At 66.7% G+C, this 57,671-nt stretch carries 55 protein-coding genes and 1 riboswitch (1 of these 56 running past the window's edge); of the genes, 52 read left to right on the top strand and 3 right to left on the bottom strand.

The features are described from left to right. Positions 1 to 672, bottom strand: partial view of an FdhF/YdeP family oxidoreductase gene (locus EF294_RS15930; protein ID WP_123931837.1) — the beginning only. The gene continues 1,644 nt to the left of window position 1, outside the view; 672 of the gene's 2,316 nt are visible here — the first part of the coding sequence; it begins with the start codon at positions 670 to 672; the stop codon falls past the left edge of the window. A gap of 48 nt (positions 673 to 720) precedes the next feature. Between EF294_RS15930 and mobA the strand changes: the two genes are divergently transcribed. The 12 genes from mobA to proB all read left to right on the top strand — a co-directional run bounded on the left by mobA (position 721) and on the right by proB (position 15,919). After that, on the top strand, positions 721 to 1,350 hold the full coding sequence (gene mobA, locus EF294_RS15925) for a molybdenum cofactor guanylyltransferase (protein WP_123931835.1): 630 nt from the start codon (positions 721 to 723) through the stop codon (positions 1,348 to 1,350). A gap of 68 nt (positions 1,351 to 1,418) precedes the next feature. Next, positions 1,419 to 4,064 carry a valine--tRNA ligase gene (locus EF294_RS15920; RefSeq protein WP_123931833.1) on the top strand — a complete coding sequence of 882 codons (2,646 nt, stop codon included), beginning with the start codon at positions 1,419 to 1,421 and terminating at the stop codon, positions 4,062 to 4,064. Between the two features lie 167 nt (positions 4,065 to 4,231). Further along, a complete protein-coding gene (folC, locus tag EF294_RS15915) occupies positions 4,232 to 5,698 on the top strand; it encodes a bifunctional tetrahydrofolate synthase/dihydrofolate synthase (protein WP_246007906.1) in 1,467 nt (488 codons plus the stop codon). Further along, complete coding sequence (locus EF294_RS15910) at positions 5,695 to 6,096, top strand: DUF4233 domain-containing protein (protein ID WP_123931829.1); 402 nt, start codon at positions 5,695 to 5,697, stop codon at positions 6,094 to 6,096. The genes folC and EF294_RS15910 overlap by 4 nt, the downstream gene beginning before the upstream one ends. Before the next feature lie 123 nt (positions 6,097 to 6,219). Further along, positions 6,220 to 7,110, top strand: a complete 891-nt coding sequence (locus EF294_RS15905) for an undecaprenyl-diphosphate phosphatase (protein WP_123931827.1) — start codon at positions 6,220 to 6,222, stop codon at positions 7,108 to 7,110. Between the two features lie 299 nt (positions 7,111 to 7,409). Next, the gene (locus EF294_RS15900; protein WP_123931825.1) at positions 7,410 to 7,898 is read left to right on the top strand and encodes a hypothetical protein; all 489 of its coding nucleotides are present in this window, start codon (positions 7,410 to 7,412) and stop codon (positions 7,896 to 7,898) included. A gap of 32 nt (positions 7,899 to 7,930) precedes the next feature. After that, positions 7,931 to 8,347 (top strand): nucleoside-diphosphate kinase, encoded by a 417-nt coding sequence (gene ndk, locus EF294_RS15895; protein WP_123931823.1) that lies wholly within the window; start codon positions 7,931 to 7,933, stop codon positions 8,345 to 8,347. 420 nt (positions 8,348 to 8,767) lie between these two features. Continuing rightward, positions 8,768 to 12,277 carry a translation initiation factor IF-2 N-terminal domain-containing protein gene (locus EF294_RS15890; protein WP_123931820.1) on the top strand — a complete coding sequence of 1,170 codons (3,510 nt, stop codon included), beginning with the start codon at positions 8,768 to 8,770 and terminating at the stop codon, positions 12,275 to 12,277. Between the two features lie 303 nt (positions 12,278 to 12,580). After that, on the top strand, positions 12,581 to 12,892 hold the full coding sequence (gene rplU, locus EF294_RS15885) for a 50S ribosomal protein L21 (RefSeq protein WP_123931818.1): 312 nt from the start codon (positions 12,581 to 12,583) through the stop codon (positions 12,890 to 12,892). 34 nt (positions 12,893 to 12,926) lie between these two features. Continuing rightward, positions 12,927 to 13,190 (top strand): 50S ribosomal protein L27, encoded by a 264-nt coding sequence (rpmA, locus tag EF294_RS15880; RefSeq protein WP_123931816.1) that lies wholly within the window; start codon positions 12,927 to 12,929, stop codon positions 13,188 to 13,190. 153 nt (positions 13,191 to 13,343) lie between these two features. Then, positions 13,344 to 14,804: a GTPase ObgE gene (obgE, locus tag EF294_RS15875; protein ID WP_123931814.1), complete on the top strand. Its 1,461-nt coding sequence runs from the start codon at positions 13,344 to 13,346 to the stop codon at positions 14,802 to 14,804. Next, positions 14,804 to 15,919 (top strand): glutamate 5-kinase, encoded by a 1,116-nt coding sequence (gene proB / locus EF294_RS15870; RefSeq protein ID WP_123931812.1) that lies wholly within the window; start codon positions 14,804 to 14,806, stop codon positions 15,917 to 15,919. Before obgE ends, proB begins: the two co-directional genes overlap by 1 nt. On the opposite strand, the gene EF294_RS15865 is transcribed toward proB, so the two are convergent. Then, positions 15,863 to 16,822 carry a Sir2 family NAD-dependent protein deacetylase gene (locus EF294_RS15865; RefSeq protein WP_123931810.1) on the bottom strand — a complete coding sequence of 320 codons (960 nt, stop codon included), beginning with the start codon at positions 16,820 to 16,822 and terminating at the stop codon, positions 15,863 to 15,865. The genes proB and EF294_RS15865 overlap by 57 nt on opposite strands. Before the next feature lie 494 nt (positions 16,823 to 17,316). On the opposite strand from EF294_RS15865, the gene rsmD reads away from it, so the two are divergent. The 35 genes from rsmD (at position 17,317) to EF294_RS15685 (ending at position 51,620) form a co-directional block, all read left to right on the top strand. Further along, positions 17,317 to 17,922, top strand: a complete 606-nt coding sequence (gene rsmD, locus EF294_RS15855) for a 16S rRNA (guanine(966)-N(2))-methyltransferase RsmD (protein WP_123931948.1) — start codon at positions 17,317 to 17,319, stop codon at positions 17,920 to 17,922. 12 nt (positions 17,923 to 17,934) lie between these two features. Continuing rightward, complete coding sequence (gene coaD, locus EF294_RS15850; protein WP_123931806.1) at positions 17,935 to 18,423, top strand: pantetheine-phosphate adenylyltransferase; 489 nt, start codon at positions 17,935 to 17,937, stop codon at positions 18,421 to 18,423. 117 nt (positions 18,424 to 18,540) lie between these two features. Beyond that, a riboswitch (SAM riboswitch) is annotated at positions 18,541 to 18,649 on the top strand. Between the two features lie 130 nt (positions 18,650 to 18,779). Further along, a complete protein-coding gene (locus EF294_RS15845) occupies positions 18,780 to 19,790 on the top strand; it encodes an amino acid ABC transporter permease (protein ID WP_123931804.1) in 1,011 nt (336 codons plus the stop codon). Next, entirely contained in the window at positions 19,787 to 20,584 is a 798-nt protein-coding gene (locus EF294_RS15840; protein WP_123931802.1) for an amino acid ABC transporter ATP-binding protein, read from the top strand. Before EF294_RS15845 ends, EF294_RS15840 begins: the two co-directional genes overlap by 4 nt. Positions 20,585 to 20,690: 106 nt before the next feature. Next, positions 20,691 to 21,746, top strand: coding sequence for an ABC transporter substrate-binding protein (locus EF294_RS15835; RefSeq protein WP_123931800.1), 1,056 nt, complete (start codon positions 20,691 to 20,693; stop codon positions 21,744 to 21,746). Positions 21,747 to 21,808: 62 nt separating this feature from the next. Beyond that, complete coding sequence (locus EF294_RS15830) at positions 21,809 to 22,528, top strand: GNAT family N-acetyltransferase (protein WP_246007903.1); 720 nt, start codon at positions 21,809 to 21,811, stop codon at positions 22,526 to 22,528. A gap of 137 nt (positions 22,529 to 22,665) precedes the next feature. After that, positions 22,666 to 23,481, top strand: a complete 816-nt coding sequence (locus tag EF294_RS15825) for a DivIVA domain-containing protein (RefSeq protein ID WP_123931796.1) — start codon at positions 22,666 to 22,668, stop codon at positions 23,479 to 23,481. Between the two features lie 75 nt (positions 23,482 to 23,556). Beyond that, on the top strand, positions 23,557 to 24,189 hold the full coding sequence (locus EF294_RS15820) for a YceD family protein (protein WP_123931794.1): 633 nt from the start codon (positions 23,557 to 23,559) through the stop codon (positions 24,187 to 24,189). After that, positions 24,186 to 24,917, top strand: coding sequence for a ribonuclease III (gene rnc / locus EF294_RS15815; RefSeq protein ID WP_123931792.1), 732 nt, complete (start codon positions 24,186 to 24,188; stop codon positions 24,915 to 24,917). The genes EF294_RS15820 and rnc overlap by 4 nt, the downstream gene beginning before the upstream one ends. Positions 24,918 to 24,938: 21 nt before the next feature. Next, positions 24,939 to 25,850: a bifunctional DNA-formamidopyrimidine glycosylase/DNA-(apurinic or apyrimidinic site) lyase gene (gene mutM, locus EF294_RS15810; protein ID WP_123931790.1), complete on the top strand. Its 912-nt coding sequence runs from the start codon at positions 24,939 to 24,941 to the stop codon at positions 25,848 to 25,850. 91 nt (positions 25,851 to 25,941) lie between these two features. Beyond that, on the top strand, positions 25,942 to 26,421 hold the full coding sequence (locus tag EF294_RS15805) for an OsmC family protein (RefSeq protein ID WP_123931788.1): 480 nt from the start codon (positions 25,942 to 25,944) through the stop codon (positions 26,419 to 26,421). A 16-nt stretch (positions 26,422 to 26,437) separates the two neighbouring features. Next, positions 26,438 to 26,752 carry an acylphosphatase gene (locus EF294_RS15800; RefSeq protein WP_123931786.1) on the top strand — a complete coding sequence of 105 codons (315 nt, stop codon included), beginning with the start codon at positions 26,438 to 26,440 and terminating at the stop codon, positions 26,750 to 26,752. A gap of 49 nt (positions 26,753 to 26,801) precedes the next feature. After that, on the top strand, positions 26,802 to 30,413 hold the full coding sequence (gene smc / locus EF294_RS15795; RefSeq protein ID WP_123931784.1) for a chromosome segregation protein SMC: 3,612 nt from the start codon (positions 26,802 to 26,804) through the stop codon (positions 30,411 to 30,413). 57 nt (positions 30,414 to 30,470) lie between these two features. Then, complete coding sequence (gene ftsY / locus EF294_RS15790) at positions 30,471 to 31,985, top strand: signal recognition particle-docking protein FtsY (protein ID WP_123931782.1); 1,515 nt, start codon at positions 30,471 to 30,473, stop codon at positions 31,983 to 31,985. Between the two features lie 363 nt (positions 31,986 to 32,348). Further along, on the top strand, positions 32,349 to 33,746 hold the full coding sequence (locus tag EF294_RS15785) for an ammonium transporter (protein WP_123931946.1): 1,398 nt from the start codon (positions 32,349 to 32,351) through the stop codon (positions 33,744 to 33,746). Between the two features lie 6 nt (positions 33,747 to 33,752). Next, the gene (locus tag EF294_RS15780) at positions 33,753 to 34,091 is read left to right on the top strand and encodes a P-II family nitrogen regulator (protein WP_005176661.1); all 339 of its coding nucleotides are present in this window, start codon (positions 33,753 to 33,755) and stop codon (positions 34,089 to 34,091) included. Positions 34,092 to 34,103: 12 nt separating this feature from the next. Next, positions 34,104 to 36,698 (top strand): [protein-PII] uridylyltransferase, encoded by a 2,595-nt coding sequence (locus tag EF294_RS15775; RefSeq protein WP_123931780.1) that lies wholly within the window; start codon positions 34,104 to 34,106, stop codon positions 36,696 to 36,698. A 106-nt stretch (positions 36,699 to 36,804) separates the two neighbouring features. Further along, positions 36,805 to 38,370, top strand: coding sequence for a signal recognition particle protein (gene ffh, locus EF294_RS15770; protein ID WP_123931778.1), 1,566 nt, complete (start codon positions 36,805 to 36,807; stop codon positions 38,368 to 38,370). 7 nt (positions 38,371 to 38,377) lie between these two features. Further along, entirely contained in the window at positions 38,378 to 39,505 is a 1,128-nt protein-coding gene (locus EF294_RS15765; protein ID WP_123931776.1) for an amidohydrolase family protein, read from the top strand. Between the two features lie 445 nt (positions 39,506 to 39,950). Beyond that, a complete protein-coding gene (gene rpsP / locus EF294_RS15760; protein ID WP_006371301.1) occupies positions 39,951 to 40,406 on the top strand; it encodes a 30S ribosomal protein S16 in 456 nt (151 codons plus the stop codon). Beyond that, complete coding sequence (locus EF294_RS15755; protein ID WP_006371302.1) at positions 40,403 to 40,645, top strand: RNA-binding protein; 243 nt, start codon at positions 40,403 to 40,405, stop codon at positions 40,643 to 40,645. Before rpsP ends, EF294_RS15755 begins: the two co-directional genes overlap by 4 nt. 12 nt (positions 40,646 to 40,657) lie before the next feature. Continuing rightward, positions 40,658 to 41,215 (top strand): ribosome maturation factor RimM, encoded by a 558-nt coding sequence (gene rimM, locus EF294_RS15750; RefSeq protein WP_123931774.1) that lies wholly within the window; start codon positions 40,658 to 40,660, stop codon positions 41,213 to 41,215. Between the two features lie 17 nt (positions 41,216 to 41,232). Then, positions 41,233 to 41,931, top strand: coding sequence for a tRNA (guanosine(37)-N1)-methyltransferase TrmD (trmD, locus tag EF294_RS15745; protein ID WP_185091121.1), 699 nt, complete (start codon positions 41,233 to 41,235; stop codon positions 41,929 to 41,931). 86 nt (positions 41,932 to 42,017) lie between these two features. Then, positions 42,018 to 42,374, top strand: a complete 357-nt coding sequence (locus tag EF294_RS15740) for a YbaB/EbfC family nucleoid-associated protein (protein WP_246007902.1) — start codon at positions 42,018 to 42,020, stop codon at positions 42,372 to 42,374. Next, positions 42,371 to 42,703, top strand: a complete 333-nt coding sequence (locus tag EF294_RS15735; protein ID WP_123931770.1) for a hypothetical protein — start codon at positions 42,371 to 42,373, stop codon at positions 42,701 to 42,703. The genes EF294_RS15740 and EF294_RS15735 overlap by 4 nt, the downstream gene beginning before the upstream one ends. Before the next feature lie 7 nt (positions 42,704 to 42,710). Then, the gene (locus EF294_RS15730) at positions 42,711 to 43,793 is read left to right on the top strand and encodes a hypothetical protein (protein ID WP_123931768.1); all 1,083 of its coding nucleotides are present in this window, start codon (positions 42,711 to 42,713) and stop codon (positions 43,791 to 43,793) included. Between the two features lie 208 nt (positions 43,794 to 44,001). Then, positions 44,002 to 44,343 carry a 50S ribosomal protein L19 gene (rplS, locus tag EF294_RS15725; protein WP_006371308.1) on the top strand — a complete coding sequence of 114 codons (342 nt, stop codon included), beginning with the start codon at positions 44,002 to 44,004 and terminating at the stop codon, positions 44,341 to 44,343. 18 nt (positions 44,344 to 44,361) lie between these two features. Further along, the gene (gene lepB / locus EF294_RS15720) at positions 44,362 to 45,246 is read left to right on the top strand and encodes a signal peptidase I (protein WP_123931767.1); all 885 of its coding nucleotides are present in this window, start codon (positions 44,362 to 44,364) and stop codon (positions 45,244 to 45,246) included. Positions 45,247 to 45,321: 75 nt separating this feature from the next. Further along, entirely contained in the window at positions 45,322 to 46,026 is a 705-nt protein-coding gene (locus EF294_RS15715) for a ribonuclease HII (RefSeq protein ID WP_123931765.1), read from the top strand. Further along, complete coding sequence (locus EF294_RS15710; protein WP_006371311.1) at positions 46,023 to 46,334, top strand: DUF2469 domain-containing protein; 312 nt, start codon at positions 46,023 to 46,025, stop codon at positions 46,332 to 46,334. The genes EF294_RS15715 and EF294_RS15710 overlap by 4 nt, the downstream gene beginning before the upstream one ends. Positions 46,335 to 46,491: 157 nt before the next feature. Continuing rightward, a complete protein-coding gene (locus EF294_RS15705; RefSeq protein ID WP_185091116.1) occupies positions 46,492 to 46,899 on the top strand; it encodes a YraN family protein in 408 nt (135 codons plus the stop codon). Next, positions 46,880 to 48,436 (top strand): YifB family Mg chelatase-like AAA ATPase, encoded by a 1,557-nt coding sequence (locus tag EF294_RS15700; protein ID WP_123931763.1) that lies wholly within the window; start codon positions 46,880 to 46,882, stop codon positions 48,434 to 48,436. The genes EF294_RS15705 and EF294_RS15700 overlap by 20 nt, the downstream gene beginning before the upstream one ends. Further along, positions 48,433 to 49,560 (top strand): DNA-processing protein DprA, encoded by a 1,128-nt coding sequence (gene dprA, locus EF294_RS15695; RefSeq protein WP_123931761.1) that lies wholly within the window; start codon positions 48,433 to 48,435, stop codon positions 49,558 to 49,560. Before EF294_RS15700 ends, dprA begins: the two co-directional genes overlap by 4 nt. A gap of 70 nt (positions 49,561 to 49,630) precedes the next feature. Continuing rightward, a complete protein-coding gene (locus EF294_RS15690) occupies positions 49,631 to 50,524 on the top strand; it encodes a siderophore-interacting protein (protein WP_123931759.1) in 894 nt (297 codons plus the stop codon). A gap of 103 nt (positions 50,525 to 50,627) precedes the next feature. Continuing rightward, positions 50,628 to 51,620 carry a tyrosine recombinase XerC gene (locus EF294_RS15685; RefSeq protein WP_246007901.1) on the top strand — a complete coding sequence of 331 codons (993 nt, stop codon included), beginning with the start codon at positions 50,628 to 50,630 and terminating at the stop codon, positions 51,618 to 51,620. An 11-nt stretch (positions 51,621 to 51,631) separates the two neighbouring features. Here the strand turns inward: EF294_RS15685 and EF294_RS15680 are convergent, their stop codons facing one another. Then, positions 51,632 to 52,264 (bottom strand): M23 family metallopeptidase, encoded by a 633-nt coding sequence (locus EF294_RS15680; protein WP_123931757.1) that lies wholly within the window; start codon positions 52,262 to 52,264, stop codon positions 51,632 to 51,634. Between the two features lie 320 nt (positions 52,265 to 52,584). On the opposite strand from EF294_RS15680, the gene rpsB reads away from it, so the two are divergent. From rpsB to EF294_RS15655, 5 genes are all read left to right on the top strand, one after another. After that, on the top strand, positions 52,585 to 53,394 hold the full coding sequence (rpsB, locus tag EF294_RS15675) for a 30S ribosomal protein S2 (RefSeq protein ID WP_006371318.1): 810 nt from the start codon (positions 52,585 to 52,587) through the stop codon (positions 53,392 to 53,394). Positions 53,395 to 53,458: 64 nt separating this feature from the next. Further along, positions 53,459 to 54,283, top strand: coding sequence for a translation elongation factor Ts (tsf, locus tag EF294_RS15670; protein ID WP_123931755.1), 825 nt, complete (start codon positions 53,459 to 53,461; stop codon positions 54,281 to 54,283). Between the two features lie 899 nt (positions 54,284 to 55,182). Next, positions 55,183 to 55,923 (top strand): UMP kinase, encoded by a 741-nt coding sequence (gene pyrH / locus EF294_RS15665; RefSeq protein ID WP_123931753.1) that lies wholly within the window; start codon positions 55,183 to 55,185, stop codon positions 55,921 to 55,923. An 86-nt stretch (positions 55,924 to 56,009) separates the two neighbouring features. Next, positions 56,010 to 56,567: a ribosome recycling factor gene (gene frr / locus EF294_RS15660; protein ID WP_123931751.1), complete on the top strand. Its 558-nt coding sequence runs from the start codon at positions 56,010 to 56,012 to the stop codon at positions 56,565 to 56,567. 88 nt (positions 56,568 to 56,655) lie between these two features. Further along, on the top strand, positions 56,656 to 57,537 hold the full coding sequence (locus EF294_RS15655) for a phosphatidate cytidylyltransferase (protein ID WP_123931749.1): 882 nt from the start codon (positions 56,656 to 56,658) through the stop codon (positions 57,535 to 57,537). Positions 57,538 to 57,671 lie beyond the last annotated feature (134 nt).

Genomic DNA, 57,671 nt, shown 5'->3' with positions numbered 1-57,671 from the left:
GAGGTCGGCAGTCTCGAGATCGGGCACCGAGACCGAGCCCTTGCCGATGCCGATCGACTCGGTCAGCGCCGTACCCGACGACTCGTGACACATGTTCGAGCAGTCGGGCATGTTGTTCGTTCCCAGGCTCCGGGCGAACAATTGGTACACGAATGCAGCCTCATTGCTGGTGCGACCCGACGTGTAGAACACCGCCTGATCCGGGTGCTCCATCGCGTGTAGTTCGTCGGCGATGATCCGGTGTGCCTGATCCCATCGCACCGGGCGGTAGTGGGAGTCGCCGGCAGCGAGGTACATCGGGTGCGTCAATCGCCCCTGCTGTGACAGCCAATATCCCGACCGGGTACGCAGGTCCTCGACGGAATGTACGGCGAAGAATTCGGGGGTCACGACGCGGCGGGTCGCCTCCTCGGCGACCGCCTTGGCTCCGTTCTCGCAGAACTCCGCGTGTTTGCGATGACCGGGCGTTTCCGGCCACGCGCAGCCCGGGCAATCGAATCCGTTGCGCTGATTGAGTTTGGCCAGGGTCCTTGCGGTACGAACGGCGCCCATCTCGTGCACCCCGCGCTCCAACGCCACCCGCACCGCCGGCACCCCGGCTGCGTAGGTCTTGATCTCACCGACCTGTGTGGTGGTGGGTTCTTCTACGGACGTCGGTTTGCTGCGGCTCATCTGGCCATCTTCGCCTATCGGGAACGAGATTTCGACCACACTGGTGTGATGACTGCTGATACCCCTGACACCTCGACCGTAGGTCTTGCCGCGCTCGTTCTCGCCGGCGGACGCTCCCGGCGAATGGGACGAAACAAGGCTGCGATGGAGTGGCAAGGACAGCCGATGCTGGCAGGTATCGTCGAGGTCCTCAACGGCTGTTGCGACTGCGGGGTATTCGTTGCCGCTCCCACCGGTTCCCCGGCGTATCAGGAACTGCATGGCACGGGTGGTCCGCGGGCCCGATGGGTCACCGGTGAGCAGCAGGGGGCAGGACCTCTCGGCGGTCTGGCGGCAGGGCTGGCGACCACCGGTGAACACGGCGCCGAGATGGCGTTCGTGTGCGCCACCGACATGCCGATGATCGCACCAGGACTGGTCGCCGAACTGTCAGCGGCCATGACCAAATCGACCGAGGCCGTCGTCGCCCACGATGCTGACCGTGACCACCCCATGGCGGCCATCTACCGGGTGGGCGCCGCGGACACGGTGGCCGCGCTGGTCGAGTCCGGCGAGCGACGGATGACCGCAGCGCTCGATGCTCTGGTGACCCGACGGATCACGGTGAGTGACCCGTCATGGCTGATCAATGTCAACGCCCCCGAGGACCTGCACCGCCTGCGCGCACTCGCGCCATAGCGGCCCCGCGGTGCGCCGCGGCGGGCAGGGGGCGCGGGAGCGTTGGCAGCGTTCCCTAAGATTGGGGCGTGACCACACCCGATTCCTCCCGCGAGCTGCCGAAGTCCTGGGACCCCGCCGAACACGAGGCAGCGCTGTACCAGCGATGGGTGGACGCAGGCTATTTCACTGCGGACGAGGCCGGCGAGAGGCCGCCGTTCTCGATCGTCATCCCGCCGCCCAATGTCAACGGCTCCCTGCACATGGGGCATGCATACGAGCACGTCCTGATGGATGCGCTCGCGCGGCGCCGTCGGATGCAGGGCTACGAGGTGCTCTGGCTGCCCGGAATGGACCACGCGGCGATCGCCATGCAGACCATGGTCGAGCGCAAACTTGCCGATGAGGGTCTGACCCGCGACGACCTCGGACGTGACGCGTTCATCGAACGGGTATGGGCCGAGAAGGCCGCGATCGGCGGCAACATCGGTAAGCAGATGCGCCGTCTCGGCGACAGCGTCGACTGGAGCCGTGAGCGCTTCACGATGGACGACGGACTGTCCCGCGCGGTGCAGACAATGTTCAAGAAGATGTACGACGACGGACTCATCTACCAGGCCGAACGTCTGGTGAACTGGTCGCCGGTCCTCAAGACCGCGGTCAGCGACATCGAGGTCAGCCACGCCGACGTCGAGGGTGAACTGGTCAGCTTCCGCTATGGCTCGCTCGACGACGCCGAGCCGCACATCGTGGTGGCCACCACTCGCCTGGAGACGATGCTCGGCGACACCGCGATCGCGGTGCACCCCGACGACGAACGCTATGCGCACCTGATCGGGACCGAACTTGCCCACCCGTTCGTCGAGCGCACGATCCCGGTGATCGCCGACGACTACGTTGACCCGGAATTCGGCAGTGGTGCGGTCAAGATCACCCCGGCCCACGACCCCAACGACTTCGCGATCGGCCGGCGCCACGATCTCCCGATGCCGACCATCCTCGACGAGGAAGCCCGGATCTTCGGCACCGGAACACCATTCGACGGCATGGACCGCTTCGAGGCGCGGGTCAAGGTGCGCGAGGCACTTGCCGAGCAGGGCCGCATCGTCAAGGAGATCCGGCCCTACCTACACAGCGTCGGACACTCTGAGCGCACCGGTGAGCCGATCGAGCCGCGCTTGTCGATGCAGTGGTGGGTGAAGGTCGCCCCGCTGGCCAAGACCGCCGGTGATGCCGTCCGGGACGGGTCGACGGTGATTCACCCGTCGTCGATGGAGCCGCGCTGGTTCGGATGGGTCGACAATATGCACGACTGGTGCATCTCGCGTCAGCTGTGGTGGGGCCACCGGATTCCGATCTGGTACGGACCCGATGGTGAGGTGGTGTGCCTCGGACCCGACGACGCGCCGCCCACCGGGTTCACTCAGGAGACCGACGTCCTCGACACCTGGTTCTCCTCGGGTCTGTGGCCGTTCTCCACTTTGGGCTGGCCCGAGCAGACCGCCGACCTCGAGAAGTTCTATCCCACTTCGGTTCTCGTCACCGGTTACGACATCCTTTTCTTCTGGGTGGCGCGGATGATGATGTTCGGCACCTATGTGGGTAGCGACCTCGGGCCGGGCCGCCGCGTGCCGTTCCAGAATCTGTTCCTGCACGGCCTGGTGCGTGATGAGCACGGCCGCAAGATGAGCAAGTCCAAGGGCAACGGGATCGATCCGCTGGACTGGGTCGAGAGGTTCGGCGCCGATGCGTTGCGTTTCACGCTGGCGCGCGGGGCGAATCCGGGCAGCGACATCTCCGTCGGCGAAGACCACGCGCAGTCCTCGCGCAACTTCGCGACCAAGCTGTTCAACGCCACCAAGTTCGCACTGATGAACGGGGCCGAGCTGGGCGAGCGGCCCGCCCCTGCGGATCTCACGATCGCCGACCGGTGGATCCTGTCGCGCCTGGACGAAGTGCTCGCCGAGGTCGATGCGGGCTTCGAGTCATACGAGTTCTCCAAGGTATGTGAGGCGCTCTATCGCTTCGCCTGGGACGAGTTTTGTGACTGGTATCTGGAACTGGCCAAGGTGCAGTTCGCGGAGATCGACGAAAAGCGTTCGCAGACAACGCGGCTGGTTCTCGGTGCGGTGCTCGACCCGTTGTTGCGCGCACTCTCACCGGTGATGCCGTTCGTCACCGAGGTCCTGTGGACGTCGTTGACCGGCGGCGAGTCGCTGGTGATCGCGCCTTGGCCTACGGCCTCGAGCCGACCGACCGACACCGAGGCGGCGACCGCGGTGGAGGATCTACAGAAGCTGATCACCGAGGTCCGACGCTTCCGAAGCGATCAGGGGCTCAAACCGGGGCAGAAGGTGCCGGTGCGGTTCACTCACCTCGATGACGCCGGACTGGCCGGACTCACCGGGTACGTGGCGGCGCTGGCCCGGGTGGAAGCGCCGGGAACCGAGTTCACCGCGACCGCCGTCCTCGAGGTGCGACTGAGCGCGGCAACGGTCGGGGTCGAGATCGACACCTCCGGGACCGTAGACGTGGAGGCCGAGCGCAAGCGGGCCAGCAAGGATCTCGCCGCTGCGGAGAAGGAACTGGCCCAGACCACCGCGAAACTGGGTAACGAGCAGTTCCTCTCGAAGGCACCGGAGGCCGTGGTGGAGAAGATCCGCGCGCGCCAACAGATCGCCGGTGACGAGGTGCAACGACTCACCGCCAAGCTGGCTTCGCTGGGCGGATCGTGACCGGCCCACACGGGTCCGACCCCGACCGCGACGATGCGGCCGAGGGCTCCGACGACGAACCGATCTTCACCGCCGCCGACTTCGCCGGGTGGGAGGACGCGGGTGACATCGAGCCCGACGACCCATTACCCGACGACCTCGGACCCGACGACGTCTCTCCCGACCGGATGGACCTCGCCTCGCTGCTGACCGACGACGAGGAAACGTCCGCCGACGTCCGGGATCGTGCTCCACTGACGGTAGGGGACAGTGCGGCCGATCTCGCCGAGCTCGCCGAGGTGGAGGCCGACCTCGATATGCGCTGGCCCGAGACGAAGATCGAGCCCTCGCTGACGCGCATCGCGGCGTTGATGGATCTGCTCGGCTCGCCGCAGCACGCCTACCCGGCGATCCACGTCGCCGGGACCAACGGCAAGACGTCGGTGACCCGGATGATCGACGCGCTGCTCGTCGCGTTGCACCGGCGCACAGGACGCATCACCAGCCCGCATCTGCAGCGAGTGACCGAGCGGATCGCCGTTGACGGACAACCCATCTCGGCGCGCGCCTACATCGACACCTACCGCGATCTCGAGCCGTACATCACCATGGTCGACGACTCGTCGACCGCCGCCGAGGGTCCCCGGATGAGTAAGTTCGAAGTGCTCACCGCGATCGCCTACGCCTACTTCGCCGAGGCTCCCATCGATGTGGCCGTCGTCGAGACCGGGATGGGTGGCCGCTGGGATGCGACCAACGTCGTCGACGGTGCGGTCGCGGTGATCACCCCGATCGCGATGGATCACGCCGATTACCTCGGCGACTCGCTGGCGGCGATCGCGGGGGAGAAGGCCGGGATCATCAAGCGCGCCAAGGACGATCTCGTCGTGACCGATCCGGTCACCGTCATCGCCCCCCAGCCGCCGGAGGTGATGGAGGTGCTGCTGTGCGAGAGTGTGGACAAGGGCACGATCGTGGCCCGGCAGAACTCCGAGTTCGCAGTGCTCGACGCGGTCACCGCCGTCGGCGGGCAGATGCTGCGCATCCAGGGGCTCGGCGGTGTCTACGAAGAAATCTTCTTGCCGCTGCACGGCGAGCATCAGGCCGCCAACGCCGCCCTCGCGCTCGCGGCGGTCGAGGCGTTCTTCGGTGCCGGGCCCGATCGGCAACTCGACATCGATGCCGTCCGTGCGGGTTTCGCCGCGGTCAGCAGCCCAGGACGGCTTGAGCGGGTGCGCAGCGCGCCGAGTGTGTTCGTCGACGCCGCGCACAATCCACACGGCGCCCAGGCACTCGCGCGCGCGCTGACCGACGAATTCGATTTCCGGCGGCTCGTCGGGGTCGTGGGTGTGCTCGGGGACAAGGACGCCGAGGGGGTACTGGCCGCGCTCGAACCCGTTCTCGATCACGTCGTCGTCGCCAACAACGGCTCACCGCGGGCGCTCGACGCCGAGGATCTGGCCGAGATCGCCCGCGAGGTGTACGGCGAGGACCGCGTCACCGTCGAGCCATTTCTGCCCGACGCGGTGGCCGCGGCCATCGCGCTGGCCGAGGAATCCGACGGCGAGCCGGTGTCCGGGGCGGGTGTGATCATCACCGGTTCAGTGGTCACCGCAGGCGCTGGGCGAACCCTTTTCGGCAAGGAGCCCGCATGACTGAGCATCCCGGCTTCACCGCACCTGCCACCGACCCGTGGCGCGGTCTGCGTGGCGTGATGGCGGGCACGCTGGTCCTCGAGGTCATCGTCATGCTCCTCACTTTCCCGATCGTCGCGAAGATCGGACCCGGGTTGACCTGGGTCTCCGGGATCTATCTCGGCGTCGTCACACTGTCGATGGTGCTCGCCTGCGGGATGCAGGGGCGTCGGAGGGCTCTCGAGCTCGACATCGGCCTGCAGATCCTGGTGATCATCGGTGGGGTATTCCATTGGTCGATCGCCATCGTCGGGCTCTTGTTCCTGTTCGTGTGGCTCTACATCCGCTATGTCCGTGCCGATGTCGCCCGACGTATGGGCGAGGGCCGGTTGGCCGGTCAGGAGCCCATCGACTCGTGACGGCCGCTGCGTCGCCCTGGCCGATCTGCCGGGAATGTCGGTAATGATCTGTGGCGCAATGTTTCTCGTCGCCCGCGATTGGGTACTGTTGGCGCGTCGAGATCACGAGAGGACAAGCCAACGGTGAGCGATTTGACCTATACCCAGGCCGTTGTGATGGGCCTGTTGCAAGGTGTGACCGAATTGTTCCCGGTGTCGAGCCTGGGGCATTCGATCCTGGTGCCTGCATGGCTCGGGGGTGACTGGGAAAGGTTGGTCACCGAATCCGACAGTGCCGGGCACACTCCGTTCCTGGCATTCGTCGTGGCGCTGCACGTCGCGACCGCCGTGGCGCTGGTTTTGTTCTATTGGCGCGACTGGGTCCGAATCGTCGGTGGCTTCCTCTCGTCGCTGCGGCACCGTTCCATCGAGGGTGACGACGCCCGCCTGGCGTGGCTGATCATCCTCGCCACAATCCCGGTGGGGATCGTAGGTCTGATCGCCGAGAAACCGCTGCGGGTGGTGTTCGCCACCCCGCTCGCCGCGTCGGTCTTTTTGCTCCTCAACGGTCTCGTGCTATTGACGGCCGAACTGCTGCGGCGTCGCGCAGCCGCCGGACAACACGCAGCGCAACCCTCCGGCGGCAACAATCGGGCGATGACATCGCTGACGATGTGGGAGGCCGTCGGCATCGGCGCGTGCCAGATTCTGGCCTTGCTCCCCGGCATCTCCCGATCCGGCGTGACGATCTCCGCGGGCCTCCTGCGTCGCCTGGTGCACGAGGACGCGGCGAAGTTCGCGTTCCTGCTGGCAACCCCCGTCATCTTGGCCGCGGGCCTGCTGAAGATCCCCGAGCTGTTCGGGCCCGAGGGGCACGGCATCGGCGGGCAGGTCCTGGTGGGTTCGCTCTGCGCATTCGTCGCGGCACTCGCGGCCGTGGCCTTTCTCGCACGCTGGTTCCACACGCGCACGCTGTACCCATTCGTGATCTATTGCGTGCTGGCCGGCGCGATCAGCATCGTTCACTTCGCCTGACCGCGCCCTCGCGCGTGTTGTCCGTTCGGCCGACGATCGGTGCCCAATCGTGACCTCGATGGGGTGTTCTCGTGCTCACACCTCTTGCAGAATTGCGCGAAGTCGCGACGAGGCCTGCGATTGCCCAATCGATCACTCACCACCAGATCCTGTGGGGTCGACACCTGTTGAGTGTTCGGCGATGTCTTCGACGGCTCCGGCCGACCTGCATCCGGCGGCGGCACCTCGTTTCCGCTGCACCGCAACCGCTCCGCACCAGAACCGCCGACGCACCATAACCCCGAACCAGAAGGAGCCGCGTGATCATCGACCGCGCCTGCCACTGCACCACCAACGAGACCCGGGCCCGGTCGGTCGCCGGACACGGTGCCCTAGCACTGCTGGCGGTGGCGGCAGCCGGTGCGGCAGTGATGACCACAGCGGCTCCGTCGTCCGCTGCACCCACACCGACCCAGCCCGCTCCCGATTCGCAGGTACTTCGCGTAGTCGATGTCCCCGAGGCCGGTCCGCCGATGCCAGTGCCCACCGGTTCCTTCGGTTACCTCGCCACCCACGACCTCACCACGCGGATGGCGTCGATAAACACCGCTGAAGCGATCGCCGCTCTGCCGGTTCCGGAGCCGTATCGTCCGGCGAACACGGCGCTGGCCGAGAATCTCGATCTGGCCGTCAAGGGTGCGCTGGCAGACCCAAAGGGATGCGTGCAGGTGATCGTCGATCCGCGGTCCACCTCCAGCGGGTTGTTCAATTACGGCTTCTACGCCGTGTCGGGGCAGTACTGCCCGTAGGAGTGCGACCGTCGCGCCGATAAGGTGTGCTCGTGACTGAACGGACACTGGTACTGATCAAGCCCGACGGTGTTGCCCGCGCCCTGGTGGGTGACATCCTCGCCCGCATCGAGCGCAAGGGCCTGGCCCTCGTGGCGCTGGAACTGAAGACAGTCGACGATGAGCTGGCCCGTCGGCACTACGCCGAACACGAGGGCAAGCCCTTCTTTCCGGCACTGCTGGAGTTCATCACTTCGGCGCCGCTCGTTGCCGCCGTCGTCGAGGGACCGCGTGCGGTCGCAGCATGGCGGCAGATCGCCGGTGGTACCGACCCCGTCGAGAAGGCGGTACCAGGGACCATCCGCGGGGATTTCGCACTGAGCACCCAGAACAATCTCGTCCACGGCTCAGACTCTCCCGATTCGGCTGAGCGGGAGATCGCGATCTGGTTCCCCGACCTCGACTCCTGACCCTCGCAACATCCCGGGTCGACGCGAGCAGCCCATGAGTGCCGGCGTCGCCCCGTGGTGTGGGATACTTGTGGGGTTATCACGGACACACTTTGTCCGTGGCAACACCGATGACGTTCGGAAATGGGTTGGACCAGCATGAAAGTCCCGGTCGAGATGGCCGGGGCGGTGAGGGCCGGCCCACTCACCCTCCCCATCGCGGTGGGTCGCCGACGGCGAACCGCCGGCAGGCCACAGCCTTCGTGATGGCGTGGAGGGTGGACCGCCGTAACCCATCGACCCAGCAAGAGCGCCCCGCAGCTCCGATCGAGCCAAGGGGGCGCGCAGACCACACAACACCGGCCGCCGGCCGGGACACACAGCAGAGGCCCTCGCGTGGCCGCGTCCGATGGACGCGCCCGGGGGTTCGAGGAGACACGAGTGACCGACAACGGGTCACCGGCTGACGCGAACGCAGCGTCGGATCCGGTGGAAGAATTCCCCAGCAAGCTCCGTGTGCACGCACTCGCCCGAGTGCTCGGGCTGACCAGCCGCGAAGTGCTCGCGCATCTCGCCGAGTTGGGCTGGCATACCCGCAGCCCACAATCGAGCGTTGAACCGGAGATGGCTCAGGCTGTCGCGCAACGCGTGCGTGCGACCGATGGGTCCGCCGACGGGACCGATGCGGCCACACCGCCGGCCGAGGCAACCCAGGCCGAGGCAACCCAGGCCGAGGCAACCCAGGTCGAGACCCGGCAGGCGGAGCCGGTGGCCTCTGTCGCCGGCCCCGATGTCACCGACACCGATGTCACCAACCCCGAGGCGTCGGGAGCCTCCGGCGGGGAAACACCGGCCGCAGAGGCGCCCGGAGAGTCTCCGGCAGGTGAGGCGGCGACATCCCAATCGCCGGCCGATGACACCGCAGCGTCCGACACCGCAGCGTCCGCCACAGCAGCTCGTCCGCAGTCGGACGTGCCGATGTTGTTCTCCGCGGCCGACATCGGCAGTCATGCGCCCGTCCAGTCGACCGGTGAAATCGCGGCGGGTCCGCTGTTCCTGCAGCCGGACACCTCGACTCCCACGCCGTCCCGATCGACACGCACTCCGAGCGCAGACTCTACGAAGGCCGAGCCGACGACGGAATCGCTCACTCGGGCAGAAACCGCCGCCGATACCGATGATCAGGCCGACGACGGCGCCGAGGACGATTCGTCGGATGAAGGCGGACGGAACCGCAGGCGCCGGCGTGGACGACGCGGTCGCGGTCGCGGTCGGGGCGATCAGGCCGACCGTACTGACTCGCCGGAGGACTCCGGATCGCAGGGCGACGACTCAGATTCCATCAATCTGTCGTCGAGTGAGGGCGACTCCGCCGATTCGCCCGCAGGCTCCGGAGTGACCAGCTCATCCTCGGTCGACAAGCAGCAGTCGGTATCCGGCAAGAAGTCGGCGAAGAAGTCCGGAAAGAAGGACGTCACCAAGGCCGACGGATCGAACGCCCACGGATCGAACCCCGACGGATCGAACCCCGACGGATCGAAAGCCGACGGATTTGCAGGCGGCGGACCCGCGCCTGACCGAGGCGGAGCCGACAATGCCACGGGCAGAAGTGACGACAAGCACCCTGCCGACGATGTCACGGCGGCCGACACCGACACCGACGACGAATCGGATGATGGTGACGACTCCACGATGCCGAGCTCCAAGCGGCGCCGTCGCCGGCGTCGGCGCAAGGGCGGCGGCGAGATCGAAGATGTGGCATCCGATGATCCGCCCAACACCGTGGTGCACGAGCGTGAGCCGCGCAGCAAGCGGGTCCGCGACGAGGTGCAGGGCATCTCCGGGTCGACGCGCCTTGAGGCCAAGCGGCAGCGTCGTCGGGACGGCCGCGACGCCGGGCGCCGTAGGCCACCGATCCTGAGTGAGGCGGAGTTCCTCGCCCGCCGCGAGGCTGTCGAGCGGGTCATGGTGGTGCGTGAACGCAGCGCCAACAGTTCGCTGCACACCACCGATTACGCCGACCCTGCGGCGATCGAGGACTATACGCAGGTCGCGGTTCTCGAGGACGGCGTCCTCGTCGAACATTTCGTCACCACCGAGACGTCGTCGTCGATGGTCGGCAACATCTATCTCGGGCGCGTACAGAATGTGCTCCCCGGCATGGAGGCCGCGTTCGTCGACATCGGACGAGGACGTAACGGTGTTCTCTACGCCGGTGAGGTCAACTGGGATGCCGCGGGCCTCGACGGCGGGTCCCGCAAGATCGAGCAGGCACTGGCACCCGGTGACAACGTGGTCGTGCAGGTCAGTAAAGACCCGGTGGGTCACAAGGGTGCTCGGCTGACGACGCAGATCTCGCTGGCCGGGCGCTATCTGGTGTACGTGCCGGGCGGTTCGTCGACCGGCATCAGCCGCAAGCTGCCCGACATCGAGCGCAAGCGTCTCAAGCAGATCCTCGCCAAACTGGTCCCCGACGACGCCGGCGTGATCATCCGCACCGCATCGGAGGGGGTCAGCGCCGACGAGCTTGCCGCCGACATCGAACGTCTCGAGTCCAAGTGGAAGGCGATCGAGTCCGCGGTCTCCGACGCCAAGTCCGAGGGCAAGAAGGGCAGCGGCTCGCAGAATCCGAGGGCACTGTACGAAGAGCCCGACCTCTTGGTGCGGGTCGTCCGTGATTTGTTCAACGAGGACTTCCGCAAGCTCGTTATCGAGGGTGACAAGGCGTGGAACCTCGTGGAGGGCTACGTCAGCTCGGTCGCTCACGACCTGATCGAGCGGGTCGAGAAGTTCGAGCGTTCCCACGCTGACGCGCCGGACTCCTTCGTGGTGTACCGGATCGACGAGCAACTCGCCAAGGCGCTCGACCGCAAGGTCTGGCTGCCCTCGGGTGGCACGCTGATCATCGAGCACACCGAGGCCATGACGGTCATCGACGTCAACACCGGCAAGTTCACCGGCGCCGGCGGCAACCTCGAGGAGACGGTCACCCGTAACAACCTCGAGGCGGCCGAGGAGATCGTCCGGCAGATGCGGCTGCGTGACATCGGCGGCATGATCATCGTCGACTTCATCGACATGGTCCTCGAATCCAACCGAGATTTGGTGTTGCGACGTCTCACCGAGGCCCTGGCCCGTGATCGCACCCGCCACCAGGTGTCTGAGGTGACCTCGCTCGGGCTGGTGCAGATGACTCGCAAACGACTGGGAACCGGTCTGCTGGAAGCGTTTTCGACCACCTGCACCGCTTGCGGTGGCCGCGGTGTGATCGTTCATTCCGCGCCGGTGGAGGTCCGGACCGACGACGCGGGGCGTGCCGACACCGGGTCGAAGAAGTCGCGTCGCGGCAAACGCAAGGCCGAGCAGCCCGCCGAGCAACACAAACCCGCCCACAATCCGGCCGAACACCCGATGTTCCGGGCGATGGCGGCGCATGCTCACGACGGCGACGAGGACCATGACGGTCTGGTCCACGAGGATCATGACGGTCACGAGTCCGCGACGACCTCTCGACAACGACCGCGGAATGCTCCGGAGAGGAACGACACACCGGAACTGGAGCAGCCCGAGGTCGCGGCTCCGGAGGGAACCGACACCGCGGCCGAGAGTGCCGCCGACACCGTCGATGCCGCCGACGCCGTACCGTCGACCGACGCCGCCGGGCGCGGATCGACCAACGGTGAGGTCACGGTGAGCGCTGAACCGGACACTGGGGCGAAAGCCGGCCCGGCCCGTCGGGGCAGGCGACGAGCGGCACGTCGTGCCGCATCGCCGACGACGACGTCGGAGGTGCCGCCGCTCGTCGTCGGAGATGCCTCGGTGCAGCCCCCGGCCAAGCCCCTGACCACATTCGGCCCGACCACCGAGACGGCCGAGACCGCTGTTGCGGTCCGGCAGCGGCCGCGGCGTCGGGCCGCGGGTCGTCCGGCCGGTCCGCCCGCCGAGGAGTAGGCGCGGCGGCGGTTGCCGGAACCGGTGCGGCGGGTTTGACCTGACCGGACTGGCTCCCGTAACCTTGATTGGTCGCCTCTGGCGGAGGGTTCAAGCTGTGCCGATTCCCAAACGGATCACCATCCCGAAGGGTGTTATCGGCCGGGAATTCCCTTCGCGGCAGGCCCTTCGGAGTGATCTGATGCAATCCCGGTGTAGCCGCTGGGTTTCGCACGGCCCACGTCGGAGATGCGCACACCCACACACCCGTGGACGCACACATGTGTCACACGGCCCGAGATGATGAACAAGAGGACAGCTTCGATGGCAACGTACGCGATCGTCAAGACCGGCGGTAAGCAGTACAAGGTCGCCCAGGGCGACATTGTGAAGGTCGAGAAGATCGACAGCGAGCCGGGCACCACCGTGAGTCTGCCGGTGGCGCTGGTCGTCGACGGCTCCGAGCTCACCACCGATGCCGACAAGCTCGCGACGATGTCGGTCACCGGTGAGATCGTCGAGCATGTCAAGGGTCCGAAGATCCGTATCCACAAGTTCAAGAACAAGACCGGCTACCACAAGCGCCAGGGTCACCGTCAGAAGCTGACGGTCCTCAAGGTCACCGGTATCAAGTAATTCTCGTCTCAGCGTTACCCAGGAGGACTGACACATGGCACACAAGAAGGGCGCGTCCAGCTCGCGCAACGGTCGCGATTCCAACGCCCAGCGGCTCGGCGTCAAGCGCTTTGGCGGCCAGCAGGTCAGCGCCGGCGAGATCCTGATCCGTCAGCGCGGCACCAAGTTCCACCCCGGCGTCAATGTCGGCCGTGGTGGCGACGACACCCTGTTCGCGCTCGCGTCGGGTGCGGTCGAGTTCGGCACCAAGCGTGGCCGCAAGACCGTGAACATCGTTCCGGAGGCCGCTCAGGCCTGACCCGAGCGGTTCACGAGAACCACCAGAGCTCTTCGACAGGGCGGGCAGGGGCATCACGCACCGGCCCGCCCTTGTTGTTTGTCACCGTTGTTTGTCACCGTTGTTTGTCACCGGGCGTCGACCCCTCGTCGCGCCCGAGAAGGAAGGAACGTCATGTCGCGGTTCGTCGACCGGGTGACCATCCACGTCGCCGCCGGTAACGGCGGCCACGGCTGCTCTTCGGTGCACCGGGAGAAGTTCAAGCCGCTCGGCGGTCCCGACGGAGGCGACGGTGGTAACGGCGGCTCGGTGCGTCTGGTCGTCGACCCCCAGGTGCACACCCTGCTGGACTTCCATTTCCGTCCGCATGCCAAGGCCGGCAATGGGAAACCGGGGATGGGCGACAACCGCGACGGCGCGAACGGTGAGGACCTCGTGCTCGCCGTTCCCGACGGCACCGTTGTTCTCGATGCCGCGGGCACCATCCTGGCCGATCTCGTCGGTGCGGGTACCACCTTCGACGCCGCCCAGGGCGGTCGGGGTGGACTCGGTAACGCCGCGTTGGCATCCCGGGCGCGCAAGGCGCCGGGTTTCGCGCTGCTCGGCGAAGAGGGGCAACATCGCGACCTGGTACTCGAGCTCAAGTCGGTCGCCGATGTCGGGCTGGTCGGATTCCCGTCCGCGGGCAAATCCTCACTGGTGTCGGTACTCTCGGCCGCCAAACCGAAGATCGCCGACTATCCGTTCACCACTCTGCAACCCAATCTGGGGGTGGTGCAGGCGGCCGGTGACGTGTTCACCATCGCCGACGTTCCCGGACTGATCCCCGGCGCCTCCACCGGGCGCGGCCTTGGTCTGGACTTTCTGCGTCACCTCGAGCGCTGTGCGGTCCTCGCGCACGTGGTCGACTGCGCCACTCTCGAGCCCGGGCGTGACCCGGTGTCCGACATCGATGCCCTCGAAGCCGAACTGGCCGCCTACCGTCCGGCCCTCGACGCCGACCACGGGCTCGGAGACCTCGCGGAGCGTCCGCGGGTGGTCATCCTGAACAAGATCGACGTGCCCGATGCCGCCGAGCTTGCCGATCTCGTCGAACCCGAACTGGCACAGCGCGGTTGGCCAGTATACCGCATCTCCGCGGTCACCCACCAGGGACTTCGTGAATTGACCAACGCGCTCGCGCGCATGGTGGCGCAGTATCGCCAAGCCCATCCGAAGCCCGCCGCCCGCCGAACGGTGATTCGCCCCAAGGCGATCGACGAGGCACAGTTCGCGGTGACACCGGATCCGGTCATCGACGGTGGATTCGTCGTCACCGGTGCCCGCCCGGAACGCTGGATCGCGCAGACACAGTTCGACAATGACGAGGCCGTCGGCTACCTCGCCGATCGCCTCAATCGCCTCGGGGTCGAGAACGAGCTGATGCGTCTCGGTGCGCGGCCTGGAGCACCGGTCACCATTGGAGACATGACCTTCGACTGGGAGCCGACAACTCCGATGGGCGACGACGTCCCGATCACCGGGCGCGGCACCGACATTCGGCTCGACCGATCCGAACGGATGGGTGCGGCCGAACGCAAGCTGGCGCGACGCGTGCGGCGCGGTCTGGCCGACGACGCGGAGGCCGACGAGTAATGAGCGACGTGCGTGACCGGATCGCCCACGCGCGCAGCATCGTCGTCAAGATCGGATCGTCGGCGCTGACCGACCTCGGTACCGGCCTCGACATGGATCGACTCGACCGGCTCACCGACGCACTCGAAGCGCGTATGCGGGCCGGGTCGGACGTGGTTGTGGTGTCGTCGGGGGCGATCGGTGCGGGCATCGCCCCGCTGGGGCTCAAGAAGCGTCCCACCGACCTGGCGACCAAACAGGCTGCGGCGAGTGTCGGACAGCTTGCGCTGGCACACGCCTGGGGTACGAGCTTCGCCCGATACGGGCGGACTGTCGGACAAGTGCTCCTGACTGCCGACGACATCTCCAACCGCGCCCACCACGCCAACGCGCAACGCACGTTGGACCGGCTGCGCTCACTGGGGGCGGTCGGTGTCGTCAACGAGAACGACACGGTGGCCACCAACGAGATCCGGTTCGGCGACAACGATCGACTCGCGGCGCTGGTGGCGCATCTCGCCGGTGCCGACGCACTGGTGCTGCTCTCGGATGTGGACGGTCTGTACGACGGGGATCCCCGCAAGCCTGGCCCGGACGGCCGTGTCGCGCGATTTCTTTCCGAGGTCAACGGTCCCGAGGATCTCGACGGGGTGATCGCCGGATCCGGTGGTGCGCTGGGGACCGGTGGGATGGCGTCCAAGCTGGCCGCAGCTCGTCTGGCCGCTGACGGTGGGGTGCCGGTGCTCCTCGCGGCGGCGGCTGACGCAGCGCAGGCGTTGGGGTCGGCGTCGGTGGGCACGGTCTTCGCCGCACGCCCCGACCGGCTGTCGTCGCGGCGCTTCTGGGTGCGCCATGCCGCCGACGCGCGCGGGCAGATCGCCATCGACGACGGGGCGGTCGCCGCAGTGGTGCAGCGCAGGCGCTCACTGCTGGCGGCCGGGGTGATCGGGGCCCGCGGCGGGTTCTCCGAGGGCGATGTCGTCGAGCTGGTCGATGCCGCCGGTTCCGTGTACGCGCGCGGTGTGTCTTCTTACGCGGCCGAGGACGTCGCGCGGATGGTGGGTCGCTCAACCTCGGAACTACCGGAACAGTTGCGGCGCCCGGTGATCCACGCCGACGACCTGGTGCCCGTCTGACGATTCGATGACTCTCTGGGCTCGTCCACGCTGTGCGAGGGCGGGCAGGACGACGCCGCAGAGGTGGTCGATCTTCAGATCGGCGATGTGGTCTGCGCGGGTGGCACCGCGGTTGACCACCACCAGTGTCTTGGAGGTGCGGTGGGCGTACCGCGCGAACCGCAATCCGCTCATCACGGTCAGCGACGACCCGGCGACCAATAGCGCATCGCTCTCGTCGATCATTGCGAATGATTGTGCGACAAGATCTTTGGAAGCATTCTCGCCAAAGTAGACGATATCGGGTTTGAGGATGCCCCCGCATCGCGGGCAGTGTGCGACGACGAAATCGGCGGTGTCGTCGAGTGATGTGTCGGCGTCGGGGGCGACCTCGATAGCACCGCGACCCAACACCCGGGCCGTGAAGTCCGGGTTGAGCTCCTCGAGCATCTCGGCGAGCCGGTGACGCGACAGCGTCGCGTCGCAATCCAGGCAGCGCACCCGCCCATAACAGCCGTGCAACTCGATCACCCGACGGGTTTGCGCCTTGGTGTGCAGCATGTCGACGTTCTGGGTGATCACACCGGTCAGGTGCCCCTGGCGTCCGAGTTCGGCGAGCGCATGATGACCGGCGTTGGGTTTCGCTGCGTCCATATGGCGCCAGCCGAGGTGATTACGTGCCCAATAGTGGCGGCGGAATTCCGGGGAGGACAAGAACATCTGCACGGTCATCGGTGTGCGGGCCGGCGCACCGGGACTGCGGTAGTCGGGGATGCCGGAGTCGGTGGACAGGCCCGCGCCGGTCAGGGCAGTGATCCGGGCACCGTCGAGCAGTCCCGAGAGTCGATCGAGGGCGAGATCGAGGCGCTCCTCGAGCGGGGTCGGTTCGGCCGGGGTCCAGCCGATCTGCAGTCGGGTACGCACGTCAGCCAGAATAGGGCGGTCACGCGTGGACGACCTGTGACGTCCGGTGTGTCAGGCGTCGGTGGTCTCGGCGTGTTTGCCTGATCGCTGGTCGGGCACGGTGGCAAGCGGGTAGACACCGTCGACGTGCGCAGGCGGATCGGGGATTGGTGGAGAGCACCTGGGAGTCCTTGGCAATCTCCCAAAGTCGGGAACCGTCGGCCACCGAGGGGACCCGGGAGTCGAGAGCGAGAAGCGGTGCTGGGGGTGTTCCTGTGTGGGACGGGCTCGAAGCACCTTCGACCTGAACAACGTGCGCCGACGAATTCACCTGCCTGCATAGATCAGGGAGGCCCCCACAATGCCTCGCTCATCGGGTGCATGTGATGCGGGACATGCACGCTCGCGACGACTCGCTGGGGCGAATTGTCGGTCACGACACGGCGGTGACGCCGCGTTGGCGACGATCGCCCAGGGTGGCAGCCCACCCGAATCGGCAATGGGAGAATGATCCGGTGACCCGGATCATCGCCGGCCGCCACGGCGGACGCCCACTGAAGGTTCCCGACGCCGGGACCCGGCCCACCTCCGATCGGGTGCGTGAGGCAGTGTTCAACATTCTCGACGCCCGGATCGATCTGGAGGGCGCTGCGATCCTCGACCTCTATGCCGGGTCGGGTGCGCTGGGGCTCGAAGGTCTCTCCCGTGGTGCGTCCTCTGCCGTGTTCGTCGATAACCGTCGTCGCGCCGCCGCTGTCGTCACCGCCAATCTGAGGGCGCTCGGCGTCGCCGAGGCAGGTCGGGTGATCACCGCGCCGGTGTCGGCGTTCCTGGCCGCCGGTGCCCCGGCCCGCGTGGATGTCGTGCACCACCAGGGTATGACGGGCCGCTTCGATGTGATCTTCTCCGACCCGCCCTATGCGCTTACCGACGATGAGGTACATGGCGACCTCGTGGCGCTCGGCGCGTGCGGTTGGCTCGCCGACGGCGGTCTACTGGTCCTCGAGCGGGGCCGCCGGGCCACGACGAGATGGCCGGTCGGCTGGGAGGTCGTCACTGAAAAGTCCTATGGTGACACCAGGGTGCAGGTCGCGCGCGTCTCCGACGGGGAGGCCGGGTAGGTTCTGCAGAGCATGACCAGTGCGGTGATCCCCGGCTCCTTCGATCCCTTCACGCGCGGCCACCGTTACGTTGTCGAGCGGGCTGCCGCGTGTTTCGACGAACTGGTGGTCACCGTGGTCGTCAATCCCAACAAGCGCGGACTGTTCCCGGTTCCTGAGCGGCTCGAACTGATCCGGGAGGATTGCGCTGATCTGCCCAATGTGCGGGTGGATCAGTGGTCTGGCCTGCTCGTCGACTATCTCAGAGAGAACGCGATCCACTCCATCGTCAAAGGTTTGCGTTCGTCGGTGGACTTCGACTACGAGCTTCCGATGGCACAGATGAATCGTGAACTGGCAGATGTCGAGACCGTGTTCCTGCTGACCGATCCACGCTTCGCGCACGTCTCTAGTTCTCTGGTCAAAGAGGTCGCCACGCTGGGCGGCGACGTGACACCCTTTCTCTCCCCGCACATCCACCGACGACTCGAGGCGATCTTGGCCGCTGAACGCAGCGTTTGAGCAACGCTGCGCCGCGCGAATTGAGTGGCCGAGCCGTCGTCGACGCCACGAGACTTTCACTCATCGACGAATATAAATACTGACGGCTGCGGCGCGCGGTATTAGCGTGAGCGAGACGGTCATGAGCGTCAACGTCAAGCCCTGGCTGGTTGACCGGCAACCCTCGCATCGCGGTGGGGTGCCCCAGGTGACGACCGGATCGGGAATGTCCCGATAAGCGCGATGGGAACGGCCCCGACAATTCCGTGAGGAGTCGTCGTGCCGTCGTGGTCGTTGGTACCTGCGGGATACGCCCGAGGTGCAGGCGGGCACGCCTCCTCGCGTGTCCCGTTTCCCGGTTGGAGGAGATTGCCGCCATGTCCGCCCCATCGCCGTCCACGAGTGCCGATCCACAGCCGGCGCCGTCGGGGGCTCCGCACCCGTCGTCGGCGGGCACGACCGCGCCTCCGATCGCTGAACCCGTTGCGCCCCTGCGTCATCCCGTCCGGTGGATTCTCGCAGCGATCGTGCTCGTCGTCGGTGCACAGTTAGTTCACGGTCTGGCCACCAACGCCTTTTTTCAATGGGATAGGTTCGGGTACTGGTTCTTTCGCCCCGTCATTATCGAAGGTCTCGGGGTCACGCTGGAGGTCGCTGCGTACAGTGCGGTGCTCGCCCTTGCCGTCGGCATCGTCCTGGCGCTGATGCGGCTGTCGAACAATCCCGTGCTCGCGGCAGTCAGCTGGGGTTACGTCTGGTTCTTTCGCTCGATCCCGCTGATCGTACTGCTGCTCATCTTGTTCAACTTCGGAGCGCTCTACCAGAGTCTGAGTATCGGTGTTCCGTTCGGGCCGGGACTGTTTCATTTCTCCGAGGCCGATCGCGCCTCCCCGTTCCTGATCGCTGTCATCGGTATCACCGTCCACGAGGCGGCGTTCGCCGCCGAGATCGTGCGCGGCGGCATCCTGTCGGTTGACGCGGGCCAACACGAAGCCGCTGCTGCACTGGGCATTCCACGTCGGTATCACTTTCTTCGCATAACATTGCCGCAAGCTCTGCGGTCCATTGTTCCGTCGTATGTGAATCTGCTCATCGGGCTGATCAAGTCGACGTCGCTGGTCTACTACGTGTCGCTACTCGATCTTTTCGGCGTGGTCTCCACCCAGTCGAGCACCTATTCCGGTGACATCATCCCACTGCTGATGGTGGCGACGTGCTGGTATGTGATCCTCACCAGCGCCGTGTCGATCGTCCAGTTCTACGTCGAGCACTACTTCGCGCGAGGGGCGGTCCGCACCCTGCCCGCCACGCCGATACAGCGATTGCGGTTCGCTGTTGCCGGTACTCGCCGGAGCATCGCCCAGCGTCCCTGGGAGCGTGCCGCATGACGCGCGCCGCCATCGCAGAGGACACGACGTCGACCGGTGCCGAGGTGCAGATCGTGGGCGCCCACCGCTTCTACGCCGACCATCACGTCCTCAAGGGCATCGACCTCACGATCCGCCCGGGAGAGGTGACGGTCATCCTCGGACCCTCGGGCTCGGGAAAGTCGACCCTGCTCCGTGCCGTGAACCATCTCGAGCGGCTCGACGCAGGCCACGTCAGCGTTGGCGGCGAACTGATCGGTGTCCGTCGCGTCGGCGGCCGACTCCGGGAATTGCCCGAACGCGAGATTCTGCGACAGCGACGCCGCATCGGCTACGTTTTCCAATCGTTCAACCTGTTCTCCAACCTCACCGCCGGCCAGAATGTCGCGGCACCACTGGTCTCGACTGGCCGGATCACCCGCGCGGAGGCCGAGCGTGCTGCCCGCGCACTCCTTGCGCGCGTGGGACTCTCGGACAAGTACGACGCATATCCGCGCCAGCTCTCCGGTGGTCAGCAACAGCGGGTCGCCATCGCCCGGGCGCTGGCCGCCGAGCCGGGGGTGCTGCTCTTCGACGAGCCGACTTCGGCCCTCGATCCCGAGCTCGTGGGCGACGTCCTCGCAGTGATACGTGATCTCGCTGCCACCGGTACCACCTTGATCGTCGTGACCCACGAGATCGGTTTCGCCCGCGAGGTCGCCGACACCATCGTCTTCCTCGACGATGGACGCATCGTCGAGCAGGGCACACCAGAGCAGATCTTCGATCATCCGACACACCAGCGCACCAAGGACTTTCTGCTACGAGTCCTCTGACCGCCACCCATCGACCACCTCATAGGGACCGCGACCAGCGTCGGCGACCTCGCCGGGACACGGCCGTAATCCTCCTTGTCATCACACACCAGAACGGAGTAACTCCATGTCACCAACGCGTTCCGCCGATCGCGTCACCCTCCGAACGCGCGCTCGTCGCCATGCCGGGACACGGTTCGGTGCCGTCACCGTGGCACTCGGCCTCGTATGCGGTCTGCTCGCCGCTTGCTCGGGCGGTTCCACAGATGCCGCGCAGCCATCCGGAAGTCCCGGCGGTGTCGTCCTCGGAGCGGTCTCCAACGGTGCCGCCAATCAAATCGAGGTCACTGTGCCGCAGGTCGATTCACTTCGCAACGCGCTGCCCGCGGCGGTGCGTGACTCCGGGGAACTGTCGATCGGGATCGGGGCACTGCCCTCGGGGTATCCGCCTCTGGCGTTCATTGGGTCCGATCAGCACACGCTGACCGGCGCCGAACCAGACCTCGGCCGCCTCGTCGCGGCCGTCTTCGGGCTCAGACCGGTGATTACCAACGCCACGTGGGAGAACCTTTTCGTCGGAATCGACAGCGGGCGAACAAATGTCGGATTCTCCAACATCACCGTCACCGAGGAGCGCAAGGAAAAGTACGACTTCGCGACCTACCGCAAGGACGAACTTGCCTTCGAAGTGCTTAAGACGAGTTCTTGGAACTTCGACGGCAACTACGAGAGCCTTGCCGGCAAGAAGGTGGCCGTCGGGTCGGGCACCAACCAGGAACGCCTACTGCTGGAATGGCGGGACAAGCTCGCCGCCGAGGGCAAGACCATCGACGTCATCTACTTCCCGGACGCCAACTCGATCAACCTGGCCCTTGCCTCTGGCAAGATCGACGCGTATCTCGCACCGAATCCGAGCATCTCCTATCATGTCCGGCAGACCGCGGGCACCCCGAAAGCCACCCGTGTAGCAGGCACCTATTCCGGGGCCGGGTCGACGCTGCAGGGATTGATCGCGGCCACGACGAAGAAGGATGACGGACTCGTCGGGCCGCTCGCCGACGCTATCAACCACCTGATCACCACGGGGGTATACGCGAAGTGGCTGGCCGCGTGGAACCTCTCCGCCGAGGCCGTGCCGACGTCACAGGTCAATCCGCCCGGTCTGCCGCGAAACGGAAGCTGAGGTGGCCGGATGGAGAGGGGCGGGACGGAGAAGGAGTCGTCCCGATGGGACATCATCGAGTCATGAGTGAGCGCACGGCTGAAGCTTCGCCGATCGCCCGATCAGGTATCGATGTCCTCGACGATCCGGTCCGATCGTCGCTGACCGGTCACCACCGGCATCTCGCGTTACGCCGCGGACGGGTGTTGCGCTATCGACGTGACGTGTCGGTGTTCGCTGCGTTCCCACTCGATCCCATCCCCGCGGATTGGTCGGACGCCGTAGAGCTCTTCGGTCCCGGTGGCACCCTGCCGATCTCGGGGTCGATGCCGACGCCGCCGCCCGGCTGGGCGACGACGATGGCCGTGCCCGGTGTGCAGATGATCGCCCGTACCGTCGAGCCCGCGCCGGATCCGGCGGCGGTGATCCTCACCGACGACGACGTTCCCGAGATGCTCGACCTCGTCGCCCGCACTCGGCCCGGGCCGTTCCTGCCGCGCACCATCGAGATGGGCACATATCTCGGACTCAAGCAGGGCGGCGGGTTGATCGCGATGGCAGGGGAGCGGCTCCATCCGGCCGGTGCCACCGAGATCAGTGCGGTGTGCACCGATCCGGCACACCGGGGGCGGGGGCTGGCGTCGCGTCTGGTTCTCGCTGTCGCCGCCGGGATCGTTGCACGCGGTGAGACCCCGTTCCTGCACACCGCGGCCGAGAACCTTACCGCGATCCGCCTCTACGAATCACTGGGCTTCGAACTGCGCAAGGAGCTGGTCTTCGGGTCGTTCGGGATACCTGACTGACCGCATCCCTCTTGGGTCTGCGGGCCACGCGACACGCCGATCGCTGAGACCTCCGCAGTCACATTCATCTCATTCGGCACAATAGCCACAGACGTTTCATCAAATGACCATTGGCGTTGAGCCGGATTGGGGTGGCTGTGTACCGGGTATTTGAAGCGCTCGATGAACTTGTTGCGATCGTCGAGGAGGCGCGGAGTGTCCCCATGACTGCCGGGTGTGTGGTCCCGCGGGGAGATGTTCTCGAGTTGCTCGACGACATCAAGGACTCGATCCCGGGTGAGCTCGACGACGCCCAGGACGTCCTCGACAGCCGTGACTCGATGCTCGAGGACGCGCGTACGCACGCCGACACCGTGATCGGCAACGCCGATTCGGAGTCGGAAGCGGTACTCGCCCACGCTCGTGCCGAGGCCGACCGCATCCTCGCCGACGCCAAGTCGCAGGCCGACCGCATGGTCGACGAAGCGAGCAATCACGGCAAGTCCCTCGTCGACGACGCGACCGAAGAGGCTCGGCGGCTCTCGTCCAGCGCGGCTCGCGAATTCGAGGCCGTCACCGGGCGGGCGCGCGCCGAGGCGCAGCGCACCATCGACGCCGCGAACAACACTTACGACAAGTCGGTCGCCGACGGCATTGCCGAACAGCAGCGCCTGGTGTCCGAGGCCGAGGTCGTCGCCGCCGCGAAATCCGAGGCCGAGCGCATCATCGACGCGGCACACGCCGAGGCCGACCGGTTGCGTGGTGACTGCGACGTCTACGTCGACGAGAAGCTGGCCCAGTTCGAAGAAACCCTCACCAACACCCTGCGGTCGGTGAATCGTGGGCGCCATCAGCTGCGTACCGGCGCGGGTATGCACGATTACATCGAGTATCCCCGCAGCGTGGACCACGATCCCGCGCGCACACGGGCCCGGTCCGAGGGCGCCGCCGACGTCTCGCCGCTCGCGGTCTGAGCGCGCGGACCGGGTACCGGGACAGGCCGGGCGAGCTCATTCGAGGATTTGCTGACCCGGGCGTATCGTGCATCTGTGGCCGAAAACGCAGTGACGCCAGGTGTGAGCACGGGTGAGGCATCCGTGCACGCACGTGATCCCTTCGTGCTCGACATCCGGTCTCTCGGACGTCGTCCGGGGACGATGACCGAGGTACACCGGACCGCCGTGACACCCGAACGGCTCGGGCTGGAAATGGTCGGTATCCCCGCCGCGTCCGAGGTGGATCTCGACCTGCGACTCGAGTCGGTGAGCGAGGGAGTTCTCGTCAGCGGTACGGTCTGTGGCGACACCGAGGGCCAGTGTTCGCGGTGTCTCGAACCCGTCGATGGGACCGTCACCGTCTTCCTGACCGAGCTCTTCGCCTATCCCGACAGCGAAACCGAGCAGACCACCGACGCCGACGAGATCCACCGCATCAACGACGACCGGATCGACCTCGAGCAGTCCATCATCGATGCCGTCGCGCTCGAACTGCCGATGTCGCCGTTGTGCACCGAGGACTGTGCGGGTCTGTGCAGTGTGTGCGGTGTGCGCATGGCCACCGCAGAACCCGGCCACGGACACGAGATGATCGACCCGCGCTGGGCCGGTCTCGCCCAGAAGTTCGCCGATGTCGATGAGGAGTCGTCTGACACCGATCCCGAGCAGTCCCGGGGTCCGCAGTGAGCGAAGGCAGACGTCGGGGGAAACAAACCCTGTCGTGCGCTCCGCTGCTGTCCGCACTCGGCGCCGAGATCTCCGACGAGCTGCTGACCCTGGCTCTGACACATCGTTCCTACGCCTACGAACACGGCGGTCTGCCGACCAACGAGCGCCTGGAGTTTTTGGGCGACTCGGTACTCGGCGTGGTCATCACCGAACGGCTGTATCTGCGATTCCCCGACCGGCCCGAGGGTGAGCTGGCCAAGATCCGGGCGAGTGTGGTGAACATGCACGCGCTCGCCGGTGTGGCCCGCGGCCTCTCCGATGACGGGCTCGGGGCCTACCTGTACCTGGGCCGAGGTGAGGAGCTCACCGGCGGTCGCGACAAGGACTCGATCCTCGCCGACGGCCTCGAATCGTTGTTCGGTGCGGTCTATCTCGAACACGGCCTTGGGGTGTCGCAACGCGTCATCGGTGATCTCTTCGACGAGATCATCGACCGTGCAGGCGATCTCGGTGCCGGACTGGACTGGAAGACCTCACTTCAGGAGCTCACCGCCGAGCACGGTTTCGGCCCGCCGCAGTACCAGGTGTCCTCGACCGGGCCGGACCACAACAAGGAGTTCACCGCGGTCGCCGTGGTGGCCGGAGAGAGCGTCGGAGAAGGTGTCGGCCGGACCAAGAAAGAGGCCGAGCAAAAGGCGGCGGCACTGGCCTGGCAGACCCTGACCGACCGCGCCGGGGCGTCGTGACCACCCCGCGCCGGAGCGTCGATGCCTGAATTACCCGAGGTGGAGACCGTGCGCCTGGGCTTGGCCGATCACGTTGTCGGGCAACGGATCACCACGGTCGAGGTACTCCACCCCCGCGCGGTGCGCCGCCACGCCGGCGAATCCGCCGATCTCGCGTCGCGGCTCGCGGGAAAGACCGTCACCGCTGCGCGCCGTCGTGGCAAATACCTCTGGCTCGACGTCGCCGACGACACCGACGACGCCGCGCTGGTCGTCCACCTCGGGATGAGCGGCCAGATGCTCATCGCGAGGGCGGGCGCACCCGATCACACCCACCTGCGTATCCGCGCACACCTCGCCGACGGCAACGAGCTGCGATTCGTCGATCAGCGTACCTTCGGCGGCTGGCACGTCGACGAGCATGTGCCCGACCCATTCATGCCCGAGAATGCCTCTGCTGCAACGGATTCGGGCGACGGGGTGTTGTCTCGCGTGCCCGCGTCGATCGCACACATCAGCCCGGACCCGTTCGATCCGGGCTTTGACACCTCGGCCGTCGTTGCGAGGATCCGTGCGCGACACACCGAGATCAAACGAGCACTGCTCGATCAGACGATCATCTCCGGGGTTGGCAATATCTACGCCGACGAGGCCCTCTGGCTCGCTCGGCTGCACGGCACCAGGGTCACTGACACGTTGTCGCCCAAGAAGATTCGCGAACTGATCGACGCCGCCACCGATGTCATGGCACAAGCACTGAAGGTCGGCGGTACATCCTTCGACGCGCTCTACGTCAACGTCAATGGACAGTCCGGCTACTTTGAGCGATCGCTCAACGCCTATGGTCGCGAGGGTCAGCCGTGCCGACGGTGCGGACGGATCATGCGTCGTGAGCACTTCATGAACCGCAGTTCGTACTCATGTCCGCAGTGTCAGCGCCGACCACGGATGTGACGCGCGCCGCCGGTTGCCGGGGTCGCGGAAGCATCGGCCCGCCTGCGACGTTGCGTGCCACGAGGATCATGGACGAAGGAGTGATGTCAGAATGACCGTCGAGAATCACGCCGACCAGCACGGCACGGCCGACGAGGGCAACGCGGCCACCGCGCCGCATCGGCATACCGAGCTGTGGGTGGAGCGCACCGGAACGCGTCGCTACACCGGTCGTTCCTCACGGGGAGCCGAGGTACTCGTCGGTTCCGAGGACGTCGAAGGCGTCTTCACGCCCGGTGAGCTCCTGAAAATCGCGCTGGCCGCCTGCACCGGCATGTCGTCGGACCGGCCGCTGTCGCGACGACTCGGCGACAACTACGACGCGACGATCCGGGTGAGCGGCACCGCCGACCGGGACAACGAGGTGTACCCACGTCTCGACGAAGTGCTCGAAGTGGATCTGTCCGAACTCGACCCGGAGGCCGCGCAACGCCTGCTCGTGGTCGTCGAGCGCGCGATCGACGCGGTGTGCACCGTCGGACGGACCATCAAAGCCGGAGCCGAGGTCGGCCTGCGCATCGACACCGAGTGAGGCTGGACGACACACCATGACCGACGACGCCGAGAGCACCGATCGCACGGACAGCCGTGATGCGGTCCGGCTGACCGCCTACGTCCACGGACACGTGCAGGGAGTCGGATTCCGCTGGTGGACGCGTTCCCGTGCGCTGGAACTCGGCCTCGTTGGATACGCCGCCAACCAATCCGACGGGCGGGTGTGCGTCGTCGCCCAGGGGCCTGCCGACGCGGTGCGCGCGCTCGTCGCATTCCTGCGTTCCGACGCGACGCCCGGGCACGTGGATCTCGTCGTCGACTCCTACGCCGCGCCGCGCGCCGGTGTGACCGGATTCGTCGAGAAGTAGGCCCGGGGGCGGGCCTCCGCGTCGTCCGAGATGAGTAGGCTGTACCGTCGTGCACCTCAAGTCGCTCACTCTCAAGGGCTTCAAGTCCTTCGCGTCGGCGACCACCCTGCGCTTCGAGCCCGGGATCACCTGCGTGGTCGGGCCGAACGGGTCCGGCAAGTCCAACGTCGTCGACGCGCTGACGTGGGTGATGGGGGAGCAGGGCGCCAAGGCGCTACGCGGCGGAAAGATGGAGGACGTCATCTTCGCCGGGACCTCGGGCCGCCCACCGCTGGGTCGCGCCGAGGTCACCCTCACCATCGACAACTCCGACGGCGCACTTCCCATCGAATACTCCGAGGTGTCGATCACCCGCCGTATGTTCCGCGACGGGGCGGGCGAATACGAGATCAACGGCAACTCGTGCCGACTGATGGATGTCCAGGAGCTCCTGTCCGACTCCGGAATCGGCCGGGAGATGCACGTCATCGTCGGGCAGGGACGCCTCGCGGCCATCCTCGAATCCCGGCCGGAAGATCGCCGTGCCTTCATCGAGGAGGCCGCAGGCGTTCTCAAACACCGCAAACGCAAGGAGAAGGCGGTCCGCAAACTGCAGTCGATGCAGGCCAACCTGGACCGCCTCTCCGACCTGACCGCCGAACTGCGCCGCCAGCTCAAACCACTCGGACGCCAGGCCGAGGTGGCGCGCCGCGCGCAGACCATCCAGGCCGACCTCCGCGACGCCCGGCTACGGCTGGCCGCCGACGACCTGGTGACCCGTCGCGCCGAGATGGCCGAGCACACCGCCGTCGAGGACAACATCCGTCGCGAGCAGGACGAGGTCTCTGCCGAACTCGATGCCGTGTCGAGTGAACTCGCCGACCACGAAGAGCATCTCGCGCAGGTGGTGCCCGCCGCAGAGGCCGCCGGCCAAGCATGGTTCACGCTGTCGGCATTGGCCGAGCGGATCGACGCCACCGCCCGCGTCGCCACCGAACGCAGCCGCTATCTCGACGAACCGGTCACCGCGTCCAGCGGTCCCGAACCCGAGGACCTCGAACGCCAGGCCGACGAGGCCGCTGAGACCGAGGCGGAGATGACGGCCGCGGTGGAAGGTGCCGCCGAGTTCCTTGAAGACGCCAAAGATGAACTGGCGCAACGTGAGCGGGCTGCCGCAGAGGCAGAGCAGGCGCATCTGGCGGCGGTGCGGGCCATCGCCGATCGTCGAGAGGGACTCGCCCGCCTCGAAGGGCAGGTGGACAATCTGCGGACCAAGGCCGATTCGGTCGACGCCGAGACCACGCGCCTGACCGAGGCCATCGCTGCCGCTGTCGAGCGTTCGCAGATCGCGCAATCCCAGCAGGACGAGGTGGCCGAGTCGTTGGGTGAACTCGAAGCCTCGGAGAAGGGCCTCGACGAACACCACGAGCGCTGTGTCACCGCGCTCAACCTGTCGAACGAGCGAGTCGCGACCCTGCAGGCCGAGGAACGTGAGGTCGAACAGCGGATCGCTTCGTTGACCGCCCGCATCGAAGCCTTGTCGGTGGGTCTCGAGCGTGGCGACGGTGGTGCCTGGCTGATGGACAATGTGGCCGACGGACTCCTTGGTCCCATGTCGGAGCTGTTGACCGTCGACGCCGGCTACGAAACCGCGATCGCCGGTGCGCTCGGCGGTGCGGTCGATGCGATCGCCGCCGCCGATCCATCGTCGGCGTTGCGCGCCCTCGAGTTGCTCAAGGCCGGTGATGGTGGCCGGGCGTCGATGATCGTCGGCGGCCTGACCCACACTCCCTCGCCGCGCGCCGACCCGCTTCCCGACGGAGCGGTGTGGGCGTCGTCGGTGGTGAGCTGCGCGCCGTCCATCCGGCCCGCGATCGAGCTGATCCTCGCCGACACTGTCCTGGTGGACACCACCGAGGCTGCTGTCGAGGTGGCTGGAGCGCTCGGCGTGCGCGCGGTCACCGGCGACGGCGACCGGGTGTCCCGCGCGACCATCGAAGGCGGGTCATCACACCGGCCGTCGACGTTGGAGGTCCAGTCGGCGATCGACACCGCGACTACCGACCTCGTGGCCACCCGCCGGCGGGTGGAAGAACTTGCTGCCGCCCTTCAGGGTGCGTTGGCCGAACAGCAACAGCGTCGGGAAGTCGCCGAAGAGGCGCTTGCTGCGCTGCACGAGTCCGACAGCGCCGTAGGCGGGGCATACGAACACCTCGCCCGGCTCGGACAGGAGATCCGCGCGGCACAGGCCGAGGCCGACCGACTCACCCGCCAGCGCACCTTTGTCGAGACCGGCCGCGCGGAGACGGTCGCGAAACTCGACGAACTCGAACAACGTCTGGCACTGGCCCAGGGCGAGGGCACCGAAGAACCGACCGGCGAGGTCGATTCGGGGGAACGCACGGCGGCGGCCGAGGCGGTGGCCGCGGCCCGCAGCGCCGAGATGGAGGCACGGCTGGCGATGCGCACCGCCGAAGAGCGCCTCGCGTCGGTGCGTGGCCGTTCGGAATCGTTGCGGCGCGCGGCGCAGCGCGAACGAGACTCGCGGGAGCGCGTACGCCGTCAGAACGAGGCCCGACGTCAGGCCGCCACCGTCGCCGCCGCCGTCGCCGCGTCGGCTGCGGAGGTGTCCGAGCGGGTGGCCGCCGCCGTTGCCACCGCGCAGGCCGGGCGCGACGAACTCGAGCAGGTGCGCACCACCCGCACCGCGGCCGTCGACGAACTCAAGAGCCGCGTCAACATCCTCTCGCAGCGGTTGAGCACGCTCAAGGATGCCGTTCATCGCGATGAGGTGGCCCGCGCGCAGGCCACCTTGCGGATCGAACAACTCGAGGAGCAGGTACTCGAGCAATTCGCGATGGCGCCCGACGACCTCGTCGCGGAATACGGACCGGACGTGCCGATGCCGCCGTCGGCGCTCGAAATGGCTGAGTACGAGGCTGCCAAGGCACGAGGTGATCAGGTGGTGGCCCCGGCGCCGATGCCCTTCGACCGGGCCAGCCAGGAATCGCGGGCCAAGAAGGCACAGAAAGACCTCAATACGTTGGGACGCGTCAACCCGCTCGCGCTCGAGGAATTCGCCGCACTCGAGGAGCGCTACACCTTCCTGTCCGCACAACTCGAGGATGTCAAGGCCGCCCGCAAGGACCTGATGTCGGTGGTCGAGGAGGTCGACGCCCGCATTCTGCAGGTGTTCACCGAGGCCTACGCCGACGTGGAACGCGAATTCGCACAGGTGTTTTCGACACTGTTCCCCGGTGGTGAGGGCCGACTGATCCTCACCGAACCCGGCGACATGCTCACCACCGGAGTCGAGGTCGAGGCCCGGCCGCCGGGAAAGAAGGTCAAACGACTATCTCTGCTGTCCGGCGGCGAGAAGTCGTTGACCGCGGTCGCCATGCTGGTCGCCATCTTCCGTGCGCGGCCGTCGCCGTTTTACGTGATGGACGAGGTCGAGGCAGCACTCGACGACACCAACCTGCGACGCCTGATCAGCCTGTTCGAGCAACTCCGGGAACGGTCTCAGCTGATCGTTATCACCCACCAGAAGCCGACGATGCAGGTTGCCGACGCGCTCTACGGCGTCAGCATGCGCGGCGACGGGATCACCACGGTGATCTCGCAACGTCTGCGGGGGGTCGACGTCCCGGTCGCCGCGACCCCAGAACTCGCGACCGACTGACACATCCCGACGGACACCCCGGCCGCAAGGCCGACGGAGAACAGGACCAGTGCACCAGTGAACACTGACATCATCATCGGCATCGTCGTCGCGGTGGTCGTGATCCTCGCGCTCATCGTGGTGGGCATTGTGCTTGCCCGGCGGCGGCAGATCTCGCTCACCGACCAGCCCGACAGTCAGGTCACCGACGGCAGTAAGCCCCAGGTCGACAGATCGGGTGGATACCAGGCCGGGTCGGGATTCAGCTTCAGTCAGGGTGGGGCGGGAACCGCAACCGCTACGCCGCCTGGACCCGGGCCGATGCCCACCGTCGAGCCGGTGCTGCCGGCGCAGGAGCGCACCGAGACCGACGGCCAACCCGCCGTCGGCGACGACGCCTCCATCCCGCGTGACTCGGTCAAGCGTGGAATCTCCGAGATCAACCTCCCCGACAGCGCTCCCGATACCGTCGGCAGCGCTCCCGATACCGTCGACAGCGCTCCCGATACCGCCGACAGCGCTCCCGATACCGTCGACAGCGCTCCCGATACCGTCGACAGCGCTCCCGACACCGCCGACAGCGCTCCCGACACCGTCGACAGCGCTCCCGACACCGAGGCGGCGGCCCCGGCGTATGCCGCCGGTGCGACTCAGGCGCCGATCGGCGAGGAAATCGCGCCAACCGCGGGGCGTCTCGGTCGACTCCGCGGCCGGCTGTCGCGCTCGCAGGGTGCGATCGGCAAGAGCATGCTCGGGCTGCTCGGCGCCGGCGATCTCGACGAGGACAGCTGGGAAGAGATCGAGGACACCCTCGTGATGGCCGATCTCGGTACCGCGTCGACGACTGCCGTCGTGGAGCGGTTGCGCACCGACCTGGCCACCAACCCGGTGCGCACCGCCGACGACGCCAGGACGCTGCTCAAACGAGTCCTCGTCGACCAGCTCCACCCGGAGATGGACCGATCCGTGCGCGCACTACCGCACGCCGACAAGCCGGCAGTGATCCTGGTCGTAGGCGTCAACGGCACCGGAAAGACCACCACCACCGGCAAACTCGCCAGAGTGCTCGTCGCCGACGGGCGGCGGGTGCTCCTCGGTGCTGCCGACACCTTCCGCGCGGCCGCCGCCGATCAGCTCCAGACCTGGGGCGAGCGGGTGGGCGCCGACATCGTGCGCGGCAAGGAACAGGCAGATCCAGCGTCGGTTGCCTTCGACGCGGTCGCGAAGGGCATCGACTCCGGCGTCGACGTGGTCATGATCGACACCGCGGGCCGACTCCACACCAAGACCGGGCTCATGGACGAGCTGGGCAAAGTCAAGCGCGTCGTGGAGAAGAAGGCACCCGTCGACGAGGTGTTGCTCGTTCTCGACGCCACGGTGGGACAGAACGGTCTCACCCAGGCCCGGGTGTTCGCCGAGGTCGTCGACATCACCGGAGTTGTCCTGACCAAGCTGGACGGTACCGCCAAGGGCGGCATCGTGTTTCACGTCCAGGAGGAACTCGGTGTTCCGGTCAAACTTGTGGGTCTCGGCGAAGGCGCCGACGATCTTGCGCCTTTCGAGCCCGAGGCATTCGTCGACGCGCTCCTCTGAGGTGACGGACACCTCCGGGCACCGGCGCCTCTCGGCACCGACGGATTCGCGGCTGTGACAACTCCTGGTGCCGACAACTCTCGGCTCCCACAACCCAGCCGTGACAGCCGAGAGGCCGGAGCCGGTACGTCCTCATCGGCTCTCGCCGATGTGTGAACGTGTGGTTTTACGCGGCACAATCATGCGCGCCACTGCATCCCGACCAGGGATTTAACCCCGGTGAAATATTAAGTGCCCTCTGGTTCACATGGCGGAAACGACGAATAGCTCTCGCCGAAACAAAGACCAAGCAATCTTCTCTCCAGGTCAAAACCGCGGCCTGTAAGCGGTGGGATGAGGAGGATACTAGTGGCTTTCCCCACTATGGGTGTGCCGGATTCGGGCGACACAGCCTGGATGCTGGCCAGTTCGGCGCTCGTCTTGTGTATGACGCTGCCTGGTCTGGCGTTCTTCTACGGCGGCATGGTCCGCGCGAAGAACGTTCTGAACATCATGATGATGAGTGCGATGTCGGCCGGCATCGTCACGGTGCTCTGGTCGATCTACGGGTTCTCGATGGCGTTTGGCAACGACATCCTCGGAACGAGTAATGGCGGCCTGCTCGGTGATCCGGGCGAATACTTCGGACTGAAGAACCTGCTCGCGGGTGTCAACGGTGCCGCAGCGGTGGCTGCCGATCCCGCAACGCAGACCGCGGCGGCGCCTGCGGTCGACATTCCGATCTTCGGCACGATCCCGGCGATGGTCTTCGTGGCGTTCCAGTTGATGTTCGCCATCATCACCGTCGCCCTGGTTTCCGGTGCGGTGGCCGATCGTATGAAGTTCGGTGCGTGGACCGCATTCACCGTGCTCTGGTCGACGATCGTCTATTTCCCGGTGGCCCACTGGGTCTTCGCCTTCAACGGCGTCACCGCCGAGAAGGGTGGCTGGATCGCCAACAACCTCAAGGCGATCGACTTCGCAGGTGGTACGGCCGTCCACATCAACTCCGGTGTCGCCGGTCTGGTTCTGGTGTTGTTCCTCGGCAAGCGCAAGGGCTGGCCGAAGTCTCCGATGCGCCCGCACAACCTGCCGTTCACGATGCTCGGTGCCGGATTGCTGTGGTTCGGTTGGTACGGCTTCAACGCCGGTTCGGCGACCTCGGCCAACGGCGTCGCAGGCTCGACCTTCATCACCACCACGGTCGCGACCGCGGCGGCGGTGCTCGGCTGGCTGCTCACCGAGCGAATTCGCGATGGTCACGCGACCAGTCTGGGTGCTGCGTCGGGCATCGTCGCGGGACTCGTGGCGATCACGCCGTCCTGTTCGTCGGTCGACATTTGGGGTGCACTGATCATTGGCGTGCTCGCCGGCATCGTCTGTGCGCTGGCCGTGGGTCTGAAGTACAAGCTCGGTTATGACGACGCGCTCGATGTCGTCGGCGTTCACATGGTCGGCGGTATCCTCGGTACCGTGCTGATCGGCTTCCTGGCCACCAAGAAGGCCCCGGCCGCCGTTGACGGCCTCTTCTACGGTGGTGGTTGGGATCAGCTGTGGCGTCAGGTGCTTGGCGCAGGCTCCGTATTGGTCTATTCGGCCATCGTCACTGCAATAATTGCAACCGTGATCAAGTTCACCATCGGTCTTCGTGCGGACGAGGCCGATGAGGCTCAGGGTCTCGACGAATCGCAGCACGCAGAATCCGCATATGATTTCACGCCGATCGGCGGGGGCTCGGCCCTCGCTCAGGCAGGCGTCATTGGTGCCGGCAAGGAGGCATGATCCACAGTGAAGCTGATCACCGCAATTGTGAAGCCGTTCACGCTCGAGGACGTCAAGGCGGGTCTCGAGCAGGCCGGAATACTGGGGATGACCGTCAGTGAGGTCCAGGGCTACGGCCGTCAGAAGGGCCACACGGAGGTCTACCGCGGCGCCGAGTACTCGGTGGATTTCGTCCCGAAAGTGCGGGTCGAGGTCGTCGTGGACGACGCGGCCGTGGACAAGGTCGTCGATGTCATCGTCGAGGCCGCCCGCACCGGCAAGATCGGTGACGGGAAGGTCTGGGTCTCGCCGGTGGAGTCGGTCGTGCGCGTCCGTACCGGCGAGCGCGGCGCCGACGCACTGTAGCGAGAGGGCCCGATGCCCTTCGTGAGCACTGGTCACGGCCCCGCGTCCGATGATGATTCGGGCGCGGGGCCGCGTCCTTCCCCGACACCGGTTGCCGCAACGGATCTTGCGGCAACCCGACGCCAGCTGACCGAGGCGTCCGGACCACATCGACTCGACGCCCCCGGCCTGCGCCAGGTACTCGTCGACCTGCACGAGTTCTGGTTGACCAGCAAGGGCGCCGAACTCGGTATCAAACCCGGTAGTGGTCTAGCGATCGTCGCAGTCGGCGGGCTCGGACGCGGTGAACTGCTGCCGCACTCGGATCTCGACCTGATCCTGCTCTACGAGGACCAGTCACCCGAGCGGGTCTCCGAGGTCGCCGACGGCCTCTGGTATCCGTTGTGGGACGCCAATATTGCGCTCGATCACAGCGTGCGCACGGTTCCGCAGGCGCTGCAGGTGGCCTCCGAGGACGTCACCGCCGCACTCGGTCTGCTCGAGGCCCGGCACATCGCCGGTGACGAGGACCTGTCGGCCCTGCTGATCGGTGGGGTGCGCCAGCAATGGCGTTCGGAGATCCGCACCCGTTTCCCGGCGGTGGTCGAACACGCCCGGGATCGCTGGCGACGCAGCGGCGACATCGCACACCGCGCCGAACCGGACCTCAAGAACGGTCGCGGCGGGTTACGCGACGTGCAGTTGCTCGGCGCGTTGTCGATCGCGCAACTGACCGACGGCATGGCCAACTTGCGACCCGATTCTCCCGGCGCCGGACCACAGGCCGCCTATCATCGGCTCCTGGACATCCGTACTGAATTGCATCGGATCGCCGGGCGCCCGCGCGAACAGGTGCGCGCCCAGGATGCCGACGAGATCGGCGCAGCGCTGCGACTCGGGGACCGCTTCGACCTCGCACGGGTCATCAGCGACTCCGCGCGCACCATTGGGTACTCCACCGATGTCGGTGTGCGGACCGCAGGTAATGCGCTGCCACGACGTGGGTTGGCCAAACTGCGCCGCTCGCCGATCCGGCGGCCGCTTGACGAGGGTGTCGTCGAGCACAATGGTGAAATCGTGTTGGCGCGCAACGCCATTCCCAGCAAGGATCCGGGGCTGATTCTGCGAGTGGCGGCGTCCTCGGCGCGTACCGGTCTGCCGATCAGCGCCTCGACCCTGTCGCGATTGGCCGACTATGCCCCGGAGCTGCGCGAGCCGTGGCCGAGCGAGTCGCTCGGTGATCTTCTGGTCCTGCTCGGTGCGGGGCCGCACATGGTCGACCCGATCGAGGCTCTCGATCGGACGGGTCTGTGGGGTCGGCTCCTGCCCGAGTGGGGTGCGGTGCGTGACCTGCCTCCGCGCGACGCGGTGCACACCTGGACCGTCGACCGGCATCTGGTCGAGACCGCCGTCAACGCGGGCGCGATGACGACCCGGGTCACCCGACCGGATCTGTTGTTGCTTGGTGCCCTGATCCACGATCTCGGAAAGGGCCGTGGCGCAGACCATTCCATTGTCGGTGCAGAACTCGCCATCCAGGTCGGCAACCGGATCGGGTTGTGGCCGCAGGACGTGACGATCCTGTCACAGATGGTCCGACACCATCTGTTGTTGCCGACTGTGGCCACCCGCCGTGACCTCGAGGACCCGGCCACCGCCGAGGAGGTCGTCGAAAAGCTCGGACACAGCCGATTGCTCCTTGAACTGCTCGCGGCACTCGCGGAGGCGGATTCGCTCGCGACGGGCCCGGGCGTGTGGGGCGACTGGAAGGCCTCACTCGTCAACGATCTGGTACGGCGCGCGACCCGACTGCTCGACGGTGAGGAACTGCCCACACCCGAACCGCTGACCGACGAGATGATCGCGCTCGCGCGCAGCGACGAGTTCGCGGTCCGCATCACACCGACGGACGGCGCGCACACCTACTCCGTACTGATGGTGGCCCCGGACCAACCGGGCATGCTGTCGAAGATGGCCGGGGTGTTGGCGCTCAACGGATTGCGCTCGCTGTCGGCGACGGTTCAGAGCCACGAGAATCGCGCGATCAACAGCTTTGTGATGGTGCCCGTGTTCGGGGCACCGCCCGAGGCCGGACTGCTGCGACAGCAGCTCATGGCGACCGTCGACGGCAAGTTCAGCGTCCTCGAGCGGCTCGACAAACGGGAACGTGAGTCGCCGACTCCGACGATCGGCACGGTTGTCGCGACTCCCGGTGCGGTGGTCGTCGCGCATGGCGCGCCCGACGATCCCGCCACGGTGGCCGCCAACGCGGTGCCCGCATTGTTCGCGGTCGCCCCGTCGCGTGTGTTGTGGACGTCCTCCGCGGTCGACGGTGGGGTACTCATGGAGTTGCGCACCGACGACCGACTCGGACTGTTGAGCAGGGTCAGCGACGTGATCGAACACGCAGGCGTCGTGGTGCGGTGGGCCAAGGTCGCCACCCTGGGGAACACGGTCGTCGACACGTTCTGTCTGGTGCTGGGGGAGGACACTCCCGAGCGTCGGGCGAAGCTGGCCGACGCGGTGCTCGCGGTCTGTCCGCCGCCGCGGCCACGCACCGACGCCGACGACGATCCCGGGCCGGCGAGTTTCGGCGGCAGCGGCCGATCGGGAGTGCCCATCAGCTGACGCCTCGCGCGGTTCGAGCAGTCGGCGGTGCTTGCCGTGTCGCCGCATGCGCCCGACGCGCACCCACGTCGGGTGCATCACGAGCCGGTCATGGAAGGATGGTGGAATGTTCGACTCCCTCTCCGATCGGTTGACCGGTGCGCTGAAGGATTTGCGCGGTAAAGGCCGCCTCTCCGACGCTGACATCGACCGCACCTGCCGCGAGATCCGCCTTGCGCTGCTCGAAGCCGACGTCTCGCTGCCGGTGGTGCGGGCGTTCATCGCGCGCATCAAGGAACGCGCCAAGGGTGCCGAGGTCTCCGCGGCGCTGAACCCGGCCCAGCAGGTCGTCAAGATCGTCAACGAGGAACTCGTCGGCATCCTCGGCGGCGAGACGCGGCGCGTCCGGTTCGCCAAGACCCCGCCGACAGTCATCATGCTCGCCGGCCTACAGGGCGCGGGTAAGACGACGCTCGCGGGCAAGCTCGGTGCCTGGCTCAAGAAGCAAGGCCACACCCCGCTGCTGGTCGCCTGCGATCTCCAGCGTCCCGGCGCGGTCTCGCAGCTCACGATCGTCGGTGAACGCGCCGGCGTCCCGGTGTTCGCGCCGCACCCGGGTACCAGTATCAGCGGTGAGGCAGCTCCCATCGGGACCAATCCGCTGGGCGTGACCGCCGGAGACCCGGTGTCGGTGGCGACAGGTGGCGTCGCCGAGGCGCGCGCCAAGCACCACGACGTCGTCATCGTCGACACCGCGGGTCGTCTCGGAATCGACGCCGAGCTGATGAAGCAGGCTTCCGACATCCGCGACGCGACCCGTCCCGACGAGGTGCTGTTCGTCGTGGACTCGATGATCGGTCAGGACGCGGTCACCACCGCGCAGGCGTTCGCCGACGGCGTCGGCTTCACCGGTGTGGTGCTGACCAAACTCGACGGTGATGCCCGCGGTGGTGCAGCACTGTCGGTGCGTGAGGTGACCGGGCAGCCGATCATGTTCGCCTCCTCGGGTGAGAAGCTCGAGGACTTCGACGTCTTCCATCCCGACCGGATGGCCAGCCGCATCCTCGGCATGGGCGATGTGCTCTCGCTCATCGAACAGGCCGAGGAACACTGGGACGCCCAGCAGGCCGAAGAGGCCGCCGCCAAGATCACTCAGGGTGAGTTGACGCTCGAGGACTTTCTCGAGCAGATGCAGATGATCCGCAAGATGGGCCCGATCGGTAACATCCTCGGCATGCTGCCCGGAGCCGGGCAGATGAAGGACGCCTTGTCGCAGGTCGACGACAAGCAGCTCGACCGCGTGCAGGCAATCATCCGCGGTATGACGCCGGCCGAGCGGGACAACCCCAAGATCATCAACGCCTCTCGGCGTCTGCGTATCGCCAACGGCTCGGGTGTCACGGTCAGCGAGGTCAATCAGCTCGTCGACCGCTTCTTCGAGGCCCGCAAGATGATGGCGCAGATGTCCGGACGGATGATGGGCCCAGGTCGCAAGACCAACCGCAAGAAGGGCAAGGGGAAGAAGGGCAAGACCAAGGGCCGCGGACCCACGCCGCCGAAGGTGCGCGGTGGATTCCCGGGGATGCCGGGTGGCTTCCCGGATCTGTCGAACATGCCCGCCGGACTCGACCAGCTCCCACCCGGGCTCGAGGGCCTCGACCTCTCCCAGTTCCAGCAGCCGAAGAAGAAGTAGCCGGTCAATGCCCGGAGATGTTGCGGCAGAAGGGCACTCGATCCAGTATTCGGCGATTGACCACGGTGCGCCGCGGCATTACCGGGGTCGTGACCCGCTCACTGACGAGCCGATCGAGTTCTGGGTGCGCGGCGGGCGCATCCAGACCGAACCGATCCCTGATGCCCAGACCGCAGCCGATGACGTGTGGATTCTGCCCGGACTCGTCGATGCCCACAATCATGTCGGCATCGCCCCCGGGCTCGGGGTGACGATCGATCAGGCACGTATTTTCGCCCGTCAGGACATGGCTGCAGGCACCCTGTTGATTCGGGAGGTCGGCTCGCCCCTGGATACCCATCCTCTCGACGGCGAGCTGGTGGCGCCGCGATTCATCCGCTCGGGCAAGCACATTGCGCGGCCCAAACGGTACCTGCGTGACTACGGTGTCGATCTCGACGATCCGGACGATCTCGCCGGCGAGGTGACGCGGCAGGCGGCGGCGGGGGACGGCTGGGTAAAGATCGTCGGCGACTGGATCGACCGGGAGATCGGGGATCTCGCGCCGCTGTGGGACCGTGCGCAGCTAGACGCCGCGGTTCGTGCTGCCCACGATGCCGGGGCGCGCATCACCGCGCATGTCTTCGGTACCGACGCGCTCGGTGACCTCATCGCTGCGGGAGTCGACTGCATCGAACACGGCACCGGGGTAACGGCCGACCATGTCGACGCCATGGTCGAGCGTTCTATTGCTTTGGTACCCACTATGATTCAGATTGACAACTTCCCAGCTATCGCCGACGGAGCCGACCGGTTCCCGACGTATGCGGCCAACATGCGCGCCCTGTATGCGCGTGCGGTGGACACCTTCGCCGCCGCGCGCGAGGCGGGCGTGAGAATCTTCGCCGGTACTGATGCCGGTGGTTTCGTCGAGCACGGGCGGATCGTCGACGAGGTCGAACGGCTTGCCGGCATCGGTCTCGGTGCGCGCGGTGCCATCGCGGCGGCGAGTGTCGAACCGCGTCGGTGGCTGGGTGCCGATCTGCTCGCCGACGGGGATCGCGCTGACTTCTTGGTCTTCGACGAGAATCCGGCCTCCGATCTCGGTCTGCTCCGACATCCGCAGGCGATTGTCTGCTCTGGAATCCACGTCTGATCACTTCTGCCATTAGTGCTCCGCCCAGGGGTTGGTTGTGATCCAAATCACCCATTGCCTGTTGGTGCGTCTTATTACTGTTCGGTAAGGTCACAGACGCATTGCGGTCGCGATCAGTCCGCAACTGCATCCGGGCCGCCTGGGTGGCCCGGTCACGGGGCGAGTCCGATCGACGCGAGCGCGCTCGACGGACCGACATGAAGCCGGACATGCGGTTATCTTTCGCGGGGTGGATAACCGCATGTCCGCACCCCCGGTCGGGTCGTCCAGCTGCGTTCGGCTCTCTCGATTTCTCCCTTGCTCACCTGGTCTGGCACAATGACCTGCTGGTTCGTCGGAGCCGGTTACGTACCGCCCGACGGTCACACCGAGACAGATCGCAAAACCGGGCCCCACAACCGGTGGGGTTGCTGAATTGCGCAGTGACCATAGGAAAGAAGACGACATGGCCGTCAAGATCAAACTCACGCGGCTCGGCAAGATCCGCAACCCCCAGTACCGCATCGTCGTCGCCGACGCGCGCACCCGCCGTAACGGCCGCGCCATCGAGACGATCGGCAAGTACCACCCGAAGGAAGAGCCGAGCCTCATCGAGGTCGACTCCGAGCGCGCCCAGTACTGGCTCGGTGTCGGCGCGCAGCCGACCGAGCCCGTGACCGCCATCCTCAAGGTCACCGGTGACTGGCAGAAGTTCAAGGGCCTTCCGGGCGCCGAGGGCACTCTGAAGGTTGCCGAGTCCAAGACCTCCAAGCTCGACCTGTTCAACGCTGCGCTCGCTGCAGCCGACAGTGAGCCCGTCGCCGAGGCGACCACCCCGAAGAAGAAGGCCGCCAAAAAGGACGACGCGCCGGCCGAGACCGCTGACGACGCATCCGGTGCCGAGGACAAGGCTCAGGCGTGAGCGCTGTCGTCGCCGATGCGGTGGAGCATCTGGTCCGCGGCATTGTCACCAACCCCGATGACGTACGCGTCGAGTTGATCACCGGCCGACGTGGCCGGCTGGTCGAGGTGCACGTGAACCCCGAGGATCTCGGAAAGGTCATCGGTCGCAACGGCCGCACCGCGACCGCGCTGCGCACTCTCGTCTCGGGTATCGGGGGTCGTGGGATGCGGGTCGACATCGTCGACACCGATCGCTGATCTCGGAGTTCGATGGAGCTCGTGGTGGGCCGTGTGGCCAAGTCCCACGGCATTCGCGGCGAACTCGTCGTCGATGTCCGTACCGATGACCCGCAGGAGCGGTTCGCGTGCGGGACGACCCTGCTCGGCCGACTGCCGCGAGGCGCGGGCGAGCGCACTTTCACGGTGACAGCCGCCCGGGAACATTCCGGGCGGCTGTTGCTGTCGCTGGCCGAGGTGACCGATCGGTCGGCCGCCGACGCCCTGCGCGGCACGCTGTTCCTCATCGACAGCTCGCAGGTCGATTCCGGTGACGACCCCGACGCCTTCTACGACCACGAACTCGAGGGCCTAGCGGTCTCGACGATCGACGGTGTGGCCGTGGGCGTCGTCGATTCCGTCCTGCACCTGCCCGCCAACGACATCCTGGTTGTGCGCACCGACGCCGATCGGGAGGTTCTCGTGCCGTTCGTCCGCGAGATCGTGCCGACGGTGACCCTCGACGGCATCGAGATCGACCCGCCGCCCGGTCTCATCGATAGCGCGGCCGCCGACACCGGTGACGACGACGTCAATGGTTCGGCGCAGTGACCGGGGAATCGCCCCACATGCGCATCGACGTCGTCACCATCTTTCCCGAGTACCTCGAGCCGCTTCGGGCTGCGTTGTTGGGCAAGGCAATCGAGCGTGGAGTCGTCGAACTCGGGGTACACGACCTGCGTGCGTGGACGCACGACGTCCATCGCAGTGTCGACGACTCGCCCTACGGCGGGGGTCCCGGCATGGTGATGAAGCCCGACGTGTGGGGTCGGTGTCTGGACGAGGTGTGCCCCGACGACGCGCTGCTGGTCGTTCTCACCCCGGCCGGGGTGCCGTTCGATCAGGCCACGGCTCAGCGCTGGAGCGGGTACCCGCATCTGGTGTTCGCCTGCGGACGTTATGAGGGCATCGATCAGCGGGTCTTCGACGATGCGGCACGCCGGGTGTACGTCGAGGAGGTCTCACTCGGCGACTTCGTGTTGATCGGTGGCGAGGTCGCCGCGATGGCGATGATCGAGGCCACCGTCCGGCTGATACCCGGTGTCCTCGGCAATCCACGCTCCCACCAGGAGGATTCGTTCTCCGACGGCCTCCTCGAGGGCCCCAGCTACACCCGGCCCGAGATCTGGCGGGATCTCCCGGTGCCGCCGATCCTGCTCTCCGGCGATCACGCCAAGATCGCCGCATGGCGTCACGAGCAGTCGATGCAACGCACCCGTGAGCGCCGCCCCGACCTGTTACCGGGCGTCGATCATCCCGATCCCTGACCGGTCCAGACCCTGTGGAATCCCACCCCGCCGATGTCGGATTCTCCGGATAGGATCGATCGATCCGTGTGAGTGGGGAGGCGACGGTGGGAGACTCCGGTAACAGTCGCATGATCGGTGCGCGCTGGGCGGACATGCTCGACGACGTCGAGCGGCAGCGTGGCGAGGTGCGGCGGGTCGCCGATGCCGTCGCCGGTCTCACCGCGACGGTGACCAGCCCGGATCGCGCGGTGTCGGTGACCGTCGATGCGCGTGGCGTGCTGGTCGGCCTCGACATCACCCCGTCGGCGATGCGGCGTTATCGGGGAGAGCAACTTTCGCAACTGATCGTCGGACTCGTCGCCGATGCCGACGGCTCGCTGCGCACCCAACGCGCGCAACTGCTCACCGCCGCGACGACGGTCACGCCGGCGTTCACCGACATCGAGCCGTCCGCCCGATGACCGGCGATCGGCACACCGTCGACGTCGACCCCGACGACACCGGCACACTGCATGCCGTGCTCACCACTGCGGCCCGCCACCTCGACGACCTCGAAGCCGATCTCGACGTGCTTCTGGCGCAGCTCGATTCGGCGCTCGGAGGCGATCCCGGAGCGCTGCGGTTCCGCACCGGATTCGACGGCGTCGCGAGCTCTCTCGCCGGTGCGATGGCGCGCGCCGTCCGCGACGTCACCACCCTTGCGGCGTTGATCGACGCCGGGACCCGCGATCTCGTCGACACCGACGATCGTGCGGCACGCGGCTTCGACACTCGTGGGCGGTTGCGATGACGGCGCGATGAGCGGGCAGCCGTCGAGCGCCGACACCCGTGCGCTGGCCGAGAGCCTCGTCCCTGGATGCTGGCCCACCACCGACGACGCGACCCTCGGTCACGTCGCCTCCGGACTGGCCGCCCTGCGCGAGCGCCTCGACCACCTCGCGGCCGATCTCGCCGCCGCCTTTCGCGACGTCGACGGTGGGGACGGCCGTTTCACCCATGCGATCCTCGCCGGACGCGATCGCCTCGTCGGCGACGAGGAGGCCGCGCTGCCCACGACTGCGCGAGCGGTGGCCGCCGCCGCGGACGCCGTCGAGGCGTTCGCCGATCTGACCGTCGCGGCGCGTCTGCGGATCGAGTTGGTCGCGGCGATCACCGGCCGTGACCAGATGCTCGGCGAGCTTGCCGCGGCACTCGGCGACGACACGCATGCCGTGCGGGCGGCGACTGCGGGGCGGATGGCTCTGACGGCCGCCGGTGACGAGTACACCGAACAGTCCGGCACGCTCGTGCGGGCCGACCCGGCAGGTCCCGGTGGCGGCGGGCACACCGATGAGGGGACCGGAAGCTCTGCAAGCGCCACGAGCGGGATGATGCCGATGGCCGGCTTTGCCGGTCTCGGGGCGGCCGCCGCCGGCGCAGGTCTGGGTTCGGCGGTGCGGCGTGTCCCGGCCGGCCCTCGAACCGGTTCCGACGGGGAGGCCGACGAGCCGCCAGAGCTGACCCGCGCCGAGTACGACGCGCTCGCCCGTCGGGCGGCCGCCCTGCACATGTCACTGCCCGGCGCCGTCGGATCGTGGGTGCAGATCGCCGTCGGAGTGGGGGAGCACCCGCAGACCGGTCGAACGGTGGTGATCGCGACCAGCGACCCGGTGCCCTACCTGCGCCGGGGCATGTCTATACGATCAGGTGAGGAACTCGTCGGTGACGGCCGTGTCCCAGAGATCGCGCTTGTGCACCACATGCAGAACTCCGGCGTCATCCCGCTGGCGGTCGCCTCTGCGTCACCGCCGTCTGCGCAGGCCCGAGCGGCGATCGCGGCGTCTGGAGCAGCGCAGGTCGCCTCCGCGTCACGGTCGTCGAACGGTGTCGCCGGGCAGTGATCGGCGATTTCGTCGGGCCGGGGGTCGTCTGGCACAATGGTCGGGTTGCCTGATGCTGGCGTCCTCGCCGACGTCCATCCCGGCACATACACATGACTCGGAGCACGAACCGGTCGAACCTCGCTCCTGACCTTGGGTGATTTCCGGGGATCAGGGCGGGCCGCCAGGTTCCTCTGTTCACGCCACGCCAGAATAAGGACCACGACACATGAACATCCTGGACACCATCGACAAGCAGTCGTTACGCGACGACATCCCCGAATTCGGTCCCGGTGACACCCTTGACGTCCACGTCAAGGTCATCGAGGGCAGCAAGGAACGCGTCCAGGTCTTCAAAGGTGTCGTCATCCGCCGCCAGGGCGGCGGAATCCGCGAGACCTTCACCGTCCGCAAGGTCTCTTTCGGCGTCGGCGTGGAACGTACCTTCCCGGTGCACAGCCCGAATATCGCCAAGATCGACGTCCTCACCCGCGGCGATGTGCGTCGCGCGAAGCTGTACTACCTGCGAGATCTGCGCGGCAAGGCGGCCAAGATCAAGGAAAAGCGCTGACGCGTCTACCCTGACGACGTGGCTGACACCTATCGCGACGGCGACGGCGCCGGGGACGACCGCACCGATCCCGGCGGCAGCGCCGATCCCGCCGAAGGCCCTCCGCAAGCATCGCGGCCGTGGCGGACCACGAGCGACAAACCCGAGAAGAAGGGTTCGCTGCTGCGGGAGACGATCATCATCGTCGCCTGCGTCCTGCTGATCAGCTGGCTCCTGCAGACCTTCGTCGGTCGTCAGTACGTCATTCCGTCCGAGTCTATGGAGACTACCCTCATCGGGTGTAGTGGGTGCTCCAACGACCGGATCTTCGTGGAAAAACTCGCCTATACGTTCGGGGAACCTGCCCCTGGCGACGTCATCGTCTTCAAGGTTCCCGACTCGTGGGGTGGGGACGACTGGGTGTCTCCGCGATCGTCGAACCCGGTGGTACATCATCTGCAAGATGCGTTGTCTTGGTTCGGATTCGCACCTCCCGATGAAAACGACTACGTCAAACGCATCATCGCCGTGGGGGGGCAGACCATCGAATGCCGCAACAGCGAGGGCGTCGGTGTGAAGGTCAACGGCAAGGCGCTCAAGGAGCCCTACGTCAACATGGCGCTGCAACAGCAGAACGTTGCCAACGGCTATGTCAACAGCAATTCATTGACTCCCGATGGAAAGCTCAATAGCTGTCTCGGTGTCGATTTCGGGCCGATCACCGTGCCCAAGGGTCATGTATTCGTCATGGGCGACAACCGAACCCGCTCGTCGGATTCCCGCTACCACATTCAGACTGACCCCGCAGGGGTGATGACGAATGACGGCACCGTTCCGGTCGACGACATCCGCGGCAAAACGCAATTCATCATCTACCCGTTCTCCCGGATGGGCGGTGTGGGCTCGGTCAACCCGCAGCAGTGAGCGGTGTGCGGTGACCAGCGACGTACCCGACTGCTCGGTGTCAACTTCTTCGGCGTCGGCCGACGAGGTGACGCAATGAGCCGGTGGCCACCGCGATTCCCCGTCCGCCGTGCCGGGGGACTGCGGACCTACGAGTTCACCCTGCATCGCAACGGGCTCGGGCCCGTCGCCGGTGTCGACGAAGCCGGGCGCGGCGCATGCGCCGGTCCGTTGGTTGTGGCCGCATGCGTGTTGCGGCCTACCCAACTCGTCTCACTGGCCGAACTCGACGACTCCAAGAAGTTGACAGAGGCGGCACGGGAGAAGCTCTATCGTGCGATCATCCGTTATGCCGAATCGTGGTCGGTGGTGGTCATCGAGGCCGAGGAGATCGACCGCATTGGCATTCACGTCGCGAACATCGAGGGCATGCGCCGCGCGGTTGCCGGGCTCGACGTCGTCCCGGGGTATGTACTCTCCGACGGCTTTCCGGTGCCCGGTTTGACCGTGCCGTCGCTGCCGGTCGTCGGCGGCGACGGTGCGGCTGCATGTATCGCTGCGGCCAGCATCCTGGCGAAGGTGACGCGTGATCGCATCATGGTCGCCATGGACGGCGAGGTTCCCGGCTACTCGTTCGCTGTCCACAAGGGCTACAGCACCGCGTTGCACATGTCTTGTCTCGACCGACTCGGTCCTTCTGCGCAACACCGGATGTCCTACCGCAACGTTGCGTCGCGGCGGCTACTCGCAACCGCGCCCGACGTCAGCGACCAGGGTTCCCGCGATAGGCTTATCGGATGAGCGCTGAGGATCTCGAGAAGTACGAAACCGAGATGGAGTTGTCCCTGTATCGCGAGTACAAGGACATCGTCGGCCAGTTCACCTACGTCGTCGAGACCGAGCGCCGTTTCTATCTCGCGAATGCCGTCGAGCTGGTGCCCCGCAACGCCGAGGGAGAGGTCTATTTCGAACTGCGCATGAGCGATGCCTGGGTATGGGACATGTACCGTCCGGCTCGGTTCGTCAAGCAGGTTCGTGTGCTCACCTTCAAAGACGTCAATATCGAGGAACTTGAGAAGCCCGAGTTGCGGCTGCCTGACGAGCCCTGAACACGGCTGTGACACCGTCTGAGAGAATGGTCGCCCTTTTCCTACGGGGTTCACCCAATACCTGATTTCTCCACAGTTGTCACCGTGTGCACGGCGGCGGGGTGTTGTGGGTCGTGGTGCTCGGTCGTGTGGGCGTAGCGGGGCGATCGTTGTCGTCATGACAGCGAAACCTGTGAGAGCCCGGGGTGGTCGTCTGGGGAGGGCGGAGGTGGCGCGGCTCGGTGAGGATCGGGCGGCCGAGTTCGTGACCGAATTGGGTTGGTCGATCCTGGAACGCAATTGGCGTAATCGGTACGGTGAATTGGATCTGATTGCCTTCGACGGACGTCGGTTGGTGGTGGTGGAGGTCAAGACGCGGGCATCGCGCGTCTTCGCCGACCCGGTCGCGGCGGTGACAGCCGACAAGTTGACCCGGATGCGCAAGTTGACGCGGATGTGGTTGGCGCAGCAGAAGATCTGGTGGCCGGGCATTCGCTTCGACGTCATCTCGGTGCAGTTGGATCGGATGAATCCGTCGGCGATGGAGCGGGCGGAGGTGCGCCATCATGTCGGTATCACCGAGTGAGGATCTGGTTCCGGCACGTAGTTCGCTGGGGCGTGCGCATTCGGTGGGTTTGAATGCGTTCGAGGCCAACCCGGTCGAGGTTCAGGCCAATGTGGGCCAAGGACTTCCGTCCTTTTCGGTTGGCGGGAACGTTGATGCCTCTTTGCGGGAGGGTCGGGATCGGATCCGCGCGGCGATCAGCAACTCGGGGTTCACATTTCCGGATATGAAGGTGACGGTCAATCTGTCGCCTGCGACGATGCCCAAGCGTGGTTCGGCGCATGACCTCGCAATCGCGGTGGCAATTCTGGCTGCGCGTGAACAGGTTTCGCCGGTGAAGTTGTCCTCGACGGTGATGTTGGGGGAGTTGGCGCTCGACGGCGGGATTCGGCCGGTGGCGGGGGTGTTGCCCGCAGTGATCGAGGCGCGGAATGCGGGGTTTGCGCGGGCGGTGGTGCCGTTGGCCACGGTGGCCGAGGCATCGTTGGTGTCGGGGATCGAAGTCGGTGGGGCGCGGACGCTGGGGGAGGTGGCGCGGTGGCTGGGGGGTTCGTTTGTGCTCGACACGGTCGATGAGAATGCGGTGCCGCCGTCGGCGGTGGCCACGGTTGCCGACATGGTCGATGTGGTGGGCCAGGCCCAGGCCCGGCATGCGCTCGAGATCGCTGCTGCCGGAGGCCATCACGTGTTGATGACGGGGCCGCCCGGGATCGGGAAGACGATGCTGGCGCGGAGGTTGCCGGGGATCCTGCCGCCACTGGACGACGAGGAGTCGCTGCAGGTAACTGCGATCCATTCGATAGCGGGGGTGCTCTCGCCGGGGTCGCCGTTGGTCAGTGCGCCTCCGTTCATCGATCCGCATCACACGACGACGATCACCGCGCTGCTCGGTGGCGGTACCGGGATGGCACGGCCGGGGGCGGTGTCGCTGGCCCACCGCGGGGTGCTGTTTCTCGACGAGTGCGCCGAGATGGGCGCGAAAGTTCTCGACTCCCTTCGCCAACCGGTCGAGGAGGGGGTGGTCAAGGTGCCGCGGCGCGACGGGGTGGCCGTCTATCCCGCGCGTTTCCAACTGATCCTGGCCGCCAACCCGTGTCCGTGCGCACCGACACGGGATGTGCAGTGCATCTGCAGTGCGGTGGTCCGGCGGCGCTATCTCGGCAAACTGTCGGGGCCGCTGATGGATCGCGTCGACATCCGGGTGCGGATGGATCCGCCCGGTAACGTCGCGCTGGCCACCGAGACCGGTGAGTCGAGCGCTGATATCCGCGCACGGGTCACCGCGGCGCGCGGCGCGGCGGTCGAGCGATGGCGGCAATTCGGCTGGCGCACCAACGCCGAGGTACCCGGACCGGCGTTGCGCAGGCGTTTCCGGCTGCCACCCAAGGTCGTTCGGCCGGTGGACCTGAGCCTGCGAGAGGGGCGACTCACCGCGCGCGGCGCAGATCGCGCGCTGCGGTTGGCCTGGACGCTGACCGACCTCGCCGGGGGTGCGGTGCCCACCGAAAATGAAGTGGCCCAAGCACTTCTCTACCGCGATCGGGGGAGCTACCGATGACGACGACCGAATCCGAACGGCGTGCGTGGGCCTATCTGGCCCGCGTCGCCGAGCCGCCGTGTGTGCCGCTGACGGCACTTGTCGCCGAGGTCGGTGTCCTCGAGGCCGCGGCGGCCGTGGCGCGTGGGCTAGTGCCGCGCGGGCACGAGTCCGTGCTGAAGGCGACGCGCGCGCGTGCCGGCGACGACCGCTCGGAGTCGGATCTGGCGGTCGCCGAGAAATGCGGTGCGCGGCTGGTGACCCCCGATGATGACGAATGGCCAGGATTCTCACTGTTGGCTTTGGCGAACGCGGACACCGGTGAGCGCGGAGGGATGCCGCTGGTGCTGTGGGCGCGTGGCCCGGCCCGACTCGATGACCTCGCGGTCTCCTCGATCGCGCTTGTGGGATCGCGCGCCGCCTCGTCGTACGGGGAGCACGTCACCGGTCTGCTGGTCGAGGAGCTCGTCGAGTATGGGTGGGGCATCGTCTCCGGTGCCGCGTTCGGGATCGACGGGGTCGCCCATCGCGCGGCGCTCGCCAGTGGCGGCGCGACGATGGCGGTGCTGGCATGTGGTATCGATCGCGACTACCCCGCTGCGCACTCCAGGCTGCTCGCCGAGATCGCCGAGCGTGGAGTCGTCGTCTCCGAGTATCCACCGCACACAACCGCGGCCCGTCACCGATTCCTCACCCGAAATCGGCTTGTTGCCGCCTTGTCCAATGCCGTGGTGGTGGTCGAGGCGGGCGCCCGCTCCGGTGCGGTGAGTACCGCTGCGTGGGCGGTGAAACTCGGGCGGCCGCTCGGCGCGGTGCCGGGGCCGGTGACCTCTGCGACCTCGGTCGGCTGTCACGAGCTGATCGCCGATGGACGCGCCTTGCTCGTAGCCGATGGCGCCGCCGTGCGGACGATGGCGGTCCCCGACGGCGGAGGAGTCACAGACCGGGGAACGACCCGCAATACCGATGGCCTCACGCCGATTCAACAGCGCGTCCACGATGCGCTGCCGGGTCGCGGCGCAGTCACGGTCGAGGAAGTGGTGTTCTCGGCCGGCGTCCAGATCGGTGAGGTACGGGCGGCGCTTGCCGTACTGGAACTCGGTGGGCTGGTGGCCATGCAGGGTAGCGGATGGCGTCTCGCCTGACGCCAATGATCGGACCCACAGATTAGGTTTACCTAATTCGGAGTACGGTGGTTCGGGTGAAGGAGGTCCCATGGCCAAGCGAGTGAACACGATGACGGTCTTGCGGCGTGAACAGATCACCCCGCACATGGTGCGACTGTTTCTCGGGGGCGACGGATTCGACGACTTCGTGCCCGCCGTCGGCAAGGACGGACGTGCCGAAACGGACATGTACGTCAAGCTGATTTTCATGCCCGAGGGGATGGAGTTCCCCGACGACTTCGACCCGCGGGCATCGAGATCGCTTCCGCCTGAACAACAACCGATGTTGCGTACCTACACGGTGCGCAGGGTGGACGCCGAGCGTCGAGAATTGCTCATCGACGTCGTCGTGCATGGTGACCAAGGGCTTGCCGGGCCTTGGGCGGCGAGTGTCGAACCTGGTACCACTGTGCACTTCCTCGGCCCAGGTAGCGGATACCACCCCGATCCGGCCGCACCGTGGCACCTGCTCGCCTGCGACGAGGCAGGCCTGCCTGCCGTCGCGGCTGCCCTCGAGGCACTGCCGGCCGACTCCGTGGCCAGGGTCTTCATCGAGGTTGCCGGCCCCGACGACGAACTCGAGTTGAGCGCACCCGCCGGTGCCGAGATCACCTGGCTGCATCGTGGTGGCGGGGCCGGTGAGGTGGGCGAGGACAAGGCCGGCGATAACGCGCCGCTGGTCGCTGCGGTCCGCGAAGCAGCCTGGCTTGAGGGAGAGCCGCAGGTATTCATCCACGGTGAGGCGCAGGCCGTCATGCACAACCTGCGCGCTTACGTCCGCAAGGAGCGCGGGGTGAGTGCGGCCAAGGCATCGATCTCCGGGTACTGGCGCCGCGGCCGCACCGAGGAGGGATTCCGTCAGTGGAAGGCCGAACTCCGCGAGACCGAGGAAGGCGCCGAGAAGCCGGGGGCCGGACAGTGGGTGAACAACCTCGTCCGTTGAGGCCACCTCCTCCACCCGCCACGATCGGGTCCGGCTGTACCGATCCGGCAACGACACGGCGTGTGTGGTTGCCGGATCGGTGGTCGAGCGATGTGCTCGGGGCATGACCTATCCAAACCGGGCCGACGGGCCGGGCTCCGGCGACGTGCCCGAGGCCCGCGACGGCTCCGACGTCGGACGCGGTTCGGCGGTGCTGGCCGACTTCGCCGAGTATCTGCGGTTCGAGAAGGGGCGCAGCGCGCACACGATCCGCGCCTACTCCGGTGACGTCCGCGGACTGATCAGTTTCGCCGGAGCGCGTGGCGCGGCGATCTCGGAGATCGATCTCGGCCTGCTGCGCGCGTGGCTGGCCGAACACACGCGTCGTGGCGCAGCGCGCACAACCGTTGCCCGCCAGGTGTCGTCGGCGAAGACCTTCTGTGCGTGGGCCGTTCGTGAAGGTCTGCTCGCGAATGATCCATCGACCCGGCTGCAGGCGCCCCGGGCGCATCGCACCCTGCCTGCAGTGCTGACCGCCGAGCAGGCCGCGGCCGCGGTGTCTGCCGTGTCCTCGGCGCACAACGGCGACTCCACCACGGAGGACAACCTCGGACCGATCGCCCTGCGCGACAGGGCCATCCTGGAGTTGTTGTATGGCAGTGGGATTCGCGTCGGTGAGCTATGCGGACTCGATCTCGACGACGTCGACTCCGGTCGGCGGGTCCTGCGGGTGATCGGCAAGGGCGACAAGCAGCGAACCGTTCCGTTCGGGATACCCGCCGACCATGCCCTACAGACCTGGCTGTCCCACGGTCGCCCCCGCCTGGCCACCGATGCCTCGGGCGCTGCGCTGCTGCTCGGGGTGAGGGGTGGACGCCTGAACCAGCGCACAGCCCGGACGGTGGTGGCCTCGGCCGTGGCCGCGATCGACGGACCGCAGATGGGCCCACACGGCCTGCGCCACAGCGCCGCAACGCATCTGCTCGAGGGTGGCGCAGACCTGCGAGTGGTTCAGGAGTTGTTGGGCCATTCCTCGCTCGCCACCACCCAGCTCTACACCCATGTCAGCGTCGAACGCCTGCGCGCCGCGCACCGGCAAGCCCATCCCCGCGCGTGATTCACTCACGCTCACACCGGACCGTCGAGCGGTTTCAGCCGCACCCGCACCGCGCCGAGGAGCGCCAGCGGGTTGAGATAGTCAGCCGCGCGGCCGCTCCCGCGTCGTGCTCCCCAATGCAGGCACGCCGCCGCCGGGCATCCGGGGTGGCCCCCATCGACCGTCCCGATCACCTGTCCGCCGCGCACCCGGGCACCCTGACGAACCGCGGCGTGCACCGGCTCGTAGGTGGTGATCACCCCGTCGTCGTGCTCGATTGACACCGTCGGTTTGCCCGCCACGACCCCGGCGAAGCGGACGATCCCGTCACCCGCGGCGAGGACCGCGGTACCGGATGCGGTGGCGAGATCGATCCCTCGGTGCCCCGGTTGCCAGCGCCGGGTCGGTTCGTCGAACCCGCGCACCACCGTCGGCCGGGGCGACAGAGGTGCCGAGTACCGCGAATCCGGTGCCGAGGCGACACCGGCCGCGGGGGACGGTTGCGCCGCGACGAGTGTGGGTACCGCCAGCAGCAATGACACCACGGCGACGAGTTCTGCCACACCGATGGCGAGGGCGCGCCGGAGGCGCAGGGGGATGGCGAGGGCGCGCCGGAGGCGCAGGGGGATGGCGAGGGCGCGCCGGAGGCGCAGGGGGATGGTCATGACAGATCAGACGCAGCGCATCGACGATTGGCTCCCTTTGTGCCGAACGAACTCCGCGCCCGCAGATCGTCGGCTGCGTTCCACCGAGCTGTGCAGGGCAGATTTTGGAGCTGTGCAGGGCATACGCGTACACTGATCGGGCACCTCGCCGACGGCGGGGTGACTTCGCGCGCTCGTCACCAGATCGCCCTCCCGATGTGGTGGAGATCGATAAACCTTCCGTGTGGACGGTCCCGGTATCACCGGGTTCCGCGCGGACACGGGCGTCAGGGTTCGGGCCACCCGGTACCGAGCATCAACCGACAAAGGAATGAGACCTCATGGCTGTCGTGACCATGAAACAGCTGCTGGACAGCGGCGCACACTTCGGGCATCAGACCCGCCGTTGGAATCCGAAGATGAAGCGATTCATCTTCACCGACCGCAACGGCATTTACATCATCGACCTGCAGCAGACGCTGACCTACATCGACAAGGCCTACGAGTTCGTCAAGGAGACCGTCGCCCACGGCGGCACCATCCTGTTCGTCGGGACCAAGAAGCAGGCGCAGGAGTCGATCGCCGGAGAGGCGACCCGCGTCGGCATGCCGTACGTGAACCAGCGCTGGCTCGGTGGCATGCTCACCAACTTTCAGACCGTCCACAAGCGCCTGCAGCGTCTCAAGGAACTCGAGACCATGGAGCAGACCGGTGGCTTCGAGGGTCGCACCAAGAAGGAAATCCTGATGCTGACCCGCGAGAAGAACAAGCTCGAGCGGACCCTCGGCGGTATCCGCGATATGGCCAAGGTGCCATCTGCCATTTGGGTGGTGGACACCAACAAGGAGCACATTGCTGTCGGTGAGGCACGCAAGCTCAACATCCCGGTCATCGCGATCCTCGACACCAACTGCGACCCCGACGTCGTCGACTACCCGATCCCGGGCAACGACGACGCCATCCGCAGTGCCGCGCTGCTCACCCGTGTCATCGCCTCGGCGGTTGCCGAGGGCGTACAGGCCCGCGCCGGTGCGGCGTCGGACGACTCCAAGCCGGAGGCCGGCAGCGGCGAACCCCTCGCCGAGTGGGAGCAGGAACTGCTCACCCAGGCCACCGCGCCCGCCGAGGGCGACGCCACCCCAGCGTCCTGACCCCCGGCGTACCCACGGGTCGCGCCGAGTAACCGATCACTCTCTTTAAGGAGGCTCGCCAACGATGGCGAACTACACCGCAGCCGATGTGAAGCGTCTCCGCGAGCTCACCGGCTCTGGAATGCTGGACTGCAAGAAGGCGCTCGAGAACAACGACGGCGACTTCGATAAGGCCGTCGAGGAATTGCGCATCAAGGGCGCCAAGGACGTCGGCAAGCGTGCCGAGCGGTCCACCGCCGAGGGGCTCGTCGCCGCCAAGGACGGCGCGATGATTGAGCTCAACTCCGAGACCGACTTCGTCGCCAAGAACGCCGAGTTCCAACAACTCGCCGACCAGGTGCTCGACTCCGCTCTGGCCGCTAAGACCAGCGACGTCGAGGAGCTCAAGGCAGCCAAGCTCGGTGACGGCACCGTCGCCGACGCCGTGCAGGCACTCTCGGCCAAGATCGGCGAGAAGCTCGAACTGCGTCGCGTCGTGTTCTACGACGGCCCCGTCGCGATCTACCTGCACAAGCGTGCGTCGGATCTGCCGCCGGCCGTCGGCGTGCTGGTGTCCTACACCGGTGAGGGCGACGCCGCAGCCGAGGCCGCGCGCAACGCCGCGCAGCAGGTTGCCGCTCTCAAAGCCCGTTACGCCAGCGAGGACGAGGTCCCCGAGGACGTCAAGGCCGACGAGCGTCGTATCGCCGAGGAGACCGCCAAGGCCGAGGGCAAGCCCGAACAGGCTCTGCCGAAGATCGTCGAGGGCCGGCTCAAGGGCTTCCTCAAGGACGCGGTACTGGTGAATCAGCCGTTCGTCAAGGACTCGAAGAAGACCGTCAAGGATGTTCTGGACGAGGCCGGCGCGACCGTCAAGCGCTTCACCCGCTTCGAGGTAGGCCAGGCCTGACCGAGCGGCCACGAAGCCATCCGAGAGGGCCCCGATCCACTACGGTGGGTCGGGGCCCTCTCGCATGTCGTGCCGGGTTCCGCAGCGCCGGTGGCTCAGATCGGCCTGTGGTTCTCGGTCACTCCGGGCCCGCTGTCCTCAGTGGCCCGGTTCCCGTGCCTTTCGAGGCACTACCCGGCCACGACGACTCAAGGGGCGGCCGACACCCACGGCGTCGACCGACACGCCGACGAAGGTCGGTGCGGCCACCTCGCGGCCCGTGGCATGGATCTGGGGCACCTCTGGGCGGCGAGTAGGCCGAGAGTCCCGGACAGGTCGCCGTGCGTCGTGCACCTGGGAGTTGGGTGAGCGGGATGCGCTGGGGGCAACTGGGCGGCGGCACACCGCGTGACGCTGTCGAGCACGAGGGCCGCGGGATACGGGGTCGGTGGAGGTCCTCTCGACTGAGGCGGCGAGGTTCTAGCTACCGGCCGGACTTGCTGACCTCGATTCCGTCGCCCCCGGTCGAAAGCGTCGACTTCGGTATTCCGCTCGACGCACTCGATAGCGACGGGATCGACGCCATCGGTCATGGGCAGCTCGCGTCACGATCTCCGCATGACCGTGGACTCTGCCTACGACCGTGGACTCTGCCGATGACCGTCGACTGCATGAGGTCGGCGTCATGTCACGACGGAATCGTCGTGACGTTCCTCCGGCGCCCGGGATCGAGCTCACCGAGCGCTCCTGGCGTACCCGCCCGAGCTGTCATTGTGCCTGCTCGGCGGGGTGTGGCGGTGTTCTGCTCGGCCAATCGGGGCTCTCGGCCCACCTTCTCGGTGCCAGACGGTGGCGCCGCGCTCCGATTCGGACGGACGTGACCATAAGATGGTGAGTCGAACCGACGAGTGAGGATGTTGATGAGCGAAACCCCCGACACCCGACAGTCCGAACGCCCCGGCTTCGGCCGCGTGCTCCTCAAGCTCGGCGGCGAAATGTTCGGCGGGGGAGAGGTCGGTCTCGATCCCGACGTCGTCGCCACCGTCGCCGACCAAATCGCCGAGGTCGTTGAGTCCGGTGTACAGGTGGCCGTGGTTATCGGCGGCGGCAACTTCTTCCGCGGCGCCGAACTCCAACAACGCGGCCTCGACCGGGCGCGCTCGGACTACATGGGCATGCTTGGCACTGTGATGAATTGTCTTGCTTTGCAAGACTTCCTGGAAAAGCGGGGAATCTCGACACGAGTGCAGACCGCCATCACGATGGGGCAGGTGGCTGAGCCGTACCTCCCGTTGCGTGCGCAGCGACATCTGGAGAAGGGCCGGGTGGTGATCTTCGGCGCCGGCATGGGTATGCCCTACTTCTCCACCGACACCACCGCCGCGCAGCGTGCGCTCGAAATCAAGGCCGAGGTCGTATTGATGGCCAAGGCCGTCGACGGCGTCTACAGTGCCGATCCCCGCATCGATCCCGACGCCACGCTGTTCCGCGAGATCACCCACCGGGAGGCTCTCGACCGGGAACTGAAGGTTGCCGACGCGACCGCTTTCAGCCTCTGTATGGACAACAAGATGCCGATGTTGGTGTTCAATCTGCTGGAACGTGGGAACATCGCGCGTGCCATCGCCGGAGAACGCATCGGCACGCTGGTGAGGACCTGACCGGCGGCGAGGCGACCCACTACCGATCCCGACGAACCGGCGAGCCGAATCCAGCCCGACCCGCCACGACGAAACAGGAACACACAATGATCGACGACACGCTGCTCGACGCCGAGGAAAAAATGGAGAAGGCGGTGAGCGTCGCGCGTGAGGACATGGGTTCGATCCGTACCGGCCGGGCCAATCCGGCGATGTTCACCAAGGTGGTCATCGAGTACTACGGCGCCATGACCCCGATCACCCAGGTCGCCAGTATCAACACCCCGGAACCCCGGCTGGTGGTGATCAAACCCTACGAGGCGTCGACCCTGCGCGACATCGAGACCGCCATCCGCAACTCCGATCTCGGGGTGAACCCGACCAACGACGGGACCCTGATCCGCGTGGCCGTGCCGCAGCTGACCGAGGAGCGTCGCAAGGACCTCGTCAAGCAGGCCAAGGGCAAGGGAGAGGACGCGAAGGTCGCCATTCGCAACGTTCGCCGTAAAGCGGTCGAAGAACTCAAACGCATCCAGAAGGACGGCGAGGCCGGTGAGGACGACGTGGTCCGCGCCGAGAAGGATCTCGACAAGACCACCGCCGGTTATGTGACACAGGTCGACGAACTCGTTAAACACAAGGAATCTGAGCTTCTCGAGGTATGAGTGGGGTCCGCGGTGTGAGTATCACCGGGGACGACGACCGAGACGAGGCAAGACGAACGAGGCGAGACGACAGGCGGAATCGACAACGATGTCACACGAATCGTCGGGGACCGGCGGCACACACGGCGACCCCGACACGACCGCGCCTCGGAAGTCGCGCGCAGGACGTGACCTTCCGGCCGCGATCGGGGTCGGGGTGACCCTTGGCGTCAGCATCATCCTGATACTGCTGTTCGCGCCGTGGGTCTGGTACATGGTCGTGTCTGTGGCGTTCGCGATCGCCACCTGGGAGGTCACCAAACGATTGCGCGATGGGGGCTCCGACGTGGCGTTCTGGCCGCTGCTCGTCGGCGGTCAGGCGATCATCTGGTGTAGCTGGCCTTGGGGGACAACCGGGATCCTGGTGGCGTTCGTGGCCACGGTGCTTGTCATCATGGTGTGGAAGTTGTTGGCGCAAGGTATCACTCGTGCACCCGAGAACTATCTGCGCAATCTGTCCGCGTCGGTGTTCGTGCTCGCCTGGCTCCCGCTGCTGGCTTCGTTCGGTGTGCTGATGGTGCATCAGGATCACGGGGCCGCGCGCGTGGCGACCCTGATGATCGTCGTCGTGTGTTCCGACGTCGGCGGCTACGCGGCCGGTGTACTGTTCGGCAAGCATCCGATGGCGCCGGCCATCAGCCCGAAGAAGTCGTGGGAAGGTCTGGCGGGCTCGCTGGTGGTGGGCACCGCGGGTGCGGTGTGCACCACGATGTTCCTGCTCGACACCCAGTGGTGGATCGGCGTGATCCTGGGACCTGTCCTCGTGGTGTGCGCGACGCTGGGCGATCTCGTCGAATCACAGGTCAAGCGAGACCTGGACATCAAAGACATGGGGACCCTGCTGCCCGGGCACGGCGGCATCATGGACCGACTCGACTCGCTGTTGCCGTCGGCGTTCATCGTGTGGGCTGTGCTGACCGCGCTGCTCTGAGCGGGCTCACGCAGCGCCCCGACGGCGCTCGTCACGTCGCCGACGGCGCCTATCGAAGCGCTGTCGGCGGACAGATGGGCGCTGTCGGCGGACAGATGGGCGCTGTCGGCGGACAGATGGGCGCTGTCGGCGGA

The sequence above is a fragment of the Gordonia oryzae genome, assembly GCF_003797185.1.
GTDB lineage: Bacteria > Actinomycetota > Actinomycetes > Mycobacteriales > Mycobacteriaceae > Gordonia > Gordonia oryzae.
The sequence above is the reverse complement of the archived record's forward strand: the minus strand, read 5'-3'. Positions and strand labels throughout refer to the sequence as shown.

What these genes read in the sequence shown, in the direction of transcription:
- EF294_RS15700 (WP_123931763.1), top strand. Translation starts at nt 46,880, where the DNA reads ATGTCGGTATCACCGAGTGAGGATCTGGTTCCGGCACGTAGTTCGCTG.
- dprA (WP_123931761.1), top strand. Translation starts at nt 48,433, where the DNA reads ATGACGACGACCGAATCCGAACGGCGTGCGTGGGCCTATCTGGCCCGC.
- ffh (WP_123931778.1), top strand. Translation starts at nt 36,805, where the DNA reads ATGTTCGACTCCCTCTCCGATCGGTTGACCGGTGCGCTGAAGGATTTG.
- EF294_RS15715 (WP_123931765.1), top strand. Translation starts at nt 45,322, where the DNA reads ATGAGCCGGTGGCCACCGCGATTCCCCGTCCGCCGTGCCGGGGGACTG.
- EF294_RS15730 (WP_123931768.1), top strand. Translation starts at nt 42,711, where the DNA reads ATGAGCGGGCAGCCGTCGAGCGCCGACACCCGTGCGCTGGCCGAGAGC.
- rpsP (WP_006371301.1), top strand. Translation starts at nt 39,951, where the DNA reads ATGGCCGTCAAGATCAAACTCACGCGGCTCGGCAAGATCCGCAACCCC.
- pyrH (WP_123931753.1), top strand. Translation starts at nt 55,183, where the DNA reads ATGAGCGAAACCCCCGACACCCGACAGTCCGAACGCCCCGGCTTCGGC.
- coaD (WP_123931806.1), top strand. Translation starts at nt 17,935, where the DNA reads ATGACCAGTGCGGTGATCCCCGGCTCCTTCGATCCCTTCACGCGCGGC.
- rimM (WP_123931774.1), top strand. Translation starts at nt 40,658, where the DNA reads ATGGAGCTCGTGGTGGGCCGTGTGGCCAAGTCCCACGGCATTCGCGGC.
- proB (WP_123931812.1), top strand. Translation starts at nt 14,804, where the DNA reads ATGAGCGACGTGCGTGACCGGATCGCCCACGCGCGCAGCATCGTCGTC.
- EF294_RS15775 (WP_123931780.1), top strand. Translation starts at nt 34,104, where the DNA reads ATGCCCTTCGTGAGCACTGGTCACGGCCCCGCGTCCGATGATGATTCG.
- EF294_RS15800 (WP_123931786.1), top strand. Translation starts at nt 26,438, where the DNA reads ATGACCGACGACGCCGAGAGCACCGATCGCACGGACAGCCGTGATGCG.
- EF294_RS15735 (WP_123931770.1), top strand. Translation starts at nt 42,371, where the DNA reads ATGACCGGCGATCGGCACACCGTCGACGTCGACCCCGACGACACCGGC.
- rpmA (WP_123931816.1), top strand. Translation starts at nt 12,927, where the DNA reads ATGGCACACAAGAAGGGCGCGTCCAGCTCGCGCAACGGTCGCGATTCC.
- EF294_RS15710 (WP_006371311.1), top strand. Translation starts at nt 46,023, where the DNA reads ATGAGCGCTGAGGATCTCGAGAAGTACGAAACCGAGATGGAGTTGTCC.
- EF294_RS15830 (WP_246007903.1), top strand. Translation starts at nt 21,809, where the DNA reads ATGAGTGAGCGCACGGCTGAAGCTTCGCCGATCGCCCGATCAGGTATC.
- rpsB (WP_006371318.1), top strand. Translation starts at nt 52,585, where the DNA reads ATGGCTGTCGTGACCATGAAACAGCTGCTGGACAGCGGCGCACACTTC.
- EF294_RS15680 (WP_123931757.1), bottom strand. Translation starts at nt 52,264, where the DNA reads ATGACCATCCCCCTGCGCCTCCGGCGCGCCCTCGCCATCCCCCTGCGC.
- EF294_RS15785 (WP_123931946.1), top strand. Translation starts at nt 32,349, where the DNA reads ATGGGTGTGCCGGATTCGGGCGACACAGCCTGGATGCTGGCCAGTTCG.
- trmD (WP_185091121.1), top strand. Translation starts at nt 41,233, where the DNA reads ATGCGCATCGACGTCGTCACCATCTTTCCCGAGTACCTCGAGCCGCTT.
- rplS (WP_006371308.1), top strand. Translation starts at nt 44,002, where the DNA reads ATGAACATCCTGGACACCATCGACAAGCAGTCGTTACGCGACGACATC.
- EF294_RS15685 (WP_246007901.1), top strand. Translation starts at nt 50,628, where the DNA reads ATGACCTATCCAAACCGGGCCGACGGGCCGGGCTCCGGCGACGTGCCC.
- mutM (WP_123931790.1), top strand. Translation starts at nt 24,939, where the DNA reads ATGCCTGAATTACCCGAGGTGGAGACCGTGCGCCTGGGCTTGGCCGAT.
- EF294_RS15840 (WP_123931802.1), top strand. Translation starts at nt 19,787, where the DNA reads ATGACGCGCGCCGCCATCGCAGAGGACACGACGTCGACCGGTGCCGAG.
- EF294_RS15910 (WP_123931829.1), top strand. Translation starts at nt 5,695, where the DNA reads ATGACTGAGCATCCCGGCTTCACCGCACCTGCCACCGACCCGTGGCGC.
- EF294_RS15705 (WP_185091116.1), top strand. Translation starts at nt 46,492, where the DNA reads ATGACAGCGAAACCTGTGAGAGCCCGGGGTGGTCGTCTGGGGAGGGCG.
- rplU (WP_123931818.1), top strand. Translation starts at nt 12,581, where the DNA reads ATGGCAACGTACGCGATCGTCAAGACCGGCGGTAAGCAGTACAAGGTC.
- tsf (WP_123931755.1), top strand. Translation starts at nt 53,459, where the DNA reads ATGGCGAACTACACCGCAGCCGATGTGAAGCGTCTCCGCGAGCTCACC.
- EF294_RS15690 (WP_123931759.1), top strand. Translation starts at nt 49,631, where the DNA reads ATGGCCAAGCGAGTGAACACGATGACGGTCTTGCGGCGTGAACAGATC.
- EF294_RS15765 (WP_123931776.1), top strand. Translation starts at nt 38,378, where the DNA reads ATGCCCGGAGATGTTGCGGCAGAAGGGCACTCGATCCAGTATTCGGCG.
- folC (WP_246007906.1), top strand. Translation starts at nt 4,232, where the DNA reads ATGGACCTCGCCTCGCTGCTGACCGACGACGAGGAAACGTCCGCCGAC.
- EF294_RS15835 (WP_123931800.1), top strand. Translation starts at nt 20,691, where the DNA reads ATGTCACCAACGCGTTCCGCCGATCGCGTCACCCTCCGAACGCGCGCT.
- EF294_RS15845 (WP_123931804.1), top strand. Translation starts at nt 18,780, where the DNA reads ATGTCCGCCCCATCGCCGTCCACGAGTGCCGATCCACAGCCGGCGCCG.
- EF294_RS15655 (WP_123931749.1), top strand. Translation starts at nt 56,656, where the DNA reads ATGTCACACGAATCGTCGGGGACCGGCGGCACACACGGCGACCCCGAC.
- obgE (WP_123931814.1), top strand. Translation starts at nt 13,344, where the DNA reads ATGTCGCGGTTCGTCGACCGGGTGACCATCCACGTCGCCGCCGGTAAC.
- mobA (WP_123931835.1), top strand. Translation starts at nt 721, where the DNA reads ATGACTGCTGATACCCCTGACACCTCGACCGTAGGTCTTGCCGCGCTC.
- EF294_RS15805 (WP_123931788.1), top strand. Translation starts at nt 25,942, where the DNA reads ATGACCGTCGAGAATCACGCCGACCAGCACGGCACGGCCGACGAGGGC.
- frr (WP_123931751.1), top strand. Translation starts at nt 56,010, where the DNA reads ATGATCGACGACACGCTGCTCGACGCCGAGGAAAAAATGGAGAAGGCG.